General features: G+C 38.2%; 54 protein-coding genes, 3 pseudogenes and 1 riboswitch (2 of these 58 cut by a window edge). Of the genes and pseudogenes, 23 read left to right on the top strand and 34 right to left on the bottom strand.

Translation table 11 applies throughout. The features are described 5' to 3' along the window. A protein-coding gene (locus tag J3U42_RS02945) for a hypothetical protein (RefSeq protein WP_267335445.1) crosses the window boundary here: on the bottom strand, nucleotides 1-692 show its 5' portion. It extends 55 nt beyond the left edge of the window; 692 of the gene's 747 nt are visible here — the first part of the coding sequence; it begins with the start codon at nucleotides 690-692; its stop codon lies off the left edge, out of view. A 647-nt stretch (nucleotides 693-1,339) separates the two neighbouring features. Next, nucleotides 1,340-1,645 carry a hypothetical protein gene (locus J3U42_RS02950; RefSeq protein WP_220219058.1) on the bottom strand — a complete coding sequence of 102 codons (306 nt, stop codon included), beginning with the start codon at nucleotides 1,643-1,645 and terminating at the stop codon, nucleotides 1,340-1,342. Nucleotides 1,646-2,360: 715 nt separating this feature from the next. Between J3U42_RS02950 and J3U42_RS02955 the strand changes: the two genes are divergently transcribed. The 4 genes from J3U42_RS02955 to rlmKL all read left to right on the top strand — a co-directional run bounded on the left by J3U42_RS02955 (nucleotide 2,361) and on the right by rlmKL (nucleotide 8,371). Beyond that, nucleotides 2,361-4,256 carry a PTS mannitol transporter subunit IICBA gene (locus tag J3U42_RS02955; protein WP_267335447.1) on the top strand — a complete coding sequence of 632 codons (1,896 nt, stop codon included), beginning with the start codon at nucleotides 2,361-2,363 and terminating at the stop codon, nucleotides 4,254-4,256. A gap of 95 nt (nucleotides 4,257-4,351) precedes the next feature. Continuing rightward, the gene (locus tag J3U42_RS02960) at nucleotides 4,352-5,512 is read left to right on the top strand and encodes a mannitol-1-phosphate 5-dehydrogenase (RefSeq protein ID WP_220219056.1); all 1,161 of its coding nucleotides are present in this window, start codon (nucleotides 4,352-4,354) and stop codon (nucleotides 5,510-5,512) included. 6 nt (nucleotides 5,513-5,518) lie between these two features. Beyond that, the gene (locus J3U42_RS02965) at nucleotides 5,519-6,070 is read left to right on the top strand and encodes an MltR family transcriptional regulator (protein ID WP_267328588.1); all 552 of its coding nucleotides are present in this window, start codon (nucleotides 5,519-5,521) and stop codon (nucleotides 6,068-6,070) included. A 180-nt stretch (nucleotides 6,071-6,250) separates the two neighbouring features. Then, entirely contained in the window at nucleotides 6,251-8,371 is a 2,121-nt protein-coding gene (gene rlmKL, locus J3U42_RS02970) for a bifunctional 23S rRNA (guanine(2069)-N(7))-methyltransferase RlmK/23S rRNA (guanine(2445)-N(2))-methyltransferase RlmL (RefSeq protein WP_267335450.1), read from the top strand. Nucleotides 8,372-8,466: 95 nt separating this feature from the next. On the opposite strand, the gene J3U42_RS02975 is transcribed toward rlmKL, so the two are convergent. Beyond that, nucleotides 8,467-8,895: a universal stress protein gene (locus J3U42_RS02975; protein WP_220219053.1), complete on the bottom strand. Its 429-nt coding sequence runs from the start codon at nucleotides 8,893-8,895 to the stop codon at nucleotides 8,467-8,469. A 200-nt stretch (nucleotides 8,896-9,095) separates the two neighbouring features. Between J3U42_RS02975 and J3U42_RS02980 the strand changes: the two genes are divergently transcribed. Further along, nucleotides 9,096-9,503 carry a GNAT family N-acetyltransferase gene (locus J3U42_RS02980; RefSeq protein ID WP_220219052.1) on the top strand — a complete coding sequence of 136 codons (408 nt, stop codon included), beginning with the start codon at nucleotides 9,096-9,098 and terminating at the stop codon, nucleotides 9,501-9,503. Nucleotide 9,504: 1 nt separating this feature from the next. Then, a complete protein-coding gene (locus tag J3U42_RS02985) occupies nucleotides 9,505-10,089 on the top strand; it encodes a Maf family protein (RefSeq protein WP_267328591.1) in 585 nt (194 codons plus the stop codon). Between the two features lie 37 nt (nucleotides 10,090-10,126). Here the strand turns inward: J3U42_RS02985 and J3U42_RS02990 are convergent, their stop codons facing one another. The 10 genes from J3U42_RS02990 to J3U42_RS03035 all read right to left on the bottom strand — a co-directional run bounded on the left by J3U42_RS02990 (nucleotide 10,127) and on the right by J3U42_RS03035 (nucleotide 19,492). Then, nucleotides 10,127-10,792, bottom strand: coding sequence for an ABC transporter ATP-binding protein (locus tag J3U42_RS02990; protein ID WP_267335452.1), 666 nt, complete (start codon nucleotides 10,790-10,792; stop codon nucleotides 10,127-10,129). Beyond that, nucleotides 10,793-12,004, bottom strand: a complete 1,212-nt coding sequence (locus J3U42_RS02995) for an ABC transporter permease (RefSeq protein ID WP_267335454.1) — start codon at nucleotides 12,002-12,004, stop codon at nucleotides 10,793-10,795. It lies immediately after the preceding gene. A 73-nt stretch (nucleotides 12,005-12,077) separates the two neighbouring features. Continuing rightward, entirely contained in the window at nucleotides 12,078-12,557 is a 480-nt protein-coding gene (locus J3U42_RS03000; RefSeq protein WP_267328593.1) for a DUF4418 family protein, read from the bottom strand. Between the two features lie 14 nt (nucleotides 12,558-12,571). Then, complete coding sequence (locus J3U42_RS03005) at nucleotides 12,572-13,231, bottom strand: ABC transporter ATP-binding protein (protein ID WP_267328594.1); 660 nt, start codon at nucleotides 13,229-13,231, stop codon at nucleotides 12,572-12,574. Between the two features lie 10 nt (nucleotides 13,232-13,241). Then, complete coding sequence (locus J3U42_RS03010; protein WP_267335456.1) at nucleotides 13,242-14,384, bottom strand: ABC transporter permease; 1,143 nt, start codon at nucleotides 14,382-14,384, stop codon at nucleotides 13,242-13,244. Nucleotides 14,385-14,401: 17 nt separating this feature from the next. Then, nucleotides 14,402-15,688 carry an ABC transporter permease gene (locus tag J3U42_RS03015; RefSeq protein WP_267335458.1) on the bottom strand — a complete coding sequence of 429 codons (1,287 nt, stop codon included), beginning with the start codon at nucleotides 15,686-15,688 and terminating at the stop codon, nucleotides 14,402-14,404. A 25-nt stretch (nucleotides 15,689-15,713) separates the two neighbouring features. Continuing rightward, the gene (locus J3U42_RS03020) at nucleotides 15,714-16,961 is read right to left on the bottom strand and encodes a Fe-S-containing protein (RefSeq protein WP_267335460.1); all 1,248 of its coding nucleotides are present in this window, start codon (nucleotides 16,959-16,961) and stop codon (nucleotides 15,714-15,716) included. Nucleotides 16,962-17,061: 100 nt separating this feature from the next. Continuing rightward, entirely contained in the window at nucleotides 17,062-17,625 is a 564-nt protein-coding gene (locus J3U42_RS03025; RefSeq protein ID WP_220219043.1) for an iron transporter, read from the bottom strand. Between the two features lie 89 nt (nucleotides 17,626-17,714). After that, on the bottom strand, nucleotides 17,715-18,917 hold the full coding sequence (locus tag J3U42_RS03030; protein WP_267328597.1) for an FTR1 family iron permease: 1,203 nt from the start codon (nucleotides 18,915-18,917) through the stop codon (nucleotides 17,715-17,717). An 11-nt stretch (nucleotides 18,918-18,928) separates the two neighbouring features. Next, entirely contained in the window at nucleotides 18,929-19,492 is a 564-nt protein-coding gene (locus J3U42_RS03035) for a nitroreductase family protein (protein WP_267335462.1), read from the bottom strand. Nucleotides 19,493-19,840: 348 nt separating this feature from the next. Between J3U42_RS03035 and J3U42_RS03040 the strand changes: the two genes are divergently transcribed. From J3U42_RS03040 to thiD, 13 genes and pseudogenes are all read left to right on the top strand, one after another. After that, a complete protein-coding gene (locus tag J3U42_RS03040; protein WP_267335464.1) occupies nucleotides 19,841-21,292 on the top strand; it encodes an LTA synthase family protein in 1,452 nt (483 codons plus the stop codon). Then, nucleotides 21,292-21,914 (top strand): annotated as a pseudogene (locus J3U42_RS12385) (LysE family transporter). The gene J3U42_RS03040 and the pseudogene J3U42_RS12385 overlap by 1 nt, the downstream one beginning before the upstream one ends. A 200-nt stretch (nucleotides 21,915-22,114) precedes the next feature. After that, nucleotides 22,115-23,077 carry an arabinose-5-phosphate isomerase GutQ gene (gene gutQ, locus J3U42_RS03050; RefSeq protein ID WP_220219038.1) on the top strand — a complete coding sequence of 321 codons (963 nt, stop codon included), beginning with the start codon at nucleotides 22,115-22,117 and terminating at the stop codon, nucleotides 23,075-23,077. A gap of 186 nt (nucleotides 23,078-23,263) precedes the next feature. Further along, entirely contained in the window at nucleotides 23,264-23,785 is a 522-nt protein-coding gene (gene aroK / locus J3U42_RS03055) for a shikimate kinase AroK (protein WP_065634798.1), read from the top strand. Between the two features lie 67 nt (nucleotides 23,786-23,852). Continuing rightward, entirely contained in the window at nucleotides 23,853-24,629 is a 777-nt protein-coding gene (locus J3U42_RS03060) for an SPOR domain-containing protein (protein ID WP_267335468.1), read from the top strand. A gap of 49 nt (nucleotides 24,630-24,678) precedes the next feature. Further along, nucleotides 24,679-25,500: a Dam family site-specific DNA-(adenine-N6)-methyltransferase gene (locus J3U42_RS03065; protein WP_267328602.1), complete on the top strand. Its 822-nt coding sequence runs from the start codon at nucleotides 24,679-24,681 to the stop codon at nucleotides 25,498-25,500. A gap of 38 nt (nucleotides 25,501-25,538) precedes the next feature. Beyond that, nucleotides 25,539-26,216 (top strand): ribulose-phosphate 3-epimerase, encoded by a 678-nt coding sequence (gene rpe / locus J3U42_RS03070; RefSeq protein WP_267335470.1) that lies wholly within the window; start codon nucleotides 25,539-25,541, stop codon nucleotides 26,214-26,216. Then, on the top strand, nucleotides 26,209-26,904 hold the full coding sequence (locus tag J3U42_RS03075; RefSeq protein ID WP_267335472.1) for a phosphoglycolate phosphatase: 696 nt from the start codon (nucleotides 26,209-26,211) through the stop codon (nucleotides 26,902-26,904). Before rpe ends, J3U42_RS03075 begins: the two co-directional genes overlap by 8 nt. A 51-nt stretch (nucleotides 26,905-26,955) precedes the next feature. Then, nucleotides 26,956-27,951 carry a tryptophan--tRNA ligase gene (gene trpS, locus J3U42_RS03080; RefSeq protein ID WP_220219033.1) on the top strand — a complete coding sequence of 332 codons (996 nt, stop codon included), beginning with the start codon at nucleotides 26,956-26,958 and terminating at the stop codon, nucleotides 27,949-27,951. Between the two features lie 117 nt (nucleotides 27,952-28,068). Then, the gene (gene trkA / locus J3U42_RS03085; protein WP_267335474.1) at nucleotides 28,069-29,430 is read left to right on the top strand and encodes a Trk system potassium transporter TrkA; all 1,362 of its coding nucleotides are present in this window, start codon (nucleotides 28,069-28,071) and stop codon (nucleotides 29,428-29,430) included. Between the two features lie 37 nt (nucleotides 29,431-29,467). Further along, nucleotides 29,468-29,570: riboswitch (TPP riboswitch) on the top strand. A gap of 48 nt (nucleotides 29,571-29,618) precedes the next feature. Then, the gene (gene thiM, locus J3U42_RS03090; RefSeq protein ID WP_267335476.1) at nucleotides 29,619-30,407 is read left to right on the top strand and encodes a hydroxyethylthiazole kinase; all 789 of its coding nucleotides are present in this window, start codon (nucleotides 29,619-29,621) and stop codon (nucleotides 30,405-30,407) included. A 9-nt stretch (nucleotides 30,408-30,416) separates the two neighbouring features. After that, nucleotides 30,417-31,073, top strand: a complete 657-nt coding sequence (thiE, locus tag J3U42_RS03095) for a thiamine phosphate synthase (RefSeq protein WP_220219030.1) — start codon at nucleotides 30,417-30,419, stop codon at nucleotides 31,071-31,073. Next, on the top strand, nucleotides 31,070-31,864 hold the full coding sequence (gene thiD / locus J3U42_RS03100) for a bifunctional hydroxymethylpyrimidine kinase/phosphomethylpyrimidine kinase (RefSeq protein WP_220219029.1): 795 nt from the start codon (nucleotides 31,070-31,072) through the stop codon (nucleotides 31,862-31,864). The genes thiE and thiD overlap by 4 nt, the downstream gene beginning before the upstream one ends. A gap of 91 nt (nucleotides 31,865-31,955) precedes the next feature. Here the strand turns inward: thiD and J3U42_RS03105 are convergent, their stop codons facing one another. From J3U42_RS03105 to J3U42_RS03120, 4 genes are all read right to left on the bottom strand, one after another. After that, nucleotides 31,956-32,159, bottom strand: a complete 204-nt coding sequence (locus tag J3U42_RS03105) for a heavy-metal-associated domain-containing protein (protein WP_267335479.1) — start codon at nucleotides 32,157-32,159, stop codon at nucleotides 31,956-31,958. A 212-nt stretch (nucleotides 32,160-32,371) separates the two neighbouring features. Further along, nucleotides 32,372-33,733: a tRNA uridine-5-carboxymethylaminomethyl(34) synthesis GTPase MnmE gene (gene mnmE / locus J3U42_RS03110; protein WP_267335481.1), complete on the bottom strand. Its 1,362-nt coding sequence runs from the start codon at nucleotides 33,731-33,733 to the stop codon at nucleotides 32,372-32,374. 110 nt (nucleotides 33,734-33,843) lie between these two features. Continuing rightward, nucleotides 33,844-34,449 (bottom strand): YdcF family protein, encoded by a 606-nt coding sequence (locus J3U42_RS03115; protein WP_267335483.1) that lies wholly within the window; start codon nucleotides 34,447-34,449, stop codon nucleotides 33,844-33,846. An 8-nt stretch (nucleotides 34,450-34,457) separates the two neighbouring features. Further along, the gene (locus J3U42_RS03120; protein WP_267328609.1) at nucleotides 34,458-35,021 is read right to left on the bottom strand and encodes a DNA-3-methyladenine glycosylase I; all 564 of its coding nucleotides are present in this window, start codon (nucleotides 35,019-35,021) and stop codon (nucleotides 34,458-34,460) included. Between the two features lie 222 nt (nucleotides 35,022-35,243). Between J3U42_RS03120 and J3U42_RS03125 the strand changes: the two genes are divergently transcribed. Then, complete coding sequence (locus J3U42_RS03125; protein ID WP_267335485.1) at nucleotides 35,244-36,596, top strand: MFS transporter; 1,353 nt, start codon at nucleotides 35,244-35,246, stop codon at nucleotides 36,594-36,596. Nucleotides 36,597-36,662: 66 nt separating this feature from the next. On the opposite strand, the gene gorA is transcribed toward J3U42_RS03125, so the two are convergent. From gorA to ribE, 11 genes and pseudogenes are all read right to left on the bottom strand, one after another. Further along, a complete protein-coding gene (gene gorA / locus J3U42_RS03130) occupies nucleotides 36,663-38,015 on the bottom strand; it encodes a glutathione-disulfide reductase (protein WP_267335487.1) in 1,353 nt (450 codons plus the stop codon). A 308-nt stretch (nucleotides 38,016-38,323) separates the two neighbouring features. Then, nucleotides 38,324-39,748, bottom strand: a complete 1,425-nt coding sequence (gene hldE, locus J3U42_RS03135; protein ID WP_267335488.1) for a bifunctional D-glycero-beta-D-manno-heptose-7-phosphate kinase/D-glycero-beta-D-manno-heptose 1-phosphate adenylyltransferase HldE — start codon at nucleotides 39,746-39,748, stop codon at nucleotides 38,324-38,326. Nucleotides 39,749-39,795: 47 nt separating this feature from the next. Continuing rightward, nucleotides 39,796-40,566: a twin-arginine translocase subunit TatC gene (gene tatC, locus J3U42_RS03140; RefSeq protein ID WP_267335490.1), complete on the bottom strand. Its 771-nt coding sequence runs from the start codon at nucleotides 40,564-40,566 to the stop codon at nucleotides 39,796-39,798. 14 nt (nucleotides 40,567-40,580) lie between these two features. Next, a pseudogene (gene tatB / locus J3U42_RS03145) lies at nucleotides 40,581-40,901 on the bottom strand (Sec-independent protein translocase protein TatB); the annotation flags it as partial. Between the two features lie 3 nt (nucleotides 40,902-40,904). Further along, on the bottom strand, nucleotides 40,905-41,129 hold the full coding sequence (gene tatA, locus J3U42_RS03150; protein ID WP_370634036.1) for a twin-arginine translocase TatA/TatE family subunit: 225 nt from the start codon (nucleotides 41,127-41,129) through the stop codon (nucleotides 40,905-40,907). 103 nt (nucleotides 41,130-41,232) lie between these two features. After that, nucleotides 41,233-42,744: pseudogene (ubiB, locus tag J3U42_RS03155) on the bottom strand (ubiquinone biosynthesis regulatory protein kinase UbiB); the annotation flags it as partial. A gap of 14 nt (nucleotides 42,745-42,758) precedes the next feature. Next, nucleotides 42,759-43,535: a bifunctional demethylmenaquinone methyltransferase/2-methoxy-6-polyprenyl-1,4-benzoquinol methylase UbiE gene (gene ubiE / locus J3U42_RS03160; RefSeq protein ID WP_220219018.1), complete on the bottom strand. Its 777-nt coding sequence runs from the start codon at nucleotides 43,533-43,535 to the stop codon at nucleotides 42,759-42,761. 62 nt (nucleotides 43,536-43,597) lie between these two features. Further along, the gene (gene nadR, locus J3U42_RS03165; RefSeq protein WP_267335495.1) at nucleotides 43,598-44,533 is read right to left on the bottom strand and encodes a multifunctional transcriptional regulator/nicotinamide-nucleotide adenylyltransferase/ribosylnicotinamide kinase NadR; all 936 of its coding nucleotides are present in this window, start codon (nucleotides 44,531-44,533) and stop codon (nucleotides 43,598-43,600) included. Between the two features lie 127 nt (nucleotides 44,534-44,660). Continuing rightward, on the bottom strand, nucleotides 44,661-45,713 hold the full coding sequence (locus J3U42_RS03170) for a TrmH family RNA methyltransferase (protein WP_220219016.1): 1,053 nt from the start codon (nucleotides 45,711-45,713) through the stop codon (nucleotides 44,661-44,663). A 21-nt stretch (nucleotides 45,714-45,734) separates the two neighbouring features. Then, the gene (gene nusB, locus J3U42_RS03175; RefSeq protein ID WP_366518656.1) at nucleotides 45,735-46,145 is read right to left on the bottom strand and encodes a transcription antitermination factor NusB; all 411 of its coding nucleotides are present in this window, start codon (nucleotides 46,143-46,145) and stop codon (nucleotides 45,735-45,737) included. 13 nt (nucleotides 46,146-46,158) lie between these two features. Further along, entirely contained in the window at nucleotides 46,159-46,629 is a 471-nt protein-coding gene (gene ribE, locus J3U42_RS03180; protein WP_294832750.1) for a 6,7-dimethyl-8-ribityllumazine synthase, read from the bottom strand. A 398-nt stretch (nucleotides 46,630-47,027) separates the two neighbouring features. On the opposite strand from ribE, the gene lpcA reads away from it, so the two are divergent. Continuing rightward, nucleotides 47,028-47,603, top strand: a complete 576-nt coding sequence (gene lpcA / locus J3U42_RS03185) for a D-sedoheptulose 7-phosphate isomerase (RefSeq protein WP_220219014.1) — start codon at nucleotides 47,028-47,030, stop codon at nucleotides 47,601-47,603. 1 nt (nucleotide 47,604) lies between these two features. Next, nucleotides 47,605-48,384, top strand: a complete 780-nt coding sequence (locus tag J3U42_RS03190) for a class II glutamine amidotransferase (protein WP_267328619.1) — start codon at nucleotides 47,605-47,607, stop codon at nucleotides 48,382-48,384. Here the strand turns inward: J3U42_RS03190 and mdtH are convergent. The 6 genes from mdtH to pncB all read right to left on the bottom strand — a co-directional run bounded on the left by mdtH (nucleotide 48,362) and on the right by pncB (nucleotide 55,798). Beyond that, nucleotides 48,362-49,573, bottom strand: a complete 1,212-nt coding sequence (mdtH, locus tag J3U42_RS03195; protein WP_267328620.1) for a multidrug efflux MFS transporter MdtH — start codon at nucleotides 49,571-49,573, stop codon at nucleotides 48,362-48,364. The two genes, J3U42_RS03190 and mdtH, sit on opposite strands and share 23 nt — an antisense overlap. Continuing rightward, on the bottom strand, nucleotides 49,574-50,032 hold the full coding sequence (locus tag J3U42_RS03200) for a methylglyoxal synthase (RefSeq protein WP_220219011.1): 459 nt from the start codon (nucleotides 50,030-50,032) through the stop codon (nucleotides 49,574-49,576). It abuts the gene before it with no gap. Nucleotides 50,033-50,168: 136 nt separating this feature from the next. Beyond that, nucleotides 50,169-51,308: a porin gene (locus J3U42_RS03205; protein ID WP_220219010.1), complete on the bottom strand. Its 1,140-nt coding sequence runs from the start codon at nucleotides 51,306-51,308 to the stop codon at nucleotides 50,169-50,171. A gap of 319 nt (nucleotides 51,309-51,627) precedes the next feature. Beyond that, on the bottom strand, nucleotides 51,628-52,734 hold the full coding sequence (locus J3U42_RS03210) for a porin (RefSeq protein WP_267328621.1): 1,107 nt from the start codon (nucleotides 52,732-52,734) through the stop codon (nucleotides 51,628-51,630). Between the two features lie 304 nt (nucleotides 52,735-53,038). Then, a complete protein-coding gene (asnS, locus tag J3U42_RS03215; protein ID WP_220219008.1) occupies nucleotides 53,039-54,442 on the bottom strand; it encodes an asparagine--tRNA ligase in 1,404 nt (467 codons plus the stop codon). A gap of 162 nt (nucleotides 54,443-54,604) precedes the next feature. Beyond that, entirely contained in the window at nucleotides 54,605-55,798 is a 1,194-nt protein-coding gene (pncB, locus tag J3U42_RS03220; RefSeq protein ID WP_220219007.1) for a nicotinate phosphoribosyltransferase, read from the bottom strand. Nucleotides 55,799-55,953: 155 nt separating this feature from the next. Here pncB and pepN point away from each other — a divergent pair, with 155 nt between their 5' ends. Continuing rightward, nucleotides 55,954-57,671, top strand: the 5' portion of a protein-coding gene (pepN, locus tag J3U42_RS03225) for an aminopeptidase N (protein ID WP_267335498.1). The gene runs 919 nt beyond the window's last position; 1,718 of the gene's 2,637 nt are visible here — the first part of the coding sequence; its start codon is at nucleotides 55,954-55,956; its stop codon lies off the right edge, out of view.

A 57,671-nucleotide genomic window follows, 5' to 3' on the forward strand; every position in this document is an offset into this window, starting at 1 on the left:
CATTGGCCTTTTGTCCAATCTCCATATTCATTATAATCAGAGAAAGAGCAAGTTATTGTCTTGTCTATTTTTGAATTGTTTTCATCTGAATAATTGGTTTGTATTGTTTCTTTTAGTTTATTGTCATCATCATAAATAAAATCTATTTTTCTATTGTTGGGTTGATTAGAGTCATTTGCTTTAAAATCAATAGATTTTACTAAATTATTATTTGTATAGAAAAATTCAATTTTTATCTTTGTGGTCATTCCTTCACCCATCAACATTACTAATCTTTTGAGTTCATCATAATTATAGCGATAATGGAAATTGAAACTATTTAATGAAGACAATTCAATAATGTTTTCATCTTTATTGCGAGTTATCTTAATTTGAGTAAAAGGTTTATTATTCAGATCCCATTTAATAAGACCTTTAACATAATCATAAAACAGTACTGTTTTATATTTCTCGCTCTCATTAAAAATTATTAAACCATTACTATTAGATTTAATAATTAATTTTCCATCTATGAATCTCATGGCATCCATGTAATTAACAGTTGTATAAATTTCTTGTTGTTTTATTAACTTTGAATAAGGTGCTAATTCTGGTATATATAATCCGATGTAGTTGTTGTAAACTTTTGTGTTTACTTCGGCATACGAATAATTACTAAGAATACATAGAACGAATAATATTAATTTTTTCATACCTACTTGTTTCCTATATCCATTATTTTTACGCTATAAATGATAGAGAATCTTTATTGATTATACACACAATTGATTAAATAAAATATTGTCATTTTGAAATGCATTCAAAGTTGGCATAAATGTCAACTTATCTATAACTTGAAACAATAAAGATATGCTTGATTTTCTGTTTTGTACTCTTCTTTAGTAACGTACTGACTTAAACCAATTGGCTCAATAATATCTTGTATATCAGTTGTACCATCTAAAACTTTTTTTTGCAAAACCTATCACATAATCGTTTAAAGTAATCTTTATATTTTGGATTAATACTAATCATTAAATGATAGTGATAATATTGTTTTTCATTTGATTTTAAAAATGCTAAAAAGTTTATACTACCTTCACTAAGTTTATCGCTATGAAACCTAAAAAGGCGAAAACAAATATTATTTAATCAATCAGTTATTGCTATTTGTATATAATATAACCAATGATCTTTAGTTGATGCTAAGGTGACAAATAAACAATTATTGACACCCTATAATGATTTGAAATCTTCAATCCATTTCAACGACATAAAATAACCCAATGAACACTGTGGATTCATTGGGTTATTTTAATATCTATTTTTTATCGTTTGTCGAATCGATTATGCTTTGTTTTTATCTTTTTTTCATGATGAAGAAATAAACAAATGCAATTAACATTGCAACAACATGAAAACCGACATAGAACGCATAAGTACCCACGCCTTCTTGACCTTGAGCGCCAGATGCGATTAATAATGATGGGGATAGAAATGCAGTACTGATTATATTAACCCCAAAAGTAATGCCGGAAATGGTAGGTTGTCCACGAAAACTAATTAATGCTAAAACACTACAACCCATAGCAATAAATAGCCCAACAATAGGAACAAAAATAGAAATGATAGCGAAAATTAACGCTACAATAGATAGTGCTTTCATTTTTACCTCAATGTAAAAGAATGATCCTTCATCGAATCCTTTATCAAATAATAACTTACTTTAGTAAGTGCTTTCCCAAAGCGTCGGTTATGATATCAAAATACAGATAAAAGTAAATTAAATTTGATATAAAAATCAGAGCATTAGTTATATTGTTTAGTTAATTTTTGTAAACAAACGAATTATTTTTGTCAAGAAGTTTCAGAAAATGTATACGTTTAAGCAAAAAAATAATGTCATCTGATAGCATCATCCAAAATTATCTAATTAGCAGAAAATAAAATGTGTCATACATATTTAACTATTCTTGCTCAAGCATGTGAATGAAGTATTTAGAACGTTTTATTGCAAAAAATAGCGAAACAATTAAAACAGCAATGTATTTATCTTTTACTCATTTTTGATTGGCAGCAAAAGGAAGTAAAACTATATAAATCACGGATAACGCTTAAAATTAATTTAAGTTTGTGGCAATACATGACCTTATCTAAATCGCAAGCCCCCAGTTCAAACAACCAATAAATTTAGTAAAACTTACCTTAAAAGCAGTCTATCGCCACATTAGCGTGATCTCGATCACAAAAAATAAAAATACCCTACTCTTAGGTGTGTGATATTGGTCACATTTATCAATTATTTTTGATGAATCAGATAAGTGAATACTTCTACAATAACAGCATTATGATTATATCAATCAACAAGGAAAGATTAATTTATGAGTACCTCAAATATCAAATTAAAAGTCCAAAATTTCGGACGCTTTCTCAGTAATATGGTGATGCCAAACATCGGCGCATTTATTGCTTGGGGTTTTATTACAGCCATATTTTTATTCAACGCCAAAGATCCTAGCGCAGGCGGATGGCTGCCTAACGAAGCGATTTCTACTTCATTCATTGGGCCGATGATTACCTACCTCCTTCCATTACTCATTGGTTATACCGGTGGTAAACTTGTCTATGGTGAGCGTGGAGGAGTGGTAGGCGCTATCACAACATTTGGTGTTATTGTTGGTGCATCAATTCCGATGTTTTTAGGTGCCATGATATCAGGACCATTAGGTGGCTGGACAATTAAAATCTTTGACAAAGCCGTAGAAGGCAAAGTCAAAAGTGGTTTTGAGATGCTGGTCAATAACTTTTCAGCGGGCATACTGGGCATGATTCTTGCGTTGATTGCTTTTTTCGCAATTGGTCCGTCGGTGACTTGGTTAACCGGTATATTGATTGTCGCAGTGCAATTTATGGTCGATCATGGTTTATTACCGCTTACCTCAATCCTTGTCGAGCCGGCAAAAGTACTATTTCTTAACAATGCCATTAATCACGGTGTATTTACCTCATTAGGCGTAACACAAGTTGCAGAAACCGGTAAATCAATCTTCTTCTTAATCGAAGCAAACCCGGGTCCGGGCTTAGGTTTATTGCTCGCTTACATGTTCTTTGGTAAAGGTGCGGCAAAAGGTTCAGCTAGTGGCGCAGCAATCATTCACTTCTTTGGCGGTATTCATGAAATTTACTTCCCATATGTGTTGATGAATCCTCGCTTAATTATTGCAGTTATTTTAGGTGGCATGACCGGTATCTTCACTTTAACCGTATTTGATGCCGGATTAACTGCGCCTGCTTCGCCGGGTTCAATATTTGCAGTGATGAGTATGGCAAAAGGGTCATATTTAGGTGTAACACTATCAGTTATTACCGCAACAGCAGTATCATTTGTAGTTTCAGCAATTTTATTAAAAACCACAAAAAATAACGATATAAGTTTTGAAGATGCTAAATCTGATGTCTCCATGATGAAAAACGAGGCAAAAGGCTCAGAAAATAAAACGTTTACCCTTACCGAGGTGAAAAAAATTATTGTCGCTTGTGATGCCGGCATGGGGTCAAGTGCAATGGGTGCTGGCGTATTACGTAAAAAAGTACAAGATGCCAATTTAGATATTAACGTCATTAATTTAGCCATTAACAATTTACCTAATGATGCTGATATCGTTATTACACACAAAGATCTCACTGAACGGGCAAAACAGTATGCGCCAGATGCACACCATATTTCTTTAACTAACTTTTTAGATAGTGACTTATACAGCCGATTGGTTGTTGAATTAACCGATGCGCAAACTAACCATTTATCCGATGCCCAACCAAATCGCCAATCCGCGGTTGAAAACACACCACTATTTAAACTCACTGAAAAGAATATCTTTTTAGGCCTAACGGCAAACAGTAAAGAAGAGGCGATTCGCTATGCCGGGCAAAAATTAGTCGATAATGGCTATGTTAAACCGGCTTATATTGAAGCAATGCTTGAACGTGAACGGTTAACCTCTACCTTTTTAGGTGAATCGATTGCCGTACCGCATGGCACGATTGAAGCAAAAGATGATGTTATTACAACCGGTATTGTATTTTGCCAGTATCCAGCAGGCGTACAATTTGGTGAGGAAGAACAAGATCAGGCAAGAATTGTTATTGGTATTGCAGCGCGTAATAACGAACATTTAGATGTTATCGCCAAACTCACTAATGCACTGGATGATCCAAAAATCATCGCACAACTTGCAACGACTTGTAACATCGAAGAAGTTTTAACAATACTGAGTTAACAAGCGTAAATATTACCCACATTTTGAAATCAGGATGTGGGTAATGAATAATAAAACAGTTAAATAATTAAAATTAAATAAGAAGGTCAATTATTATGCAAGCATTACATTTTGGCGCCGGGAACATTGGACGTGGTTTTATTGGCAAATTATTATCAGATGCGGGAATACATGTTACTTTTGCTGATGTCAATCAACAAGTTATCGACGAATTGGCAAAGCGCCATCAATATCCTGTCAATGTAGTTGGTGAAAACTCAACCACGGAAATTGTCCGCAATGTTGATGCAATTAACAGCACTTCCGATGAAGTGATAAATTACATTGCTAAAGTCGATCTAGTCACAACCGCCGTAGGTCCACAAATACTAGCTCGCATAGCGCCGACAGTAGCTAAAGGCATTATCGCAAGACATCAACAAGGTAATAACGCACCATTAAATATCATCGCATGTGAAAATATGGTTCGAGGTACCAGCCAATTTAAACAAGAAATTTTTAAAACAATACCCGACGATCTTCATCATTGGGTCAATAGCCATATTGGCTTTGTCGATTCTGCCGTCGATCGCATCGTGCCGCCTGCAACGTCAAAAACGGGTGATATATTAGAAGTCACCGTTGAAACTTTTTGCGAATGGATTGTCGATAAAAATCAATTTATTGGCCCTATCCCAGCAATCAAAGGTATGGAGCCTGTCGATAATTTAATGGCGTTTGTCGAACGCAAACTATTTACCCTCAATACCGGTCATGCCATTACAGCCTATTTAGGGTACTACCATAATATCGCCACAATTCGTGAAGCCATTTTAGTAGATCGAATTCGAGATGTAGTACGTGGCGCAATGGAAGAAAGCGGTCAAGTTTTAATCAAACGATATCAATTTGATCCAACCAAACATCAAGCTTATATCGAAAAGATTCTTACTCGATTTGAAAACCCGTACTTGCATGACGATACCGCCCGAGTGGGTCGCCAGCCAATGCGAAAATTAGCTACCGGTGACCGTTTGATTAAACCTTTATTAGGCACATTTGAGCATCAACTAACCAATAGCAATTTATTAATTGGTATTGCCGCTGCGCTCAATTATCGAAATCATGAAGACGAACAAGCCGTTGATTTAGCCAATCAAATTGCACAGCATGGCATTACGCAAGCTTTTTGTTCGATTTCTGGCATTGAAAACGATAATCCTATTGTTCCGCAAATTGAACAACTTTATACTGCTATGCAAAATCATCAATATTAAGCAAAGATGCCCGACACGATATTAGCAGAAGACACGATACTTGAAAAACTCAATCAGCAAGCTGATATTTACAGCTTGCTGACGGTTGCAATCAAGCTCATTAACCAAAGTGTTAATCAATTAATTTTAACTGTTTTTCGCAAAGATACGCACGCCATTAAATTTGTTATCCCCACTTTAGTCGGCAAAAACGGCCCACTTAATGATACTTCGGTTTGCTTAAAACTGCTTTATGCGCTGGGCATTATTACCCGTGAAGATTATGAAGATATCGAACTGCTGATAGCGATTTTAGATGAATTAGAACAAGACGATAAAAAATACACCTTTCTGGATGATGAAATATTAGGGCCGATTAGTTTACTCCATGATATGGTACTCCCCCCAAATTGGGCTGATCAGCATGAGCAAGTAAAAGAACTGGGTATTGTCGATACGTTAAAATCAACTATGTATCAACACCGCTATCAACAAATGATCCGTTCGGCTCTAATTATTGCCATTACCGATCTCACGCTTAGAATTGTAAATAAACAAAAAATCGATTATTTTGCCTAAAGCTTAATGAATCGATAATAAGTGCAGTGCAATTAACAGCAAAATAACGATAAAAACAGAACAGTTAAGCAACTGAGCCTATTTGATTGTCGTAAAAAAATGGTTAAATATCGGCTTTATTTCCCACTGCATTAATAAGTCGGTATAATGCCAGCAATTTTATTTTTAAGTGGATTATGCATGAAAGCACTATTTGCCAGCACATCGCGCGGGCTTGAAGAGTTATTAAAAAAAGAGTTAGAACACATCGGCGCTGCCAATTGTAAAATTGCTCAAGGCGGCGTCTATTTTGATGCTGATGAACAGACCTTATATCAATCGCTATTATGGTCACGCTTAGCATCACGCATCTTACTGCCGATTGCAGAGTTTGATATCTATAGTGATTTAGATCTTTACTCTTGCGTATTTAATATAAAATGGACCGATATTTTTGCTGTCGATAATTCATTTGTGATCAATTTCGTTGGCGTTAATGACTTTATTCGTAATAGCCAATATGGCGCATTAAAAATCAAAGATGCCATTGTTGATAACTTCTCTCGTCATACCGATTTAAGACCGAGTGTTGCAAAGCAAGATCCTGATATTCGTATTCATGCTTATTTGCATAAAAACCGAGTAACGCTATCATTAGATTTAAGTGGTAATAGCTTACACCAACGTGGTTATCGCCAGCAAACCGGTCAAGCTCCGCTGAAAGAAAACCTAGCGGCGGCGATTATTCAGCGTTCTGGCTGGCAAACCGACGAGCCATTACTCGATCCGATGTGTGGTTCGGGCACCTTATTGATCGAGGCTGCCATGATTGCATCGAAAATCCCACCGGGTTTACATCGTAAACAATGGGGATTTTTTGCCTGGAAAGGATTTAATCCGACACTTTGGAACGACATACTTTTTACGGCCAAACATAATATTTGTAAATCAACAACGCCATTTATCGGCTACGATAACAACCCGGCAGTACTTGAGCGAGCAAAACAAAATGCATTACAAGCTGGCGTTGCTGACTTAATCACCTTTGCCTTGCAAGATGTGACACAATTAACCAACCCGTTACCGAATACAACAAACGGGATGATTATTAGTAATCCGCCTTATGGCGAACGTTTAGAGAGCGAACCGGCACTGATTGCTTTACATTCGGCCTTAGGACAACAAATAAAACAAAACTTTGCCGGCTGGAGGCTGTCACTTTTTAGCGGCGCACCCCAATTGTTAGATTGCCTACAAATGCGTGCAGATAAACAGTTCAAAGCCAAAAATGGTCCGTTAGACTGTGTGCAAAAAAATTATGCTATTGCTAAACGTGATAACGCCGAATCGACGCCAGTACAAACCATTGCGGCAAGTGATTTTGCCAATCGCTTACGCAAAAACAGGCAAAAACTTGAAAAATGGGCTTCGCTTGAACAACTTGAATGTTATCGACTTTACGATGCTGATCTGCCCGAATACAATGTTGCAATCGACCGTTATAAAGATAAAGTTGTCATTCAAGAGTACGCAGCACCGAAAAATATCGATCCTCAAAAAACACGGCAGCGCCTATTTGATATCATTAACGCCACGATGTCAGTGCTTGAATTGACAGCGGATCAACTTATCTTAAAAACACGGGAAAAACAAAAAGGCAAACAACAGTATCAAAAATTGGGGCAAAAACAGGACTACTTCTTAGTTCATGAATATCCTATTGGTGGGCGTAAAACCCAATTTTGGGTTAATGTGACCGATTACTTAGATACCGGGCTGTTTTTAGATCATCGTTTAGCGCGTAAAATGATTGGCGAAATGAGCGCAGGCAAAGACTTTTTAAACCTGTTTGCTTATACCGGCACGGCAACTGTTTATGCCGGCCTTGGCGGGGCAAAAACCACCACGACTGTCGACATGTCGAGAACTTATCTACAATGGGCGGATCGCAATTTAAAGCAAAATGGTTTAACCGGCAAAAAACACCGATTAATTCAAGCTGACTGCCTACTTTATTTAGCCCAAAGTGAGGATCAATTTGACTTAATATTTATCGATCCACCGACATTTTCAAACTCAAAACGCATGGACAATACCTTTGATGTTCAGCGGGATCACTTAAAATTAATGGCAGATCTAAAACGTTTATTAAGACCTAATGGCACAATTATTTTTTCAAATAATAAGCGTGGTTTTAAAATGGATGCCGAAGGTATGCAAAAGCTAGGGCTGACTTATCAAGATATTACCAACAAAACGCTCTCATTAGATTTTAAGCGTAACAAACAGATACACTGCTGTTTTATTGTTAAACATCAATAGTCTGCAACGTTATTAAAAAACATCACTGTAACAAAGAGGGGGGATGATTTAATCACTCCCCTGCTCTATAGCTTAAAACGCATTGTTGACAATCGCTATCTTACCACCAGCACCGAGGTTTGAGCGCCACGCACCACCCCCGAGGCATTGGAGCCAAGTAAGTGGGTTGTGATATTTGGGCGTCTTGAGCCTAAGATGATGAGATCAGGCTTAATTTCATTGGCCAACGATAAAATTTCATCTCTAGGATTGCCAAAGGCGATCGAAAAAGATAAATTTTCCTGTGGTAAATTAATCGATTCCATTAATTTATGTAAGTATTGCTCAGTCTGAACGGTAGCTTTGTCTTTAAACTCATCAAAACCAAAGGAGTAAGCATTGACGATAGCCGAAGCAACCGGCAAAGCATGAAAAAAGATCACTTGAGCATTAGCTAGTTTTGCTAAGCGCTCAACATGCGGAATAACTTTTTTAGTTAAATCCTCTTCGGTGATATCAATTGGCACCAAAATTTTATTGTACATAATACTCCCCCCAACTCGATAAATGTAAACTTGAATCATTAACCTGCGTTAACGCTTTTACTCAACTATTATGCTACTAGTTTAGGATTGATACACCCATTATTTTATATTGTCATATGCTCAATTAACCTATAATGATATCCTAAAATTAATTGAGAAAATTGAAATAAGTTTTTATTCATTATATGACGGAGATCAAAATGCACAGTATTATTTATCGTTCAGATGTTAAGCCAACACTTGAACAAACCCAAATACTTTATCAAAACTGTTCATTAGGTGAACGTCGACCAATTGACGATGCAAAGCGTTTTCAAGCTATGTTAGATAATGCAAATCTCATTATCACCGCATGGCATGAAAAGCAATTAGTCGGTATCGCCCGTTGTTTAACCGATTTTGTCTATATCACTTATTTAGCCGATCTCGCCGTTGATAAAAATTATCAAAAACAGGGAATTGGCAAACAATTAATTCATCAAATTAAGCAAAATACCGACAAGCAGTGTTCAATTACCTTACTGGCCGCGCCTTCGGCAGTTGATTATTATGGTCACATAGGGTTTAATGCTCACCCTTCAGCTTGGATATTAAATAAGAAGCCTTAACATGAAAATCATATTAGCCTCAACTTCACTATCACGTAAGAAAGTACTGGAAAAGTTAGCGATACCCTTTGAGTGTGTTCCGCCTGTTTGTGATGAAACCCCGCTACCGGGTGAATCGGCAGAGCAATTGGTTGTACGACTAGCAAAGCTTAAAGCTCAATCATTAGTTGCAAAGTATCCCAATAGTTTAATTATTGGTTCTGATCAAGTGGGTGTGCTTAATGATCAAATTGTGGGTAAGCCTCACACGGTTGAAAACGCTCGTATACAATTGAAAAAAAGCAGTGGCAACACTTTTTATTTTTTTACCGGCATGACAGTAATTGATACCCAATCGATGCAATCAACCACTATTTGCGAACCATTTAAAGTCACTTTTCGACAATTAACTGATGCCGAAATTGATGCTTACATTGCTAAAGAGATGCCTTTGCAATGTGCAGGTAGTTTTAAATGTGATGAACTGGGTATTACCCTGTTTGACAAGCTCGAAGGCAATGATATTAATTCGCTTATTGGTTTACCACTGTTAACATTGAATAAAATCATGATAAAAATGGGGCATAACCCGCTTTTAATCGCCTAAGTCAGTGTTTACTTAACCATTAAACTGACTTATTTGATTAGTCAATTAAGCGACCTGATGACATTTTCACAATTTTTTGGCTATAGCTTGCCACATCATTATCATGGGTAACAATTAATAAAGCCGTACCTTGCTGATGAATATCTGACAAAAGTTGCATAATTTCAGTGGCGCTCTCTTCATCCAAATCGCTTGTCGGTTCATCAGCGATAATGATTTTGGGCTGACAAATCAGTGCACGTAATATGGCAATGCGCCGCATCTCTCCACCTGACATATTTGCCGGATAAGCATTTTGTAAATCAGCGACTTTCGCTTTTTCCAGCAATTGTTTCGCTAAATTTAATGTGCTTTGATTTGGGCGCTTAGTCAGATAAAAGGGTAATCGAATATTTTCCAGCGCAGTTAAGTTAGGGAGCAAGCTACTCCCTTGCGGAACATAACCAATATGCTGATTACGAAAAGCAGATACTTGCTGATCATTAAGCTCAAACAAATTAGTGCCATTAATGATAATTTTGCCTTGAGTTGGGGTCAGTAAGCCAGCAATCATATTAAGGAGTGTGGTTTTGCCACTGCCTGATTTACCCATAATACAGATAAAATCATTTTCAGCCATTGAAAAACTAACATTATTCACTGCCGAAAAAGTTTGCTCGCCTCGTTGATAATCTTTGCGTAAATTTTTGATATCTAATAGCATTTATTCACCCTCTCGCAGCGTGCGATACGTATCAAATTTAGTCATGGATAAGGCTGAATAGATACTTGAAAATGGTCCAATTATTAATGTTAAAACAAACACCACGCTAGCATAAATTAAGACATCTAATAATCCGATATTAACACAAGGAAGCCCTATTGATTGGCAGATCAATAAACTAAAGGCATATAGCAATACGCCAGCAATCACTATTCCGGCAATTCCACCTAATGCACAAATAATTAGTGATTCACGTAATAACATTTTCACTAAATCACGACGTGAAGCGCCTAAAATCCGTAAAATACTAATTTCCCGTTTACGTTCGTTTAGTGATGAAGAGAAGATAACGAAGATCACAATAATTGCCAGTACCCAAAATAGAGCAGATAAACTATAAACAATTGTTGAGAAGCTATTTAGATATTTAGCGATATTACTTAACATCCCTTTAGTCATCACAAAATCGAGGTTATAGTCAATAGCAAATTTGGGCATGATTTGATTGACCACATCTTTCGGTGAATAATTTGGATCGACTTTGATAAAAATAGATGAAGCATAGTTATTAAAGTGTTCAACATCACCCTCGATTAATTTGGCGTCTCTCATTAATGCTTGCGCTGCTGACATAGTCATAAAGACTGAAGTATCAAATCCCATTCCGGTACTATCCATTTTCGCCGCAATTTTGAATGGATGATTAAAAAACCTGATTTCATCGCCCACTTCGGATGTGATTTTAGCCCCTACCACCACTTGATTATCGCTCAGTGGCTGAGATAATTGGGTTTGAAGCCAAGGCTTAATCACAAAATCACTATGCTGATCAAAGCCAATTAATTGCACTTTGGAGCTACAACAGCCGGCATTTAACGAGGCAATAAAAAGTTGAGGCGAAATGGCATCAATTCCTTTGATATTCTTAATTTTATCAATCAAATCAACTTTAAGATAAAAACTACTCGGCTCACCACGCAACAGCGCTACTTCAAGATTTTTTTCATAACCATGTGGCACAATCAAAATATCAGCCCCTAAGCGATTGCCCATACCGGCAATGCCCAAGCTTAGGTTTTTCATCAGCACACTACCACCAAATAGCGTTGCAGAAAAAAGCATAATGATGATAATCAAACAACAACTACGAAACGGTCGCCGTTGAATATTTCGCCATGCTAAACTAGCTATGGTAATAGGTTTTTCTTGCATGTTTTAATTCCAGTCATTCATTGATTTGTTTTACTTATCTGTCTTAAGAAAAATAAACTCAAAGTTTCTTAAGTTACATCCAATTTCTTTTGGTCATTTTATTTAAACTAACAATATTGATAATAGCTACAATAAATAACACTAATGACAGTAACACTAACGCTGGTTTTGCGCCGATATTGCATCGCATCATTTCATTACCGCAAACACCGATTAAAACAGTTGGAATTGCGCCTGCTAATATCGCAATGCATGCTAAGGCCATGCTTAATCCCATACGGATAAATACGGTGCGAGAAAATAGCATCAAAAAACCGATAGCCATAACCAAAGCGCCCACACCTAGTTCGGCTTTGGCAGTCCAAAAACATTTCATTATCTTGCCACCACTGCTATGCATATGCCCTGCATTAGCCGCTTCACTAGCCATAGTATCAGCCGGCACTGATGCCACTTCGGGGAGTGGGCAAACGGGTAAAATATAAAGGGGGAATAAGATAATCATTGATCCGAGAAACATAAAACAGAATGATGAAAGCATACGATTTTTCATTTTACTAACCTTTCTTAATTATTAATTACTTGTGCAACTTTGCCATGCTCAAGTACAACAGTTGTTTGTGCATGTTTTGATACTTCGGGCGAATGGGTTACGACAATAATGGTGCTGCCCTCTTCGTGTAATTGATGTAATAAGTTCATGACCATGGCTTCATTACTTTCATCTAAATTACCGGTTGGTTCATCAGCTAAAATTAACTTTGGATAGTTTATCAAGGCTCGAGCAATGCAGACACGTTGCTGTTCACCACCAGATAACTGACGTGGTAAATGTTTAGCTCGAGCGGCAAGCCCAACTCTCTCAAGGGCTTGTAAGGCTTCTTTTTCATCGACCATGCTGTGGTAATATTGGGCAACCATCACATTTTCTAACGCAGTTAAATAGGACACTAAGTGGAATTGTTGAAAGATTAATCCAATTTTATCGCGACGAATTTCAGTCAACTGCGGTAAAGAGAGCTGAGTTATATCTTGCCCATCTAAAATCACTGATCCTAACGACGGTTTATCCATACAGCCGATAATATTCATTAACGTCGTTTTGCCACTTCCTGAGGGTCCCATAATCGATAACCATTTACCTTCCTCAACGGTTAAATTCACCTCTGATAAGGCATGAAGTGACCCATAAATCTTTGATACATTATTGACTTGAAGTATATTCATTCTTTACATCCTATTCGCCACGTAAAACTAATGCCGGCTCCACTTCGAGCGCCCGTTTTACCGGAATTAAACACGCAATGACTGTCACAATAGCTGATACCACAACTGTCGTTGGGATAAGGTAAAATTCAACATTAATAGTGCGCCCAAAAACATTGGTACTAATGACCTGTGCAAAGATCAGTCCACAAATCACACCAATAATCCCCCCCAAAACACCTAAAATTAGCCCTTCAGCTAGAAACTCTTTGGCAATGCTTCGATTATTCGCTCCGATTGCTTTTTTTAGCCCGATCTCTTTGCGTCGTTCCATTACAACTGTCATCATGGTGGTTGCGACACATATCATCGTTAACATTAATACCACAAACGTCACCAGATAAAGTAAGGAAGAAAGCTTACCTAATACTGAGGACTCCGATTGTGTTACCCATTTAATTAGATGCGGCTCAATACTATCGGACTGCTTTTTTATTATCTCAATATCGTGTTTTAGTTCATCTTGAGTGGCGGTAATACTTACTTCAACCACCTCAGCTTGATCGCTTTCTTCAAGAAACTGCTCTAAATCATGCAAAGCAATAAAAATAAAACTGTCTTCTGAGCGACCTGTTTTAACAATACCGGTAATAGTTAAATCTTCATCAAAGCGGGCATTTTGTTTCGATTTACCTGTGACAGGCATCGTGCTACCAATGGTTAATTTTGCAAAATTAGCGATATCGGTTCCGATCAAAATTTCATTTGGATGCTCAGGAAGTTTCCCTTCAATTTGCCAATAAGGGCTGGTTTTAATAACCTGCTTAAAGTCAGTCCCAACAATGGTATAGGGGTGTTGATTACTGCGTATTGCGTCATAGCGAAATGGGGTAACGCCAAGTAGCTTATCTTGCGGTAACAGTTTAACGGCTTTAGTCACATCCGCCATTGACATAGTCGATTGGTTATTGGCGGGCATTAAGAGCATATTGGCGCCGTAAGAGCGGAACTCTTGCCCCATTTGCCGTGGTATATCATAACAAAGCGTTACCATACCCAGTAACACCGTTGCGCCAATAGCCACACCAAGTAAAGCAATTGCCATTCGAGAACGCCGACGAATAAGGGAACTGACAAGCGTTTTTATAATAAATCGTTGATTTTTATTTATCATGATCTTTGCCTTTTCCTTTACCTGCCATGTAACACATCTGTTGGGCGTAAAAACATCATAATCCGTAATGCCGGTAAGCTACCGAGAATGGTTATCAAACTGACCATAATAAGCACTAACGGTATGATAATCATTTTAGGCTGAACAAACGAACCAAAGACCGTGTGCCCAATGATTTGTGCAAAACCTAATCCAATAAAATAACCTGCTATGCCGCCTAATAGCGCAATAATTAAAATCTCAGTTAAGATTAACATTGCCACCGACGTATTTGTCGCCCCTAAAGCCTTTAATAGACCGATTTCGGTACTGCGTTCAATCACATTAGCCGTAACCAGATTCGAAATCGCCAACGCTGAGCAGATCAACGATAAAATGGTTAACAGTAACATGAGTAACTGCGTTTTTTGCAAAATTGAGCCTTCCGATTCGGCAACTTGCATAATTGCTTTTACTTTGACATCCGGCATTAACTCTTCTAATTGATAGGCTATTGAACTAATGTAAGCGGTGCAATACCATGTGTCCCACTGTGTACGTGACAAGCTGGAAGGGTCTTGTGCGGCTTTTCGGGCTAGATCGTTTTCCGGGGTAGTTAAGGCACTGACTTCAACCCGCTCAACTAATCCGGCTTTATTCGCTAAATTTTGCGCCACAGGTAAAGAGACATAAAGTTGTGAATCTTCAATACCGCCACTGTGGAAAATGTTATTAACGGTTAAAGTAGCCCGGTTTTGGGTATAAGGTGAAGTTAATTCAATTTTATCACCGATTTGCAAATTCCACTGTTTAGCAATCGCTTCACCAACCATAACACCCTGTAAATTATCATCTTTCATCGTGTTACCGTCTATAGTCCACCAGGATTTCATCGCTAACATACCGGTATCAACTTCATCACCGGTTGGAATGGTTAAGTGTTTGTTAAACCATGTTCCAACAACGGTAACCGGTTTATCGTGGAAGGTTGCTTGAGCGGTTAAGTAAGGGGCAAAATCGACAATGTTATAGGCCCAAAAAATCATCTTTATTTTGACTAAATCATCTTGCTTAATGTATTGTACTGCTTGCTCGGTTTCACTATTATCAAGCTGATACATTTCACTAACTAAGGCTGTACCTTTAGGCACGATATTGAGATTTGCACCGTAGGCTTTTAATTCTTGGTTAACTTTATCCCCTACATCAAACATCACATTTAACATAGCCGTTGCTAGTGAGACGCCCAATGCAACGGTTAAGGCAATCAAAAACAGCTTCTTTTTTTGACGAACTAAAACGCTAAGTAACATTCTGCGAAACATATTTTCTTCCTTTGCAAATCGCCTTTTATTTAAAGCGGCTTTTTTCTGCTTCTAAATTAGCCGGGCGAATCACCATATTACCGTCGATAATTTCATATTTAAGCGGTACCGGATTACAACCGCCTGAAAATCCGATTGTTGCAATATTCATCACGACATCACACAAAATACAGACAACTTGATTGCCTCGTTGATAATAACCGCTTGCCCCACAAATATCGCAAGCATCAAACCCTACGCCGTAAGCATTTTCACTTTTTTTGATGACAATAAAACGAACAAGTGTGCCGTCGGTTGCCTTATAGCCATAACGATGTAAATTACCGTCATTGACTTTCTCAAGCGGGATGACAATTAAACCATTGGCATCGGGCGTAACTGGCTCTGCTGGGGTAAGTTCAACCCCTTTTTCAAAAATGTATCGGGCACGGGTTACGGTGTAGGCAGTTATGGCTACTGTGGCAATCATCCATAGGGAAGTTCGCCTATCTTGACGTAACTTAGCTTTGAGTTTCCGCACTTGCGCAGGATTGCTCCCGACTAATGAGGTTGTATTGGCTTTAAAATATAAAACGGCGGTAAGGCAAAGCGCTATGGCCATAAATGCAAAGATAAATAAATTAACATGCGCTAACACAAAAATGACTAGTTCCATCATCCATTTTTGTGGCGCAATAAAACGCCGGACAATTAAAATTTGGATAAAATTGATGCCATTTGCAAGGGTTAAAATAGTGATTGCAAGTGCCGTTATCAATACCACAAATTTATCAGCGAGTCTGAGGCACATCCTGTAAGCAAATAAGCCAATTAAAAGTGTGACAACTAAGGCAAAACCGTAGCCCACCCACTTAGACAGGTAATCATGATTAAAAATTGACTCCATGCCAACATCAAATTCAAAAGGATAAAGCAGTAAATTCGGGACAAATTGAGCAGATAATAAGCCAATAGCTAAACCGGATAAAACAATCAACAGCGCTTGACTAAATCGATTATGGCAAGATTTTACCAGTAGACAAATTAATAGCGGAAAAGCGATAACCAACCAAGGAATGATCACACCGAGATCATAAAATTCCCGAATGGCAATGCCGGTAGTACGTTTTAAAATGGCATAAATGAGTGCGGCAACAAAACCTAATAAAAAACCAACGGTAATGTATCTTTTACAATGAGAGTAATTGGATTTAACCATAACTGCGCTTAGCAGCGCTATCATAATGACAGGAACAAACGTATTATCGGTAACATTGATAAGGTATTGAAGCATAACCATTGCCTAATTATTACAATATCATTGGCGAGCTTGCTACTCGCCAACAATATGACTTATTGCATAAATTAAAAAAATTTATTTAAAAAAACGATAATTACCATGCACGTGGAATAAAATCGAAGTCCCAAGATACTTCATACGGTGTAGTCCAGAAACGACCTTCAACACCGGTTTCTTTATCAACATGTAATAAATAACCTTGTTTTTCCGGGCTTTCAATAATAAATGTCACTTTATATTTACCTGCACCGTCTAATTTAACGTTATTACCATAATGTGGACCGTCAGAAGCATTCATTGGCATAAAGTTACCTTCGATAACATTGTCGCTCCCTTCTTTTTGGATTTTATATTTCACTGTTAGATAAGGGACAAAAGTACCGATACCATAACCAAGAACATTATCTTCATTAGCTGAGATATCTGCCTCTAAATGCATATCTGATTTTGATGCAGGTAATCCGCCCATGCCAGCAGGTTCCATATCAACAGGTTGGAAATAAACAGCACTCACATTTAATGGACCGACTGTCACTTCTTCACCAATTGGAAACTCTTCAAAGCCTTTTTCCTCACCGGGTGCGGGTGCTTCGGCATTGGCGAATGATGAAAATGCAAGGATTGAAGAAATACCTGCGGCTAAAACTAATTTTTTCATTGAATACTCCTTAACTTCGTTTATGATTATGTGTTGTTACTCTTTTAATGCGACACAATTTCCCATTGTGTCACAATCAATCTTGTTACTTAATTAGAAACTGCCTTATTTGTCGATTTAAATTTGTAATATAAGACAGATACTATTACGAGCATTACCATTACTACTTGCGGAATTAATGTTTCAACCGTAGGATAAATACCTAAAATTTCAACAGAACTGATAAAATCAACCGGTGTTACCTGAATAATATCGGCTTCTTGCAACTCTTTTACACCACCACCAGCAAAAGCAATTGCCATAATGTACATCAATACACTGGTACAGATGAAGAATGGTTTAAGTGGTAATCGAATTGCACCAAAACGAATAACAATAAAGATGAAGGCAAGGATTATCCCGCCAACGCCAAGTCCGTACCAAACCATATCCATATGCTCTTTAGCATCGGCTAACATGGCTTGATAAAAAATAATAGTTTCAGCCCCTTCCCTAAACACGGCTAAGAAGGCGGCAAAGCCCAAAGCAATACTACTACCGGTTGTAACAGCCGTTTGTACTTTACCTTCAACATAACTTTTCCATGCTTCAGATTCGGATTTGGAGATCATCCAATTGCTGACAAAAAAGAGTACTACCGTGGCTAATAACATGGCGCCACCTTCCATAATCTCTTGATTAGCGCCACTCAAACCAACAATAGTATGTAAGGCAATTGCGGTTAAAATACTGACAAAAATAGCAAACAATGAACTTAGGTAAACCACTTTTAACATCGGTTTATTATTGGTTTTAACCAGATAAGCTGAGATTGCGGCAACAACCAATATCGCCTCTAAACCTTCACGGAATATGATGATAAATGAAGCGAAGAAAACACTCCAACCACTCTCTTTTTTTCCGTCTAATTCATTAGCATCTTCATGCAGCATTTTTAAAATCACATCGATTTCGGCTCGCACCACTTTATTCGGTGCATTAGATGTCATTAAACGTTTAATTTTAGCAAATTGATATTCGGTATCGGTGCCTCGTTTACCGGAAATATAGGACATTACCGCCCGTTCTACACCATGTTTTTCATAAAAGCCAAAATAGGCATTATTGACACGATCTTTTGCCTTGTTAATATCTTTCATAAAGTAGATGTCATAAGCATCATTTAGAATGATATCCATTTCATCGACAATGGCATTCCAAGACTCATATTTTTTGTCAGTGGCATAAGATGTTGGTACAAAAGTAACGATACTGGCAACAAGCAACAATGCTAATGTTAAAAATCGTTTCACTTCCTTACTCCTTATTTACCTAGTAACACTATTCCAATTGGCTTGCTGTTTTCCGGTAGTTGCAATTGTTGTGATATTACATCTGGTTTGATTGAATGAATATATCTAACACTGAGTTTTAAAGCTGTCGCGGCAAGATAGACATTTTGACTCATCGCACCGACAGCTATCTGACTAAAATCATTGGCCTGTTCAGGCGAAAAGTCGGTTAATGCTTCGCTATCAGAGACAAAAATTAAAGAGTAAGCGGCACGTTTGGTGAAATTTTGCATAGCAATATCGCCACGCAAGTCTTGATTATTTATTTCACGCAGATAGTGTCCTTCCCATTCGTATAAAAAGGTACCTTTCTCACCAGTGACATAAATTCGAACGTACGGAGCTTTGCCTTTTACCATTGGCACTGTCCACCCCGTTTTACCGCGATTTAAGCCACTGGCAGCCCAAAGTATGTTCGAAAGCTCCTCATCTGATATGGCACCTGCCGGAAACCCTCCACCAGGCGTTGAAGAGCGTTTTTTTAGGCTTTCGAATAAACTCATACCGTCTTGAGTTTGAGGAGAAGGCAAAGACATGTCTGCATAACAGAGAGACAAAGGAGAAATGCACAAGAACAATATGACAACTATCTTCCGTAATAGGCACGGCATAGCAGACCTCTGGAACCTTGATAAAATTTTAGCCATATCTTATTGCTATTATTGTTAATTATCAACATTAAATAGCAATAATTATCATTAAACACAACCTTATAAAATATAAGGATTTACTAATTTATTCGATAAAATTAAAAATTTAGTTGGTAAATTAATCAAAAACCAGCTAACTTCTATCACTACCTATAAATAGCGATTTTTATTTTTTTTATCATTAAGTATATACTGATGCTAATTGCTTTATTGAAAATTTGAGTACAACATTTTATGCCTTTATCTACATGGGTGGTATTACCCCTTTTTATTTTAGCGATTACTTCTGCTTCTTTAATTGGCAGCAAAGATTTGCGACGAGACACAATTGTGTTAATGACTGTTTTTATTGTTATGGAACTGACCTCTATCTATTTTAGTGGCGGGTTTATAGACTATCAGTTCTATGTCAACTTGAATATAAATGATATTATTGAAGGATTATTCATCTTTAAATTTCAAGCTGTCTTAGTCATTGCTGTTTTTTTTGCCTTAATCATTGGATTAATCAAATTGACGAACTTTTGTAGGCGTAAATTTCGTCTACCTTACCGTTTATTGCTAGCCACTTTAGCTATTGCATCGCTCAGTTATCATAACGGACCTTTCAGTCGTTTATACGAAATATATCAAGTCACCACTGCCGATGAAAAACCCTTCGACCAAGCGTTACAATCGATGAACATGGTTGATTATCCACATAAACAACAAGTTCACACACAGCAAGGTAAAAATATTATCGTTCTGTCGTTAGAATCCTTCGAGCAAGGCTTTTTTGATTTTGCCGATATCACCCCTAACTTAAGACAATTACGCCAAGAGTTTACCTTTTTCCCTAATATGCCAATGGCAGCAGGAAGTAGCTGGACAACCGCCTCGATGTATACTTATATGACGGGTATGCCGTTTTTAATTGGCGGATATAGTACCTCGCCTTTAATGAAAGCGGACAAAACTAAGCTGGTTAGTTTGGGGGATGTACTTCAGCAAGCAGGCTACCAAACACGCTATGTTATGTCTGGCCCCGATTTTGCTGGTATTGGACACATCGCAGAACTATTAGGCATGCAAGTTATCTCTGAAAAAAATTATGTTGGACAATATCCGGTTGCGCCATTTGGATTATATGATAAAGATATCTTAGATATCGCCCAAAAACAGGTTACTCAATTGCACAATTCCGGCAAGCCCTTTGCGCTATTTATCTCAACCATTTCAACGCATGCGCCAAATGGTTTTAATGATGAGCGCATGACCTCAGTCATATCACCAAAGGATGATAACATGTCGTTTGTGGCCGCATCCCTTGATCATAATGTAGGGAAATTTATTGCCTATTTAAAAGAAAATAATTTATTAGATGATACGGTATTTTATATCTTTCCCGATCACCTCATGATGGGGTCAGGCACACCAACAATTAATCGCCTTTCTGAAAAAGAACGCAAACTTTACTTATTAACTAATGCCAAAACGGAGAATCTACAAAAATCAACTGATCAAACAATCTATCAAATTGATCTACCTCGTTTAATCTTAAACGGCGCACAAGTTAATACCAACGCTAAATTTTTAACGGACTATTTAACCGCCCCAAATTTTGATAAAAAACAGTTCATTGAACAAAATAAGTCCAATATAGCAACGTTAAATCATGCCGCTCAAGAGTATAAACAGGACAAATAATGACGCTTGATACAATCGTTTTAGTTACAACCGTCAGCTTTTTGGGTATGGTTTCGCCCGGTCCTGATTTTTTTCTGGTGCTGAAAAACAGTTTAAGTTATAACCGAAAAACAGCGCTGCTAACGTGTTTTGGGGTGATAACGGCAATTTTAATTCATATGAGTTATTGTGTCGCAGGCATTGCTATGCTCATTACTGCCACACCCTTAATTTATGATTTACTGCGTTATGCCGGGGCAATTTATCTTTTTTGGCTGGGAATTAAAGCGCTGCTTGCCCGAAACGGTGGGACTACCTATATCAGTCAAGGCGTGGTTAGAGACCAAATCTCCGCTAAATCAGCCTTTATGCAAGGTCTCTTTTGTAATTTACTGAATCCCAAAGCAACGCTGTTTTTTTAGCGATTTTTACCCAACTACTCAATGCGCAATCTTCATTTTTAGATAAATGCTTAGTGGCGCTAATTATCTGGCTTTTAGCTGTGTTATGGTGGCCGTTTGTCGTTTTTATTTTTCAGACCCAAACCGTCCAACGGCGCTACTTTAAAATTCAATTTTTAATTGATAAATTACTGGGCGTGATACTTATTATATTAGGGGTGAAAGTCGCATTAGGGTTTTAAATATTTTGCGTAATTTAAAATCTGTTTTATACTGAAACGTATACATTTTCTGAAACTTCTTGACAAAAAACGTTTCTTTTTGAATATTCAATAGTTAATTGTTAAACTGTTGACAGTCAGACTTTTTATATTCGTTTAACTTATCGTTTCAATCATAAAAAGTTGTCATTCACATTTACCCAAACGCTAGGCTAATTGAAATGGATAAATTATTACAGTATGGTCGAGAACTGCTTGAGCTCGAACTGCAAGAAGCACAAAAGTTACCTAATCGACTCGGTAAAGATTTTATCAAAGCTTGCCAACTGATCTTATCGACCAAAGGCAAAGTGGTGGTTTCCGGCATTGGAAAATCAGGTCACATTGGCAAAAAAATTGCAGCATCGCTTGCCAGTACCGGCAGTCCGGCTTTTTTTATGCACCCGTCTGAAGCCTTACACGGCGATCTGGGTATGGTGACTGAAAATGATATTGCGATTTTAATATCCTACTCCGGGCGAGCTAAAGAGTTTAACTTTATTTTACCGATACTATCGGCCATGAATATTCCGGTAATAGCTATCACTGGTGGGCTGGACTCCCCGCTAGCTAAGGCGGCACAAGCAGTACTGGATATCTCAATTGAAAAAGAGGCTTGTCCTATGGGACTGGCGCCGACTTCAAGCTCAACTAACACGCTGCTAATGGGCGATGCGCTTGCGATTGCTGTCATGCGTGCCAGAGGCTTTAAAGAAGAGGACTTTGCGCGTTCACATCCGGCTGGAAGCTTAGGGGCAAAATTACTTAATCAAGTTAAAGATGTCATGCGAACAGGTGATTTAATTCCTAAAGTGCCGGAAAGTGCAACCGTCCTTGATGCTATGCTAGAATTAAGCCGTACCGGTGTTGGTTTGGTTGCTATATGCCATAACGATAACCAAATAATCGGCGTATTTACAGACGGTGATCTGCGCCGTTTATTGTTAAAAAATGGCACTTTACAAGATAGTATTGCCCAAGTGATGACCAGCCCGGGTTATCGAATCCCCGAAAACTGGAAAGCAGTAGAAGCATTAAAAACATTTAATGATCATAACATTACCGCTGCACCGGTAGTCAATAGCGAAGGGGAATTAGTCGGTGCTTTAAACATTCATGATTTGCACCAAGCAGGTATAAGCTAAAACTATTGATAAATACCTATTGCAAAAAGGGGCTATCTATTGAGATAATTACCGACCTAAATTTTTGTCGTTAGACGGAGATCCAAGAAAAGTTACACAATGACAAACCAAAATGATATTACCAATCATAACGAGTTGATATTGTGTTGTAAATTTTAACCAAAATTAATAGATGATGAAACTACAATGGCAGAAAAGCGAAATATCTTTCTAATTGGCCCAATGGGGGCAGGAAAAAGCACAATAGGCCGACAAATTGCACAACAGTTGGGCATGGAATTTTTTGACTCCGATCAAGAGATTGAAAAACGTACAGGTGCTGATATTGCATGGATTTTTGACTTAGAAGGTGAAGACGGATTCCGAGCCAGAGAAGAGAAAGTCATTAACGAATTGACTGAAAAACAAGGTGTTGTACTGGCAACAGGTGGCGGATCGGTTTTATCTAAAGAGACACGGAATCGATTATCAGCACGTGGTATTGTTGTTTATCTTGAAACAACCATTGAAAAACAGATGGCACGGACTCAAAAAGATAAACGCCGTCCATTATTACAAGGTGGTAACACCCCAAGAGAACTTTATGAAGAGCTTGCCGGTGAACGTGAACCACTTTATGAAGAGATAGCGGATATCACAATAAAAACTGATGAGCAAAGTGCTAAAGGTGTTGCTGGTTATATCATTGAGAAAATAGAGCAAATCTAAGTCATTGACATTCTTCAGTGGCTTGAATTGTTGAGCAATAAACCAGATGTTGGGTTAAGGAGAGAATATGCGTGTAGATAAAAATGATCGATATGTATCAGAAAATTCTTACAAGAAGTCTACGCCTTTAATGCAATTGCCAAATTTTCTTCAAAACTACTCAAAAAGAAAATTGACTATTATGCTTATGGCAGTTGTAATAATTCTGTTATTACTTAGCTTAGTCGTATTTCGTCCTTCAACAAATAACGAACCAACTTCATTAACACCGCCGGTAGTCAATGGCGTTCCGCCGGAAGAGCCAAATAGCGTAACCGAGCAACAACCTAATCCTGCTATTCAACCGCCACAACCGGTTGATAGTCAGACAACTAATGGTAGCTCAAATAGTGCACAGAGCAATGCTACGCAATCTGGCGGCAATGAAAATAGCAATAACCCAACACAAGCACCGAATTCGGCTAATGGAGCAAGCACTAGCCAACCGACTACACCGCCAGCTTCTCCGCAAACTACGCAGAAGCCTGAGCCTGTTAGTCATAAACCAGAAATTAATACTTCAACAAACTCAGCGATAATTAAAGACGAACACTATGCTGTCCAACTTAGTGCGTCTAAATCAGCTGAGGGATTAAGAAAACTCGTTAAGCAACATAATTTGACCAATTACCAGATTTACGAAACCAAACGTAACAATGAAACTTGGTATATTTTAGTTCAAGGTAATTACGCCACCGCTGATGAAGCGAAAAAGGCGATTAAATCATTACCCGATGCTTTACAAAACGACAAACCATGGATCAAATCTGGTGCAACGATCAATAAAGAAAAAACTGCAAAATAATAAAGGATATCGTTCATTTATCCTGGCAATAACAAAATAGGAGTTTCCGTTGAAGAAGCAGCGAGCCTTTTTAAAATGGGCTGGAGGAAAATATGAGCTCGTAGACACGATTAAGCGATATCTACCACAAGGGGATCAACTCATTGAGCCTTTTGTTGGCGCTGGCTCCGTTTTTTTAAACACCAATTATAAAAGTTATATTTTAGCTGATATCAATCATGACTTAATTGCACTTTATAACTTATTAAAGACAAGTCCTGATAAGTTTATCAGCGATCTTAAATTACTATTTAGTAAACAAAATAACCAAGCTGATGCATTTTATCAGTTACGAGATGTGTTTAATGGGAGCAAAGATCAGTATATTAGATCGCTTCTGTTTGTCTATTTAAACCGCCACTGTTACAACGGTCTTTGTCGCTATAATAACAGTGGATTATTTAATGTGCCATTTGGACGTTATAAAACAATTTATTTCCCTGAAAAAGAGCTCTATTTTTTTGCTAAAAAAGCGCAAAATGCTGAGTTTATTTGTGCGCCTTATCATGATGTCATGAAACAAGCTAAACATAATTCAGTGATTTATTGCGATCCTCCCTATCTTTCGCCCAATGACTCAGCAGGTTTTACTGCTTACTACTCCAATAATTTTGGATTTGATGAGCATAAGAAATTATCGCAATTAGCCGAAAACATGGCTTATGAGAATAATGTTCCGGTTCTGGTATCTAATCATGATACTGATTATACAAGAACTTTATACAATAAAGCGCGATATCTTTATCGTGCTGAAATGCGTCGCTCAATTAGTTGCGCAGGTGAAGGGCGCAAAAAAATTGATGAAATTTTAGCCTTATATCAAAAGTCATAAAGTGATATTGATAAAGGCTTTATCAGTAGAGGTATGTTATGCAAGAGTTTATTATAGCGCCATCAATACTATCAGCCGATTTTGCCCGTCTTGGCGAAGATACCCAAAAAGTACTTGATGCCGGGGCGGATGTAGTCCATTTTGATGTAATGGATAACCACTTTGTGCCAAATTTAACTATGGGTTCAATGTTCTGCAAGGCACTTCGTGACTATGGAATCAAAGCGCCAATTGATGTGCATTTAATGGCATCGCCGGTTGAAGAGCTGATTGTCTCTTTTGCGAAAGCCGGCGCGACTAACATATCTATTCATCCCGAAGCGACCATTCATCTTGATCGCTCATTACAACTTATTAGAGATCATGGTTGTACCGCCGGTTTGGTTTTCAACCCGGCAACACCATTGGATTATTTAGATTATGTCATGGACAAAGTCGATATTATCTTATTAATGGGTGTCAATCCCGGCTTTGGTGGACAATCATTTATCCCCTCAACGCTAAAAAAACTACAACAAGTGAAAAAGCGGATTGTCGAATCGGGGCAAAATATCAGACTTGAAATCGACGGCGGGGTAAAAGTTGAAAACATCGCCGAAATAGCAAAAGCAGGTGCCGATATGTTTGTTGCCGGCTCAGCTATATTTGGTCAACCCGACTATAAAACCGTTATTGATGCCATGCGAAAAGCGTTATCAGGAGTAAAACATGCCTAAACTTGATGATATTCAGGCAATTGCCTTTGATCTCGACGGCACTTTAGTTGACAGTGTGCCCGGACTGGCCTTAGCTGCTAAGCAAATGTTGGCCGACTTAAATCTGCCGACAGTTACCAATGAACAAGTCAAAAATTGGGTGGGTAATGGTATTGATGTTATGCTAGAACGTGTGTTTAAAGCCATTGAGGTAACACCTTCTACAGAATTATTTCATCAAGCAAAAGATCGCTTTAATCAACACTATGACAAAGTCATGGATGCCCAAACAAAACTGTTTCCGCATGTCAAAGAAACGTTAAAAATCCTACACGATAATCACTACCCTTTAGCTTTAGTGACCAATAAACCAGCGCATTTCTTACCTGCACTGCTCAGTTCATTAGGCATTAAAGACTATTTTTCGTTAGTGCTAGGCGGTGGGGATGTGATTAAATTAAAACCGCATCCGGCGCCACTTTATCAAGTTATGGCAACGTTTGGACTATTTAGCTCGCAATTATTATTTGTCGGCGATTCTAAAAATGATATTGATGCGGCAAAAAATGCCAATTGCCCAACAGTTGCATTAAGCTATGGTTATAATTATGGTATATCTATTGCAACCAGTCATCCCGATTTTTTACTGGATGATTTTAAAGATATATTAACCTTATTACCTCAGCCCAAAGCTGACGCAAAAAAATAATTAGCACAAATAATTAGCACAAATAAAGAGAAAACAGATTAGGAATAAATTATGAGTAAACCGATTGTATTTAGTGGCGCTCAGCCATCAGGAGAACTAACACTTGGCAACTACTTAGGTGCTTTAAAAAATTGGGTGGCGTTGCAAAATGAATATGATTGCGTTTACTGTATCGTCAATCAACATGCGATAACGGTACGTCAAGATCCACAAAAACTACGCAAAGCGACGCTCGATACCTTAGCACTTTATTTAGCTTGTGGCATCGATCCGCAAAAAAGTACCATTTTTGTTCAATCACATGTGCCAGCCCATGCCGAACTTGGTTGGGCATTAAACTGCTACACCTACTTTGGCGAGCTGAGCCGTATGACACAGTTTAAAGATAAATCATCACGCCATAGTGAGAATATTAATGCCGGCTTATTTGATTATCCGGTACTTATGGCTGCCGATATTTTACTTTATCAAGCTAATTTAGTGCCAGTTGGTGATGATCAAAAACAACATCTTGAGTTATCACGTGATATTGCGATGCGCTTTAATGCGCTTTATGGTGAGATATTTACGGTACCAGAGCCCTTTATTCCGAAAGTCGGTGCAAGAGTGATGTCACTTCAAGAACCGACTAAGAAAATGTCTAAATCAGATGAAAACCGTAACAACGTCATTGGTTTACTTGAAAATCCAAAAGATATTGAGAAAAAAATTAAGCGAGCCATGACCGATTCTGATGAGCCACCGGTTGTACGTTATGATTTAAAAAATAAAGCGGGAGTGTCTAATCTGTTAGATATCTTAACCGGCATCACGGGCAAACCGATAATTGAGCTTGAAAAAGAGTTTGAAGGCAAAATGTACGGCCACTTGAAAACTGAAGTAGCAACACAAGTTATTGATATGTTAACGGCTTTACAAGCTAAATATCACCAATACCGTGACGATGAAACGTACCTGTTTTCAATTATGCGTGAAGGTGCTGATAAAGCACGCTCAAAAGCTGAGCCGACGTTGAGAAAAGTGTACGATGCTATCGGTTTTGTATAACAACGATTCGACAGACGACACAAGTCGCGATAAACATTGAACAATATTAATTGGCTTTGGTAAGCAAAAAAGTTGACACTGTAAGCTTTAAAGCCATTTAACTATTATGGGTTAACAATGAAGATTATAATTCTTGGTGCAGGACAAACCGGCAGTGCGCTGGCAGAGTATCTGGTAACCGATAAACAAAACGATGTCACTGTGGTTGATGAAGATCACGAAAAATTGCAATCTTTGCAAGAGCGTTTTGATTTACAAGTCATTGTAGGAAAATCTTCTTATCCACAAGTGTTGGAAAGCGCTGGTGCTGAATCAGCTGATATGCTCGTTGCGGTTACCAATTCTGACGAAGTTAATATGATGGCTTGTCAGATTGGTCATGTCATGTTTAACATTCCGCAAAAAGTCGCCCGTATTCGTGCGCCGGAATACAATGATGAACGATACCCTTTTTTCAATAAAGATTGTATTAATATCGATCACATTATTGCACCAGAAAATTTAATCACAAATCATATCAGTCAATTAATTCAATATCCCGGCGCTCTACAGTTTGCCTCGTTTTATGATAATCGGGTCTGTCTAGTTGCTGTTACTGCATATTATGGTGGCGCTTTAGTCGGTAGTGAACTGTCCGAACTCAAAGAGCATCTCCCGCATGTTGAAGCTCGAGTGGTGGCGATTTATCGCCAAAATCGCTTTATTCGTCCATTAGGCTCTACACTTATTGAAGCCGGTGATATGGTCTACTTTATTACGCCTCCGGTGAATATTAAAGCGGTAACCAGCGAGCTACAACGGTTAGAGAAACCTTACAAGCGAATTATAATTAGCGGTGGTGGCGGGGTTGCGGTTGCCTTAGCTAAGCGGTTAGAGAACGACTATCAAGTCAAGTTGATTGAGCGGGATGCGGAACGGGCAGAATTTATTGCTGAACAGTTAATTAATACCACCGTTTTACATGGTGAATCGTCCGACCAAGAGCTTTTATCGCAAGAACAAGTCGAATTAACCGATCTGTTTATTGCTGTAACCAGCGATGATGAATCAAATATTATGTCTTCAATGCTGGCCAAAAGAATGGGCGCCAAAAAAGTTATTGTGTTAATCCAAAAACAGGCTTATTTGGAATTGATTAATGATAGTGTGATTGATATTGCTATCTCCCCACAACACGCAACGATTTCAGAGCTACTGAGCCATGTAAGACAAACCGGCGTTGTAAAAGTGATTTCACTTCGACAAGGCGAATCGGAAATTGTCGAAGTGGTGGCTAATGGCACCAATGAGAGCTCGAAACTGGTCGGCAAAAATATCAACGGACTAAAATTACCGTCCGGCGCAACCATTGGGGCTGTTGTTCGTGGTGAAGATGTCATTATCGTCAACACGGATTTAACTATTGAAGATGGCGATCATTTAATAATCTTCCTACCGGAAAGAAAAGTGATAACAGATATCGAAAGATTATTACAATAGCTTGTTTAAAACCGATAGTAAGTTCATAATAACTAAAAAATTTGACTCGGGGTGTTTTTTGCCTTTTGCAAAAAACTGAGAGTTTACCCGTTGAACCTGATCTGGATCATACCAGCGTAGGGAAGTCTGAGCCACATTGCGCTTAATCTGGCAAATTCTTCCCAATAAATAGATGATAAGGAATGAATATGTCACAAGCCAAAATGTTTGATTTAGCCCAAGCCACCCCCTTTATTAATAACGTTAAACAACAACATCCCCTCGTCCATTGTATAACAAATGATGTAGTTCAAAATTTTACTGCCAATGTATTACTGGCTATTGGCGCATCACCTGCAATGATTGTTGCCAAGCAAGAAGTTGTCGATTTTGTTAGCGTTGCCAGCAGTTTATTGGTTAATATTGGAACAATTGAGGATAATATTGCGCAAAGCATGCTGCTTGCTGCAAAGCAAGCACAACAAAGTCAAACACCATGGGTGCTCGATCCGGTCGCTGTTGGTCCAGCATTGCCTTATCGCACCGCAATAGCTCATCAATTATTGGCATTTCAGCCCACTGCCATTCGCGGTAATGCATCAGAAATTTTGGCATTAAGCGGTGAGCAATCTTGCTCAAACGGGCCTGATAGCCAAGATTCAACCGAACAGGCGCTTGAAGCGGCAAAGCAGTTAGCACAAAAGTATCAAACCATTGTTGCAATGACCGGTGATATTGATTATGTGACTAACGGTCAAATCACATACCGCATTGAAGGCGGTGATATTGCATTGACGAAAGTAACCGGAACCGGTTGCTCACTGTCGGCAATGGTGGCGGCCTTTATCGCTAGCTCAGACGATACGTTATTAGCTTGTGCTTCGGCCTGTTTGATGATGAAAAAAGCGGGTGAACAAGCTAACAAACACCATGGCTTAGGCAGTTATGCCGTATCAATTATCGATAAGCTTTCACTGTTTAATTCACACCATGGATAAGGAAATCTGATGAAAAAACAATTGAATTTGGACTTATATTTAGTTCTCGATCCCTTATTGTGTGGTGGTATTAATGGTATGGTAAACACGACCCAAATTGCTGTTGCTAATGGCGTGACTGCTGTGCAGTTAAGATCTGAGCAAGCGCTAACAGGTAAAGCGTGGTATCATGCCGCCTTAGCACTGAAAACCGCACTAGCCGACACCCCTGTCCCACTATTTATTAATGACCATATTGATATTGCACTCGCTATTGACGCAGATGGAGTCCATATTGGGCAAAGTGATCTGCCTGTCGATGTTACTCGCCGTTTAATCGGTAAGGATAAATGGTTAGGGTTCTCAGTTTCCAATCAAGAGCAACTTAATGCGGTTGACTGGCAACAAGTCGATTATTTGGGAATTGGCCCAATCTTTCCAACATCAACCAAAAAAGATGCGGCAACAGCTATGGGAATTGAGCAGCTGACTCAACAAGTAAAACTGAAAAAATGCCCTGCTGTAGCCATTGGTGGCATTGATATCAATAATATTAGCCAAGTTATTCAAACAGGTATTGACGGCGTTGCCGTGGTTTCCGCCATTTGTGGACAAAAAAATGTCGCACAGGCAACCGCATCGCTGATTAATAAAATACAACAAGCTCGACAGGAAAAAATATTATGACAACAATCGCCTTAACCATCGCCGGCTCCGACCCAAGTGGTGGTGCCGGTATTCAAGCTGATTTAAAAACATTTTCAGCATTAGGCGCTTATGGGATGTCGGTAATTACTGCTCTCACTGCGCAAAGCACTCAAGGCGTTGATGACGTGCTGGCTATATCGCCACAATTTGTTGAAGCGCAGTTTAATACGTTATATCAGGATATCAACATCGACAGTGTTAAAATCGGTATGTTGATGAACAAAGAGATAGTGTCGACGGTCTATCATTTATTAAAAAATAACCCTATAAATAACATTGTGCTAGACACCGTTATGGTTGCCAAAGGTGGGCACCGCTTATTAAAATCCGACGCTGTGACTGCAATTCGTGAAAAATTATTGCCACTGGCAACTGTTATCACCCCAAACTTGCCGGAAGCAGCTGCCTTGTTAGATTGTGACGAAGCTAGCAACGAAAATGATATGCTAAAACAGGGGCAAGCGCTGCTTAAATTAGGCTGTCAAGCTGTGCTAATGAAAGGCGGACACTTGCCGGGGCATGAAAGCCCGGATTACTTGATCACACATGATGAAATTATCACTATGTCTTCACCAAGAATTCAAACCAAAAATACCCATGGCACAGGTTGCACCTTATCTGCGGCAATTGCTGCGTTATTACCTCAGCGCAGTTTAGCGCAGGCAGTCAAACAAGCGAAAGATTATTTATATGGCGCCATTAGCCATGCTGATGATTTAAGTATCGGAAAAGGTATTGGACCAACGCACCACTTTTACCAATGGTGGTGATCGATTGATAACTGAGGTTTCGGACAAATTAACACTGTTTTTTATTTAACTGAAATTTTGCCCGAAACCGTCATAATTGAAATCATTAAAACTAGTAGGCAATACCAACAAATTCATAACCGGCTTCATTAATCGCAGCAATAGCGGCTTCTTGCGAAATGTTTCCGCCGTCGATATCAACTTCATGTTTAGCTAAATCAACCGTCACTTTAGCCTTTGGATCGATATCGTTAATCGCCTTAGTGATAGCATTAACACAGTGCTGACAACTCATATTATCGACTATTAATTTCATAATTAACCCTCTGTTTTATTGGAAATAACATGGTTTTGTAAATAATTAACCCGCTGAGCGCATAGATTAGCTATTTAACAAAACGCTATGCTAAAAATGAAAAAGTTTTTATATATTACGCTAAAACAGCCTAAAACCAAACTACCAACTTACTATGATAAAACGATAAATAAGCTGTTATTTAGCTTAGCTTAACAGTTGAATTACATCTTCTATTTACCAATGCAAAATGAGCTAAATATGCGCCCAAGCAAATCATCAGAAGTAAACTCTCCGGTAATTTCACTTAAAGCTTCTTGCGCAAGTCTTAACTCCTCAGCGAGTAATTCACCGGCATGAAAAGTCATTAATTGATAATGCCCATTGCTTAAGTGCTGAGCGGCTTTTTCCAGTGCTTGTAAATGGCGGCGGCGCGCTAAAAAGCCACCTTCAGTGCTCGCATTAAAGCCCATAGCTTGTTTAAGATGATCACGCAGTAGCGCAATACCGTCACCGGTACGGGCTGAAAGTTGAATTAGCGAGTAGCCATCTATTTCACTGTAACCTAACGCCTCGCCGGTTAAGTCAGCTTTATTACGAATCACAGTTACAGGCATATTTTTTGGCAGACGCTCGATAAATTCTGGCCACAATTTTTCCGGATTAGTTTCATTGGTCGTTGTGCTATCTACCATAAATAAGACTCGATCGGCTTGCTCTATTTCATGCCATGCTCGTTCAATACCGATTCTTTCCACTTCGTCACTGGCTTCACGCAATCCGGCAGTATCTATGATGTGTAGAGGCATACCGTCAATATGAATATGTTCACGTAACACATCACGAGTCGTACCGGCAATATCGGTCACAATTGCAGCTTCACGCCCGGCAAGTGCATTAAGTAAACTTGATTTACCGGCATTAGGGCGCCCGGCTATCACCACTTTCATGCCTTCTCGTAACAGTGAGCCTTGTTTAGCCTCTTGACGAACTTCGTTTAAGCGAGCAATCACTTCATTAAGTTGCGCTTCTATTTTGCCGTCCGACAAAAAGTCGATCTCTTCTTCAGGAAAGTCAATAGCAGCTTCCGTAAAGATTCTTAGGTGAATCAATGATTCAACTAGCGCATTAACTTTTTTAGAAAATACCCCCTGTAGGGATGATATAGCTGATTTTGCAGCCTGTTCAGAACTGGCGTCAATTAAGTCGGCAATGGCTTCAGCTTGGGCTAAATCTAATTTATCATTTAAAAAAGCACGCTCTGAAAACTCACCCGGCCTTGCAATTCGCACATTAGGAATCTCAAGCACTCGTTTAAGTAGCAGATCTAAAATTACCGGCCCACCATGCCCTTGTAATTCAAGCACATCTTCACCGGTGAAAGAGTGAGGATTAGGGAAATATAATGCGATCCCCTCATCTAACGTTGTATTATCAGACGCTAAAAAGGGAAGATACTCAGCATAACGAGGTTTTGGTAATTTTCCTAATACCGCATGCGCAACTGTTTGAGCTTGAGGCCCGGAAATACGCAAAATTCCAACACCACCTCGACCCGGTGGCGTTGCTTGTGCAACAATTGTATCGGATTTCATATTTATCTATAACAATTTAAAATTTGATGATTAATAATAGCATGGAAGCACGGTAAAAACATTAGCTACTAATGGCTTTACCGCGATTGATTAAAGGTTTTGATTTAAAATTATTGCTCGTTTTTCATATCATCGCTTGGGTGATCAAATAGCCAGGAGTTTGCCAGTGCAAGTGGCTCACGAATCAATGCATAATATTTATCGATATTATCCCAAGCTAATGGCGCTGATAGACCTGATACCTGACTAATACCTGAACGTTTGGCTAACATAATTGAACGCAACAGATGAAAATCATTGGTTACCACAACCGTATTACCTAAAGGTAATACATGATTTGCATAGATAAATTGTTGTGCTGTTCGGATTGATTTATCTTCTTGATAAATTCGACTAGGTTCGATACCTTTATCGATTAAATATTGTGCCATAACGCTAGCTTCGGTTGCCGACTCATCCCTTCCTTGCCCGCCACAAACAACCACTTTGGTTTGGGGATTATCTTTTAAGTAATCATACGCAACATCCAATCTTACAGCTAATGTAGGATGCGCAACAGCCGGCTTGCCTATAACTTGAGAGCCGAGCACCACTAAAGTATCCGCATTTGATACCGGTTTTTTATTGGCATACAAATAAATAACAATATTGGCAATAACAAAATAGGTAAAGATTAAAATAAAACAAATCTTGATCAATTTAATGAGCATAGTCATTTTTTCCTTTATTTTTTATCACAATATTGAAAATGATCGTTAACTAATCCCATTGATTGCATAAAAGCATAACAGATAGTCGAACCAACAAAAGTAAAACCTCGCTTTTTTAAAGCTTTTGACATGCTGTCAGAAATATCGGTAGTAATAGGCACTTCACTCATATCGTTAAAATGATTAATAATCGGTTTTCCCTCGACAAATGACCAGATAAATGTTGAAAAATCTTCACCGTTATTTTGCATATTTAAATAGGCATGCGCATTTTTTACTATTCCGTTGAGTTTTAAACGATTGCGTATTAAGCCTTTGTTTTGCAATAAAGCTTCGATATTTTCTGCCGTTAATTGAATAATTTTTTCAGGCTTAAAATCAAAAAAACAGCGACGGTACTCTTCTCGTTTCTTTAGCACTGTAATCCATGATAATCCAGCTTGTTGCCCTTCTAAACAAAGTTTTTCGAATAATTTAAGGCTATCATATTGAGCAATTCCCCATTCGTTATCATGATAATCGATATACAAAGGATCATTAGATACCCAGCTACAGCGCCTTGATTGTGGGGTTGACATAGATAGTTTTCCTTACATAAATTTCTATAAACAAGCTGAATTTTTCCAAATTTTTCCAAGAATTATAAATCAAATAACCGGTTTTGTCTCATTCATGAAATTTTTTTATGATGAAAAAAAGGACAAATTTTTATGGCAGAATGTTGTCTCGATTTAGGATTTCGTCAAAAAAGATGAATTATTTGGTTATCTTTATTTAACAATAACAATAAGGTTGTGTTCATGAGTCAATCTGAAATCAACGCCGAATGGCAACCCGTTGCTCGGCCATTAAATTGCAAGGATTTGAAAACATTAGTGCTCTCATCGTTAGGTGGAACGTTAGAGTTTTACGATTTTGTTATTTACGCGCTTTATATTGACACTATTGTCAAACCGCTTTTCCTCCCCCATACATTATCACCTTTAACCTTGGATCTTTTTGCTTGGGGAATTTTTGCCGCTGGTTATTTAGTTCGTCCGGTTGGCGGAATTATCATGGCGCACTTTGGCGATAAAGTCGGACGTAAAAAAATGTTCACGCTAAGTGTAGCCATGATGGCTTTACCGACTTTTATTATAGGTATATTACCCACTTATGAAACTATTGGAATTATGGCGCCACTACTCCTGTTGATAATGCGTATGCTACAAGGTGCAGCCATTGGCGGGGAAATGCCCGGTGCTTGGGTATTTATTGCAGAGCATGTGCCAAAACAACGTTACGGATTTGGCGTTGGCACCTTAACATCCGGCATAACTGGCGGTATCTTGCTTGGTTTTATTGTGACAATTATTATTGATCTCTGTTTTACCAACCAAAATATCTTAGATTATGCTTGGCGTATTCCCTTTATCGTCGGGGGGATTTTTGGTGTTATTTCAGTTTATTTGCGCCGATTTTTATCTGAAACGCCAATTTTTAAAGAATTGGCTGCCCGTAAAGCTATTGAAAAAAATATTCCAGTTGTGACCGTTTTGAAAAAACATAAAACCGCTTGCATGATTGTGGCGCTTTTAACTTGGTCATTATCAACAGCCATTATGGTCGGCATTTTAATTACCCCGGGGCGTATTGTCGGGGGGATGTACCACTTTGCCAACCTTGATTGGCGAATCGGTGGTTGTATTGCAGCATTAACCTTAACCATTGGCTGTATTATTTCGGGTTGGTTAGAAGATAAGCTCGGAACTACTAAAACCGTTATCCTTTCTTGGGGTGGCCTTGCGATTGTTAGTATCTATTTTTATAGCAGTCTATCGCCTGACATTTCGCTCTGCAAATTATATTCAATTTGGGCAATATTTGGATTATTTATTGGTTCTATCGCAATGACACCAATTATTGGCACCAGAACTTTCCCACCCGCTATCCGCTATTCGGGACTGTCATTTTCTTATAATTTAGCCTATGCCTTGTTTAGTGCAATTACGCCAACGTTAACCATTTATCTATTAAGTCCGGATCATTTACTGGGTCAATATAGTTATCTTGGTGCGGGAATTTATATCTCATTTGTGGCATTAATCGCCGTCGCTGTAGGCTTTTATCCATTAGCCAAACAAGGCTGGCGAAGTGAGTCTAATAATCGATAAGTAAGAAGTACAAAAAAGCAGGCATTAGCCTGCTTTTTATTTTATAGTTTGCAGTCATTAATTTTATTAACGCATAGTGACAAACTCTTCAGCAGCAGTTGGATGAATTGCCACAGTATTATCAAAGTCTTTTTTAGTTGCGCCCATTTTAAGTGCGACAGCAAAGCCTTGTAATATCTCATCCATGCCATAACCGATACCATGAATACCGACAATTTTTTCATCTTTACCCACACAAACCAGCTTCATTCGGCAAGGTTGACGATGTGCAGTGACAGCGGTATACATAGCGGTAAAAGTGGATTTATAAACTTTTACATTCTCTTGACCGTATTGAATAATAGCTTGCGGTTCAGTCAATCCAACAGTACCTATAGCCGGATGAGTAAATACCACGGTTGGAATATTAGTGTAATCGAGATATTCATGTTTTTTATTATTAAAAAGTCGTTCCGACAAGCGACGCCCGGCAGCGACGGCAACAGGAGTTAATGCGGTGGCACCGGTATCATCACCAACCGAGTAAATGCCTGCAACATTAGTATTTTGGTACTTATCGACGATAACAAAGCCATTATCATCAACATCAACACCGGCAGCTTCTAGATTCATATCACCAGTGGCTGACTGACGACCAATTGCCCAAATCAAGCAATCAACAGTATAACTTTCACCGTTTTCCAATGTTAGGGTTAATGAATCATCACTATTTTTAGTCACTTGTTTTGGAATAGCAAAGGTATGTAAATGTTGACCTTCAGCGGCAATCACTTCCATTAAAGTTTCAATAATCAGTGGATCAAAACTGCGTAAAGGTGTTGCCTGACGAACAAATTGATGCGTCTGCGCACCTAGCGAATGTAAAACGCTGGCAATTTCACAAGCAATATAACCCGCCCCAACCACGGCCACACGTTTAGGTAAGGCTTTTAAGGCAAAAAATCCATCTGACGTGATACCATATTCAGCGCCGGGGATGTCCGGAATGGTTGGCTTTCCACCGACCGCAATAAGAATATGATCGGCGCTGTATTGTTCACCGTTAACCTCAATTGTGTGTGAGTCAACAAATTTTGCATAGCCATAAATCACATCTACGTTATTATTGGTTAGCACACGGTCATACGATTGGTGTACACGATCGATATAAGCGTTACGGCTTGCTAATAATTTATCCCAACTAAATTGATTAATAGTGGTATCAAAACCATAGTCGGGACCATAATGATTGATTGCTTCGGCAATTTGCGCGCCATACCACATAATTTTTTTCGGAACACAGCCTACATTAACACACGTTCCGCCCAATGATTTTGCTTCAATAATTGCACATTTTTTGCCATATAACGCTGCACGGTTAACCGATGCAATACCGCCACTACCGCCACCGATAGCAATATAATCATAATGTTTGGTCATTATCTATCCTTTAAGCTTACTGATTCAATATGGTTAATAGCTTTGCACAAAGTGGGCAATAAAAAAAGCATTTATTCTAAAATTTAACAATAGTTATTATCTATTGATTATCAAAATAAATAAATAATTATTTAATTAAACAACCGAAGCGCCACTGACTGTTGTTAATCTAAAAAACTGGATAGATGTTTAGCTAAACGATTTGTACATCATGTTGTTAATACAACAGATAGCTAAAGTGGTGAGAATTGACATTGTAAACAAAAAAATGGCCACCTGTTGGTCGCCAATTTTTCCCTAAGAATGGTTTATTGATTTTTTATGGCATTGATAATATTTGTGGTGGAGCAACCATCTTCAAAGTTTAAAACTTCTACCGTTCCACCTGCTTCAATGACCTCTTTACCGCCAGCGATATCTTCCGGCTTATAGTCGCCACCTTTGACCAAAACATCAGGTAAAATATTGCTGATGAGTCGCTGTGGCGTTTGTTCAACAAATGGCACAACCCAATCTACTGATTCAAGTGCGCCTAATACAATCATACGTTGCCTTAACGGATTAATTGGTCGGGATTCACCCTTGAGCTGTTTTACTGATTCATCACTATTTACAGCAACTACTAAGCGATCGCCAAGTTTTCTGGCATTAGCAAGATAAGAGACATGGCCTGCATGCAAGATATCAAAACAACCATTGGTCATCACAATTTTTTCGCCACGTAACCTTGCTTTTCGGACTTCTTCTTTTAACTCATCTTCAGTCATCACCCCAAAACCATTATTTTTACGGGCTCGAATGGCATTTTCTAACTCAATTTGAGAAACGGTTGAAGTTCCTAGTTTACCCACAACCACACCTGCGGCGGCATTGGCTAAAAAGCAGCTTTCTTCTAAAGATTGGCCTGCGGCTAACGCTGTAGCTAATGTAGCAATCACGGTATCGCCTGCTCCGGTCACATCAAAGACTTCTTTGGCATGAGTCGGTAAGTGATAAACCGGCTTATCTAACTGGAGTAGCGTCATGCCTTTTTCGCTACGGGTGACCAGTAATGCTTTGAGATCAAATCGCTTAATTAGCTCATAGCCTTTTTCGATGATCTGCTCTTCATTATGGCAAGTTCCCACCACCGCTTCAAACTCCGACATATTTGGCGTAAGTAGTGTGGCGCCTCGATAACGTTCAAAATCTGTACCTTTAGGATCAACTAAAATAGGCACATTAGCTTGATTAGCCAGTTGAATCATAGCTTGAACAGAAGATAATGCTCCTTTGGCATAATCTGACAGCACCAATACATTATGGCTGGCGAGTGCAGTTTTAATACGTTCGAGCATTGGCGAAGGATCAACATTATCAAAGCCCTCTTCAAAATCAATTCGGATAAGCTGTTGATTGCGAGAAAGCACTCTTAATTTAGTAATCGTTGGATGCGTTGAAACCGAGACAAAGTCACATTGCACATGGTATTGGGTTAATTGTTCATCAAGGATTTTAGCTGGCTCATCAATACCTGTTAAGCCAATGAGCCGCACATGACCGCCAAGCGCTGTGATATTCATCGCCACATTCGCAGCGCCACCCGGGCGCTCTTCGAGCGCATCAATTTTCACAACCGGAACCGGCGCTTCAGGTGAAATACGATTAGTGCCGCCATACCAGTAGCGATCTAGCATAATGTCACCAACAACAAGAATATTGGCAAAATTAAAGTCTGGTAATGATGTTTTCATTATGATGAGTTATCCTTTACTAGTCATTTAAGCTATAACTTAACTATTTATTGATTTTCATTTAAATCTTGTTGGCTTTCATTGTCAAGTTGGCTATTTTTACGTGGTTGGTAAAATCGTGCAAAAAAAGTACCGATTTCAAATAATAAGCAAATTGGTATTGCTAATAAGATTTGTGAAAATACATCCGGTGGTGTAACAAACATCGCAACAGCAAAAACCCCAACAATGATATAGGGGCGTTTTTTTCGTAGGCTTTGGGGATTTGTCACCCCTGTCCAACAAAGTAAAATAATGGCTACCGGTACTTCAAATGCAAATCCGAATACAACAAAAAGCGTCATGACAAAATCAAGATATTTGGTAATATCGGTATTAATTGCCACATCCATTGGTGCGGTATGAATAAAAAAGTAAAATGCCAATGGAAAGACCATAAAATAAGCAAAAGCAATACCGATATAAAATAGAATCGTACTTGAAATAATCAGTGGCATGACTAAGCGTTTTTCATGCTGATAAAGTGCCGGGGCAATAAATCCCCAAACTTGATAAAGCACATACGGAATCGAGACAAATATTGCCACAACCGCAGTTAACTTTATTGGGGTAAAAAAAGGCGCTGCAATGTCAGTTGCAATCATACTACTGCCGGTAGGCAATTGTCTTATCAAAGGATTAGCAACAATATGGTAAATATCATTCGAAAAATAGAGTAAGCAAGCCAGCACGATTAAAATACAGATTATGCAACGTAGTAGCCGTGTCCTGAGTTCAACAAGATGTCCAATTAAAGGTTGAGTTGCGTCGTCTGTCATGATTTATCTTTGTCTGAGTGTTCAATATCTATATGGGTAGCCGAATCAATCTCTTTTTGTAATGATTCGGTCACCCGTTTTAATTCATCAATTGATTCTTGAATTTCAGGGGTAAGGGTTTTTAAACCACTTTGCTCAGCTTTTTTTAAGCTGTCTTGTAACTCTTGTAGTTTCAGCTCTTTGCTTAACTCTAATTGCACGGTTGCAGACATGCGGCGCATAACTTTAATCCAACCAGCGACGGTTTTAATTGCCACAGGTAAGCGCTCAGGCCCAAGCACAACCAGTCCAATAATGAGTACTAATAATAATTGACCAAAGCTTATGTCAAACATAAGTTACTCTTTTTTATTATTGTCATCATCAGTTGAAGTCAGATCTTCAACTTTTGCTGAACTGTCACTTGCCTCTTTTTTGCTATCTTGTTCGTCATCATCATTCATGGCTTTTTTAAAACCTTTAATCGATGCGCCAAGATCTGATCCTAAAGAGCGTAGTTTTTTCGTTCCAAACAATAATACAATAACGGCAATAATTATAAGGAGTTTGGGCATACTTAGCATAATAATGACTATCTCCAAAGGGGTTAAATAAATAAATTATACACTTAAATAATAAGATTCTAAAGTGACCATATTAGCGAAGTATCAATAATGCAACACATAAAGTACTCACAACAGCAATGATACAATATAAATAACGTTGGCTTTTCTTATTGCGTTGTAATTGTTGATTGATGCTGACTAATTGTTGATTAATCTGCTTTGTGATTCGTGATTGATCATTCAATTTTGCCGGTAAATTGGGTAAAATTGCCCGCCATTCCGGCAGTGAAGCCCAAGCTTGTTGTAAGATCTTTTTGGCACTGTATTTATCTTCATACCATTTTTCTAAAAAAGGTTTGGCTGTTTGCCACAAATCCAATTCAGGATATAACTGACGACCTAATCCTTCGATATAAAATAACGTTTTTTCCAGCAACGTTAATTGCGGCTGAATGTCCATTTCAAACTGACGGGCAACTTGAAATAAATCCAATAATATTTGTGAGAACGAAATCTCCACCAGTGGTTTTGCAAAAGCCGGTTCGCACACATTGCGCATCGCCATTTCAAGTGCAGCGGGATCGGTTGTCTCCGGTACCCAGCCCGATGCGATATAAGTTTCAGCAATCTTACGATAATCACGATTAAAAAAGGCCAGAAAATTTTCAGCTAAATAGCGCTGATCTTCTTCAGTTAGAATGCCAACAATGGCACAATCAATACCAATATAGCGAGGGTTTTGCGGATCGGTGATATCAACAAATATATTACCTGGGTGCATATCTGCATGGAAAAAATTATCCCGAAATACTTGTGTAAAAAAGGCTTGAACACCACGCTCGGCGAGTAATTTCATATTAACGTTATTGCGTTTTAGCTCATCAATATTGGCTATCGCAACGCCTCTAACTCGCTGTTCAACTAAAATCGTTTTACGAGATAACTCTTGATAGATGTAAGGAATATAAAGAATATCGCTATTAATAAAGTTTTCACGCAGGCGAATAGTATTATAAGCTTCTTGCTGTAAATCGAGCTCTTTAAGTAACGTTACTTCATAATTATTAACAATTTCAACCGCTCGCAACCTTTCACCAAATTTGATGCGTTTAGTTAGCTGTCTTGCCACCCAATACATCAATCGAATATCGGATTGAATCACGGGCAAAATATTCGGTCGCAACACCTTAATCACTATTTCAGCTTGACTACTTTTTAATGTCGCAGTATGTACCTGCGCAATGGACGCTGAAGCTAATGGAATTTCATCAAAATCGGAAAAATAGGTATCAATCGGCTTACCAAGAGCAGACTCAATGAGTTGTTTCGCTATCTTCCCGTCAAAAGGCGGGACTTGATCTTGCAACTTAGCCAGCGCATCAGCAATATGCTCAGGTAATATGTCACGCCTTGTCGAGATCATCTGCCCGAACTTTATCCAAACCGGACCAAGTTCGTGAAGGGCTTGACGTAAGCGTTCGCCAATTGGTTGATGTTTCGCTTTCGGTCTGACCCAAAATAAGCAGATCAATAAAAATCGCAGCCATTTGGATGACTGATGAGCGGGCAACAACTGATCTAATCGATAAGCCCGAAAAATTGCCAGAATTTTATAAAGTCGAAAAAATGTCATGATGTTTTATCGTATTAAAATTTGAAGCCAATATGTAAAGCGACAATGCCACCGGTCATATTGTGATATTTCACATCAACAAATCCGGCATCTTCCATCATCTTTTTCAACGTTTTTTGATCCGGATGCATTCTAATTGATTCAGCTAAATAGCGATAACTTTCTGAATCATTGGCCACCAATTTGCCCATTAATGGCAGCATGGTAAAAGAATACAAATCATACGCTTTATTTAAGATTTGATATTGAGGTTTGGAAAACTCAAGAATTAATAATCGTCCGCCCGGCTTTAGAACTCGCCACATCGAACGCAAGGCTTTCTCTTTATCGGTAACATTTCGTAAACCAAAAGAAATAGTAATACAATCAAAATAGTTATCGGCAAACGGCAATTGTTCAGCATTTGCTTGCACATATTCAATGTTTTTAAATAAGCCTTTATCACGTAACTTATCACGACCAACTTTTAACATCGATTCATTGATATCGGCAAGCACAACTAAGCCATCATCACCAACTAACTGGGCAAATTTAGCGGTCAAGTCACCGGTTCCACCAGCGAGATCGAGAACTTTTTGACCTTTACGGACACTGCTATACTCAATGGTGTTTTTTTTCCAGATACGATGAATCCCAAATGACATCAAATCATTCATTACATCATATTTATCTGCAACCGAATGAAAAACTTCTGCTACACGTTTGACTTTATCTTGTTTTAAAACTTGGGTATAACCGAAATCGATTTTCTCTTGATTATTATTATCTTGTTTATCAGAAGATTGAGACATAAAAATACACCTATCGTAAAGATTTAGGGTATTTTAGCATAAGCATTAATAAATGTGATGAACTAAATCAATAATGACTCAACCATTTTCGTCACCGTTTCAAAATGCTCTAAAGGTGAGCTATTTGCGGGTAAATCTGACTCATGTATGACTAAATCAAAAGGACAATTGATTTTTAAATCTCTTAACGCATCACTTTGTTTATTAAAAATCTGATAGTAGTTTTTCGCTAAACTATCAAAATCAATCGAGGTAAAGACCAGTTTATTGGCAGTTTCGACCGCTTTCGCCACACGTTCAACATGAAGCATAGCTATTCGCATATAATCATTTTCACTTAAATAACGCTGATGTTGCGGTGTGGTTATTTCGCGTTGAATGTAATTAATATAGCCATTAGAAACATATTGAGTATTGTATATATTGGCAAGCTGAAGGGGTAAATCGTTAAATTTACCTTGTCCGATAATAGCGACTTTTTTAACGAAAAAAGGTTTAGCGGCTTTTGCAATGAAATTCCAATTTTTATAAGGATTTTCACGAATTTTTGTCGCACTAATATTAACAAAATCACGATCGGCATCGACAATCACAACCGGACAGCCAAAATAGTGTTCATGATTTTTAGCATCTTGCGGCTCACTGGTAAACACGACGGTAGGTTCAATTTTGTGCTCAGCTAAAATATGTTTAACACGATCGCTCCAATCTCGCCAGCCATTGGGATAAGATTCAATACCGGCTTCATCTAAAATATGTACATGAATATTGTGACGATCTTTGAAGGTTTCTTGTAACCAAGAAAAGCGATCGTAGACTTGCGGTTGTTTTGGTAATTGGCTTTTTTGAAAAAGGAGTTTATCACGTTCAGCCTCGCAGCCAAGGATAATATGCAATTCATCAACTTGACTCATCGCTTTTTCAATCAGATAGATATGACCACAATGTAAAGGATAAAACTTACCAAAAATTAAACCAACTTTATGTTTCAACACCATAATGATTACCAGAACAGAATAACTAGCTACCAATGTACAGAAAAAATAACCATTTTCTATTCAAATGATGCTATTTAGAAATATTAAATGACAAAAAAGCTAATCCAACTCATCTGCAACATAAACACTACTGATTTTGCAGATGCGATAATACAATCCCTGTAGCAACTGAAATATTGAGTGCAGGCATATTATCATTTCCTTTAAGATGAACAACTACATCAGCACAATTAACTAATTTTAAATTAATTTGCTGGAAAATGACCAAAGCAACTTTTTGATTAAAATGTGCTTTATGTAGCTCAGTTGATGCCATTGATTTAACCTGACACGGTAATAGCGCAACAACTTGATAGCCATGTTGTTTTAATAGATCTAACGAAGCAATAAAATCATCACTTTTGATTGATTCAACCGCTTCAATACCCCCTTCGGCAACCCGCATAGCTGCACCACTATCGAGTAAATTGGTTTGACGTAACATTACACCATTTACATCAAAAAAAGCCGCACTACGAATCAAACCACCTAAGTTATGAGGATTATTCACATCATCAATAGCCAAAAGGCAATCTTGAGTTTTATCACTTTGTTTAGCTAAATAGTCAATTAAACTAAGTGGAACACGTTTTTTTACAATTAAGCACACACCACCGTGATGAGGGGTCTGGGTAATTTTAGTGATTTGCTCAGATGATACAACATCATAGCCCAAACGCTGCTTGACTAACCAATTAATTAAATCTTTAAATTGATAAGTCATCTCTTGAGTAATAAACAGTTTGACTATCGCTAAACGACGATGTTTAAACACCGCTTTACAACTGTTTTCACTATAGACTAAAGACTCTTCTTTACGTTGACGATACTCATCAAACCCAAAAGTCGGAGTCTGCTCATTATTACGAACTTTCTTTTGCCATGGTGAATCATTTAAATCATATTGAGATTGATCGGATCGAGCTTTGTTATCTGGTTTTCTGCCACTAACATTAGGTCGAAACGTTTCAATGCGATCATTAAAATCACGTTTGCTTCTTGAATTAGACTGAAAAGAATCTTCCCTATGCTTATTTCGGCTATTTTTCGATTTCTCTTTAGTCGCAAAAGAGTGTTTTGGATTCTCTTGTTTTTTAGCATAGTAAACAGTGGGTTTATTTTTTTCAGTATTATCGTTCATATTTGTCTCAATATTGTTCAGTTAGCGAGTACGTATAGTGGGTGCAATTTTATCTAAAACACCATTAATAAATTTATGGCTCTCTTGAGCGCCAAACGTTTTGGTTAGATCAATAGCTTCATTAATCACAACTTTATATGGCACATCATGACGTTTCATTAATTCATAAAGTGCAATTCTTAAAATGGCTAACTCGACTTGCCCTAACTCATCAACACTACGTTCGGTCAAATAAGGTGACATTTTTTCATCGAGTTCAGCAGTGTTTTTAGCCACACCACTAAGTAACTCTCTAAAATATTTGGCATCAACGCCTTTCATATCTTGCTCAGCCATAAAACTTGCTTCAACATCAGCAAGATCATTGCGTGAAATTTGCCAAGAGTAAATTGCTTGAACGGCACACTCTCTTGCACGGCGACGAGGATTCACTAACGCCACTAAATTACTCCTTAATTGCTTTAATAATATTTAGCATTTCCAGTGCAGTTAAAGCAGCTTCAGCGCCTTTATTACCGGCTTTAGTGCCTGCACGTTCAATAGCTTGTTCTATACTTTCAGTTGTTAAAATACCAAACCCTACCGGAATTGAAAAATCTAAACTGGCGCTTAATAAGCCAGAACTTGACTCACCGGCAACAAAATCAAAATGCGCAGTACTACCACGAATCACTGTGCCTAAAGCAACAATAGCATCATATTTTTTTGATTGTGCTGCGGCTTTAGCAGCAAGTGGAATTTCATAAGCGCCCGGAACCCAAATTACAGTAATATTTTTATCATCAACTTGCCCGATACGGGTCAATGCATCAACAGCGCCATTAACTAAACTGTCATTAATAAAATGATTAAAACGAGCGACGATTATAGCTACTTTAGCTTTGGGTGCCGCAACTTTACCTTTTACTGTTTGCATATCAATTCCTTATAGATTAATTTTAAATGCTATTTAACTCACAATTATCTAATTACCACTTATTTAACTATTACGGTAAGCGAAAATAATCTTGCTATTTTATCACAATTTAAAGGCTTGTCCTATTAGGATATAACGCTACAACAACGTTTTAATAAATAATTTTTTGAAAATTGATCGATAACATTTAACCAATCAAATCATTTTATTTTTGGAAAAAGAGTAAGGCAAAAATAACAGCTGTTTAACTCTAGGATTTTTCTCAGAAAAATTATGCTTAAACGTAGGTTATTTCTGAAAGTTCTTGACAAGGATAGACATTTTATTTTTTATCGCTTGCAAGCTATTTTGAACGATTTACAATACTAAATAGAATTTCTATTTATGAGGTTATATTAATGTACATTGATAATATTCGTGATGAGTTAAACCAAGCTATTGACGTGTTAGCCAATTTTGTTTCGGATAATAAAAATCTTGAACAAATTCAGCAAGCCGCTATTTTAATTGCTGATAGTTTTAAACAAGGCGGAAAAGTTTTATCGTGCGGAAATGGTGGTTCTCATTGTGATGCAATGCACTTTGCTGAAGAATTAACCGGCCGTTATCGTGATAACCGCCCTGCCTACCCAGCCATTGCCATATCTGATGTTAGCCATATATCGTGCGTAGGTAACGATTTTGGTTTCGATTATATCTTTTCTCGTTACGTTGAAGGTGTTGGGCAAAAGGGCGATGTGCTGTTAGGTATTTCAACTTCCGGTAATTCAACAAATGTACTAAAAGCCATCGAAGCGGCAAAACAAAAAGGCATGAAGATTATCACCTTAACCGGTAAAGATGGTGGAAAAATGAATGGACTGGCTGATGTCGATATTCGTGTACCACACTTTGGCTATGCCGATCGAGTACAAGAAATCCATATCAAAGTTATCCATATTCTTATAATGCTAATTGAAAAAGAGATGGCTTAAAATGTGCGAACTATTGGGTATGAGTGCCAATGTACCAACCGATATCTGTTTTAGCTTTACCAGTTTAATCAAACGTGGTGGCGATAAAGGGCCCCACAAAGATGGTTGGGGCATCACTTTTTATGAAGGAAAAGGCTGCCGGACATTTAAAGATCCGGAGCCATGTAGCTATTCGCCTATCGCTAAAATGGTACAAAACTACCCAATCAAATCCACCGCAGTTATCGCCCATATCCGTCAAGCGAATCGGGGTGGAGTGGCGTTAGAAAACACCCACCCTTTTACTCGACAATTATGGGGGAAAAACTGGACATTTGCTCACAATGGTCAATTAACCGATTATGAAAGTTTAGACAGAGGTATATTTGAACCGGTAGGCATGACCGATAGCGAGTATGCTTTTTGCTATTTGATCAATCAATTACTTAAAAAATATCCGGAAAAACCGACTGATGATATCAAACTTTTTAATGACATTAGACAGTGCGCTGATGAGTTAAATAAGCTAGGGATATTTAACATGTTACTGTCTGACGGACAATATGTTTTTGCGTATTGTTCAACCAATTTACATTGGATCACTCGCCGAGCACCATTTGGTAAAGCAAAATTGATTGATGAAGATGTGGAAATTGATTTTCAAAAACATACCACACCTGATGATGTGGTTACTATCATTTCGACTTTGCCATTAACTTCGAACGAAACATGGCATAAATTAAATACCGGCGATGCGATGCTATTTAAAAATGGTGAGATTATCCAATCTTCCTGGTCTTAATACGTACCATAGGTTGCTCATCTTTAAATAGATATTGTAAATAACCCAAAGTCAGCAAGCCGACAAAGGTTAGGACTATCCATGGAAGATGCGGGAAACCTATCGCCTGCGCAACATCATATAACCAGCCGGCACCGGTATAGCCAATAAATCCGCCTAAAGCTAAGCCTAGTCGGCTAAATCCCATATAGCTTCCTTTCGCTTTCGGATTGGTTAACACTGTTGATAGTGTTTCTCTCGCAGGTTCAGCAATAATTGCCCCTAAATAAAATAGTGCAATAAGAGACAATAAGATAGATAAATGATGCGTAAAGCCAATGATAATAAAGGCAAAAGTCATCAGAAACAGACCAAATTTAAGTCTTTGATCTAATCGAAAATAGCGCTCACTTAATCGCGCCAATGGATAAAGTAACACTAATGATATGCAAGCTTGAATGGCATACATCCATTTGACATAACTAGGACTGCCCGACACATTGGTTATAGTTAAAGGCAACATCAACATGATCTGCACCCAAAGCACATAATAACCGGTCAAGGTCAACACATAACGGGTAAATTTGCGATCTTTGACAACCATTTTCATCCCATTGATAATGGGCGCTTTACCAATCGCGATATGGTAGGCCGGCAAATAGATAACATTAAAAATGCCACATAAGAAAAAGATAAATGCGCCGCACCAACAGACCAGATGAAAATCATAATCGATCAGCAGACCGCCGATTAATGCGCCAATCACCGCACCAGCATTATCTTGTATCATTAGCAAAGAGATAAACTTGCCACGCTCATGCGGTCGAGTAAATTTAATGGTTAATCCCATACGTGGCGGATCAAACAATAAACCGCCAAGTGCCGAGAGCAAGCACGATAGCAGTAATAACCATGGTTCGTTGGCAACTGCCATAGAGATAAAACCAATGGAACGCAAAAACATACCGGTGACGATCATTGGCTTAGCGCCAAATCTATCGGCTATGGCACCGCCAATAATACCAAAGCCTTGTTGTACAAATTGCCGAAATCCTAAAGCAAAACCGACAAATAATGCACTCCAGCCAACTTGACTGACAAAATGAGTCGAAACCAGCGGAAAAACGACATAAAATCCTAATACGATAAATAAATTATCAAATAATAATATTTTTCGACCGGTTTTACGGATTTGCGAAGGAATTGGCATCTATTTGACTCTTTGCGCTAAATAACCTTGATAGTCCGGGATCTCTATTTCGACCTCTTGAGCAAAAATAGATGATTGTATTAAAGCGTTAGCTGTTGCTTGATTAGTCGCCACCGGTATATTCCAGACGGTTGACAGGCGAAGCAACGCCTTAACATCGGGGTCATGCGGAACTGCATTAAGCGGATCCCAAAAAAAGATAAGAATATCGATTTTACCTTCTGCAATTAAAGCGCCTATTTGTTGATCCCCGCCCATTGGTCCACTTAACATAGGGGTAATTTCAAGTCCCGTCTCTTTTTTAATTAAAGTACCGGTAGTGCCGGTGCCACATAAATGGTGATGAGTCAGTTCATGATAATTTTTCTTGCACCATTCAAGCAGTGAATCTTTTAAGTGGTCGTGAGCGACTAAAGCGATACTCTTTTTGGCAGGTAATATACGGGTGGTTAAGCGCATTGATTTTATCCTAATCTATTATTATCTTTGCAATTTTTAACAGAGTATCGACGAAAGTGCAAGAAATATTTGATTAAAATAAAGCCAATAAAAAAGGCACCGAAGTGCCTTTTATTTGATAGCAAATTGCAATCAATTAGAATTGGTAAATTAAACCAAGTGCTACAGTATCTTTTGTTGTAGCTTTGATTTGTGATTTGCTAAATGTGCTGTCATTATATAAAGCACGACGAGCACCGATATCATCTTTATCTAACAAGTTGATTTTATAATCGATAAGAGCTTGTAAGTTTTTGTTGAAGTCATAAGTTAAACCAACATCAACATATTTTGCTAAGTCATTACCTTTAAGACCAGCATCGCTTGAATAACGAGATGCATCGCTTACTTTATGTTGAATATAAGCAACAGAAGGTGTTAAACGACCCACTTCGAAGTCGATACCATATTGTGCAACAAATTCATAACCTTTGGTTTTTAAATCATCAGCATTAGTTGACGCTGATCCATTATCCCAACCATATTTTTGTTTGCCTTGAATATATAATGCAGCTAAGTAAAGGTTATCATTGGCATATTTAACACCAGCAGACCAAGCTTTAGCATCTTTATGACCACCAGTTTGTGCATAACCGGCACCAACTGATAAACCAGTTTCTAACACATCCCAATCAACCACGGCACCCCATGCTTCTGCACTATTGTGGCCATTACGATCGTGTTTATTGAAACGACCAGTTGAACTATTATCACCATTATCCGCATACTGAACAGCAAAACGAAGACCGTCTACTAGACCGAAGAAGTCAGAGTTACGGTAAGTTGCAACCGCTTTAGTACGTGCAGTTAATGCATAAAGATTGTTATCAGAAGCATCACCACCAAACTCAGGTAAAACGTCAGTATAAGAAGTTAAGGTTTTTAACACACCGTCATTACGACCATAATCGAATGAACCAAGGTCACCAAAGTTTAAACCGGCATAAGCATAACGAGTTTCGTTATCTGCATCAGCACCTGTTTTTGCTTCGTATTCCCAACGGCCATAACCACTTAAACTGTCAGTAATTTGAGTTTGACCAGACATACCTAGACGTGCAGTAGTTTTGTCGCCTTCGCCTGTTTGGTTGTTACGATCAGTAATATAGTTTAAGGCATAAACTCGACCATAAAAGTCAACTTTATTACCGTCTTTATTCCACACTTCGATAGAAGCGCCAGCAGTACCTGCAATTAAAAGCGCAGGAATAGCGATTGCTAATAGATTACGTTTCATTTTGTTACCCTCTTAGGTATTTTATTATTGAAGATGCAAATTACTTTGCTCTCGATTTAATAAATAACTGCTAGCTAATAGCAATTATATTATTACTGTGATATCTATTCTTAATATGTAGTATATAGATTTTATTGTACACACTATCTATTTAACAATGATAATTAGATTAATTCTGCGAATTTACGTTTATTTTAATCTTAAATATCAAATTTTTTAAGCATAAAATGTGTTTTTGTTTGAAAAGATTAATAGAAGGCGAAAAAAAAGGCACCGAAGTGCCCTTTTTATTAAGTTTTAAGAATTAAGTCTTAAGCAATTAGAATTGGTAAATTAAACCAACACCTAACACATCTTTAGTACCTGGTTTGTTAGCATATTTGCCACGTTGTACTTTAGTGTTTTCAGCTGCACCAACATCTTTACGATCAAGTAAGTTGAATTTGTATTCAACAATTGCGCTGAAGTTTTTGTTAAGATCATAAGTTGCACCTAAAGATACATATTTAACTAAAGGTGAGCTTGAAGAATGATCGTGGTAACGAGAATGATCGCTGCTTACTTTATGTTGAACATAAGCTAAAGATGGAGTTAAACGACCCACTTCTAAGTCGAAACCATATTGAGCAACTAATTCAAAACCTTTAACTTTAAGATCTTCAGTTCCATCATTATAAGCTACACGATTTTTTAACTTGCTTTGGAAGTAGTTAGCACCTAAATATAAATCGTAGTTTTCATATTTAAGACCAGCAGTCCAAGTGCTGTGACGGTAGTAGCTTGAAGATGATCGAGCATAAGCTGCACCAGCAGTTAGACCAGTGTCAAAAATACGCCATTGAGCGTTAGCACCGTAAGCTTCTCTTGATCCACTATGGATAGCGTCTTTTGTATTTGAGTTATCACCATTGTCTGCATATTGAAGAGCAAAGCTGAAGTCGTCAGATAAACCGAAGAAGTTGTTGTTACGGTATGTAGCAACGGCTTTAGTACGTGCAGATAATACATGCCAGTCGTTGTTAGCTGCGTCACCACCAAATTGTGGTAATACGTCAGTGTAAGCAGTGATTGCTTTAACTACACCGTCATTACGACCATAGTCGAATGAACCTAAATCACCGAAGTTTAAACCAGCAAATGCATAACGAACTTCGTTATGTGAATCTTTACCTGCTTTAGCTTCGTATTCCCAACGGCCATAACCAGTAAGGCTGTCAGTGATTTGAGTTTGGCCAGACATACCTAAACGAGCTGAAGTATCATCACCTTCACCAACTTGTCCGCGATCAGTAATGTTGTTAGCTGCTTTTACTCGACCATAAAAATCAACTTTATTACCGTCTTTGTTCCAAACTTCGATAGATGCATTTGCGCTAGCTGCTACTAAAAGCGCGGGAATAGCGATTGCTAATAGATTACGTTTCATTTCTTACCCTCATGGTTATTTTCTAAAAAGACACGTCCCATAAGTTTAGTGTCAATTTCATTACAATAATTCATCCAAAAATAATAATTTCGATTATTATTTTTATGTACTTTATTCAAGTACTGTAAATTATGTATAAATTTTTTTTAAAATCAAGTGAACTTTTCGTTAAATGCAGTGTCTAAGTCTAAAATATCGACTGTTTGATTACTTTTTCAACTATTTTTACAAATTTTACAAAAATCAAATTACACTACAATAAGTTAGATTAAATAAACCGGCAATTTGCCGGTTTATTTTTACGTTAAAAATGCGCATTACGTGGCGTTCTCGGGAATGGGATCACATCCCTGACATTTTGTACCCCGGTGACATAAACAATCAGTCGCTCAAAACCAAGACCAAAACCAGAATGAGGTACAGTGCCATAACGACGCAAGTCACGATACCACCAATAATCTTCTTTTTTCAGCCCCATTTCATCCATACGTTTATCTAACATGTCTAAACGCTCTTCACGTTGTGAACCGCCAATGATTTCACCGATACCGGGCGCTAACACATCCATTGCGGCCACCGTTTTGCCGTCATCATTCATGCGCATATAAAACGCTTTGATATCTTTCGGATAGTTTTTTACCACTACCGGCGCTTTAAAATGCTGTTCAGCTAAATAACGCTCATGCTCCGACGCTAAATCGATACCCCAACTCACCGGGTTTTCAAATTTCGCCCCACAGTTTTGTAAAATGGTAATTGCATCAGTGTAATCAACTTGAGCAAAATCGGCATTAATGAAGCTTTCAAGACGATTAATTGCCTCTTTATCGATATGCTGAGCAAAAAACTGCATGTCATCAGCGCGTTTTTCAAGCACCGCTTTAAATACATACTTAAGCATATCTTCAGCAAGTTTAGCGTTATCATCAAGATCAGCAAAGGCGACTTCCGGCTCCATCATCCAAAACTCAGCTAAATGGCGGGTTGTGTTGGAATTTTCAGCTCTAAAAGTTGGACCAAAGGTATACACTTTTGACAATGCACAAGCATAAGTTTCAGCATTTAATTGTCCCGATACGGTTAAAAATGCTTCTTTGCCGAAAAAGTCTTTATCAAAATCAACTTTACCGCTATCCGTTTTTGGCAGATTTAACATATCGAGCGTTGACACACGAAACATTTCGCCAGCCCCCTCGGTATCCGATGCGGTAATAATCGGAGTTGAAAGCCAAAAAAAGCCTCGCTCATCAAAGAACTGGTGGATAGCTTGCGCTAAAGTATGACGTACACGAGTAATGGCACCAACAATATTTGTTCTGGCTCGTAAATGGGCAACTTCACGTAAATACTCAATGGAGTGACGTTTTGCCGCCATTGGGTAAGTTTCCGGATCGTCAACAAAACCATAAACTTCAACTTGCGTAGCTTGCAGTTCATATTTTTGACCTTGCCCCGGTGATTCAACCACTTTACCGGTGACTTTGACTGAACAGCCAGCAGTTAGGCGTAAAATATCTTGTTCATAATTTGCCAGATCTTTTTCAATAACAGCTTGGATAGAATCAAAGCATGACCCGTCATAAACAGCTAAAAATGAAATGCCGGCTTTAGAATCACGTCGGGTTCTTACCCAACCTTGTACAGAAATAGTGCTCCCAACAGCAATTTTGCCTTGAAGCACGTCAACAATAGGTGCAACTGAATTCATTTTAATTATCCATCTCTATATTAATTTATCTATTCATCATAATTTAAGTAATCGTGTTTTTGCTAAATGATGTTTCGCAACTTGATTAAGTAAGCACCCAAATAAGTTGATATGCAAAAAACGTAATTACTGATTTTTTTGACATTAACATAACGTTAATTGTCAATGCTTAACCCTAAAAGTACGCTTTAATTCATCGATAAAAGCTTGGTCTTGCGATATGGTTTTACCGGGACTGTCCGATAATTTAGCGACTGACTGACGATTACACTCAGTCAATTTTATAACAATATTTAAGGCTTTAGTATTAACCACTGTCGAGGGAATATCACATGCCAGATGACCGCCGATGCCAAAGGCCAATTTTACTCGCTGATTAAAATGCTGGTAAATTTTCAGCGCTTTATCAAAATTGAGGCTGTCAGAAAAGACTAATAACTTACTTTTAGGATCGATACCCAGCTGCTGGTAATGACTGATCGCCTTTTCACCCCATTGAATCGGATCACCCGAATCATGGCGCAGTCCTTGATAGCGAGAGGCAAAATGCCAATCAAAATCCCGCAAAAACGCATCCATGGTAATACAATCGGTTAAAGCCACCCCTAAATCATTAGGATACTCATCTAGCCACACCTGTAGCGCAGTTTTTTGACAATCTGGTAAAGACGGACTTAAACGCTGATGCGCTTGAAACCATTCATGCGCTTGCGTACCCACCGGCGTCAACCCCAAACGATAAGCCAATAAATAATTACTGGTACTATGAAAATTATCAAAATGGTCTTTTAAATAACCGATAACGGCTTCTTGCACGGCAAATGAATAGCGACGACGTGTACCAAAGTCCATTAAATTAAACCCGGACATATCAATATTTGCCGTTTGCTGGTTAAATATTTCCAGTTTGTCTTTCAATCGATCTATTGCCTCAGCTACACCGATATGAGGCGAACGATCATGGTGGACAATTTCGCTGATAACCGCCAGCAGTGGCACTTCCCATAAGATCACATCTAACCATTTGCCTTCAATTCGGATAACTAACCGGCCATTTTCATTGCGAATAGTTAATAAATCGCTATTAAATCGCCAATTTTTTAACCAATTCAAATAGTCAGCTTGAAAAAAAGAGATGTTGGACAAATAGTTAAACTCATCATCAGTGAGAGTTAATGATTCCATTAATTTAACTTGATGCTTTATTTGATCTGCATAGTGGCCTAATAAATCATCACTACGGCATCGAAATTCAGCAACCACAGTCGCATTCGGATAGTGATGAAAAACAGCTTGTTGCATATGCAATTTATAAGCATCAGTATCAAGTATTGATGTAATTATAGCTGGTAACATGTGAATCTATTATCAGTACATTTATAAAATTGCAAAGATTATAGCAGAATAATAGTGAAGAGATAGATCAATTATCTAATAAGATTATTTTTATTAGGCTATACTAGTAAACTAAATTGAAGATTAATTGTGTTTGATTAATAAGGTTAATAATAATGAGTACAAACAAACCCCATACCCAACCAACGGCAAAATATCGTCTGGATTATAAGGCGCCGGATTTTACCATTACTGACATCGATCTTGATTTTAATCTGTCAGCCGACATTACAACAGTAACTGCTCGTAGCCGGGTTATCCAAAAAAATGCACAAGCAAAAGATTTGGTGTTAGATGGCGAAGATTTAAAATTAGTCTCTATAAATATTGATGAACAACCTTGGACAGATTATCAAATCACCGATAGTGGCATCATTATTCATCATGTTCCTTCAGATGAATTTACCTTAACAATTGTTAATGAAATTAAACCGATTGATAATACCGCACTGGAAGGATTATATGTTTCCGGCGAAGCGCTATGTACACAGTGTGAAGCCGAAGGCTTTCGCCACATCACTTATTATCTGGACCGACCAGATGTCTTAGCCCGTTTTTCAACTCGAATCACAGCCAATAAACAACAGTATCCTTATCTGCTTTCCAATGGTAATCGCATTGCTCAAGGTGAACTTGCTGACGGACGTCATTGGGTACAATGGCAAGATCCGTTTCCAAAACCAGCTTACTTATTTGCCTTAGTTGCCGGAGATTTTGATATTTTAAAAGATGAGTTTATCACTCGATCAAATCGTAAAGTCGAGCTTGAAATTTACGTTGATAAAGGTAATTTAGACCGTTCGCACTGGGCAATGACCAGCTTAAAAAATGCCATGCGCTGGGATGAAACCCGATTTGACCTAGAATACGATTTAGATATTTTCATGATTGTGGCGGTTGATTTTTTCAACATGGGCGCAATGGAAAACAAAGGACTCAATATCTTCAATTCTAAATATGTATTGGCCAAACCACAAACCGCCACTGACGATGATTATATCGGCATTGAATCGGTCATTGGTCATGAATATTTTCATAACTGGACAGGCAATCGTGTCACTTGTCGGGATTGGTTCCAACTAAGTTTAAAAGAAGGCTTAACCGTATTTAGAGATCAAGAGTTTACTGCCGATCAAGGATCAAGAGCGGTTAAGCGTATTGCCGATGTCAAATTACTGCGTACAGTACAATTTGCCGAAGATGCCAGCCCAATGTCGCACCCTATTCGTCCGGATCAAGTGATTGAAATGAACAATTTCTACACCGTCACCGTCTATGAAAAAGGGGCTGAAGTTATTCGCATGATGCACACCCTATTAGGTGAAGAGAAATTTCAAGCCGGAATGAAACTCTATTTCAAGCGTCATGACGGCAGCGCAGCGACTTGTGACGATTTTGTCGCCGCTATGCAAGATGCTTCGGGTATTGACTTAACGCAATTTAAATTATGGTACAGCCAATCGGGCACACCGCAATTAACCATAACCGATAGTTATGATGCAAACGCCAAACAGTACACCTTAACCATTGAGCAAACAACCCCAGCGACGCAAGATCAAGCACAAAAAAGCCCGCTGCATATTCCGGTTGATATCGAGTTGTATCAACATAATGGCGAAACAATTGCCCTGACACATAATCAGCAAGCGATTAATCATGTATTAAATTTAACCGAAGCCAAACAACAGTTTGTTTTTGATAATATCGAGCAAAAACCGATTATTTCACTACTCCGAGATTTTTCCGCACCGGTTAAAATGCACTATGATTATCAAGATAATGACTTAATTTTCTTGATGCAACATGCAACCAATGCATTTAGCCGTTATGATGC

This window comes from Gilliamella sp. B2923 (genome assembly GCF_026536565.1).
Classification (GTDB): domain Bacteria; phylum Pseudomonadota; class Gammaproteobacteria; order Enterobacterales; family Orbaceae; genus Gilliamella.

Bases quoted from the DNA above. Each gene is read 5' to 3' on its own strand.
- J3U42_RS02950 (WP_220219058.1), bottom strand. From the start codon at position 1,645: ATGAAAGCACTATCTATTGTAGCGTTAATTTTCGCTATCATTTCTATT.
- J3U42_RS02955 (WP_267335447.1), top strand. From the start codon at position 2,361: ATGAGTACCTCAAATATCAAATTAAAAGTCCAAAATTTCGGACGCTTT.
- J3U42_RS02960 (WP_220219056.1), top strand. From the start codon at position 4,352: ATGCAAGCATTACATTTTGGCGCCGGGAACATTGGACGTGGTTTTATT.
- J3U42_RS02965 (WP_267328588.1), top strand. From the start codon at position 5,519: ATGCCCGACACGATATTAGCAGAAGACACGATACTTGAAAAACTCAAT.
- rlmKL (WP_267335450.1), top strand. From the start codon at position 6,251: ATGAAAGCACTATTTGCCAGCACATCGCGCGGGCTTGAAGAGTTATTA.
- J3U42_RS02975 (WP_220219053.1), bottom strand. From the start codon at position 8,895: ATGTACAATAAAATTTTGGTGCCAATTGATATCACCGAAGAGGATTTA.
- J3U42_RS02980 (WP_220219052.1), top strand. From the start codon at position 9,096: ATGCACAGTATTATTTATCGTTCAGATGTTAAGCCAACACTTGAACAA.
- J3U42_RS02985 (WP_267328591.1), top strand. From the start codon at position 9,505: ATGAAAATCATATTAGCCTCAACTTCACTATCACGTAAGAAAGTACTG.
- J3U42_RS02990 (WP_267335452.1), bottom strand. From the start codon at position 10,792: ATGCTATTAGATATCAAAAATTTACGCAAAGATTATCAACGAGGCGAG.
- J3U42_RS02995 (WP_267335454.1), bottom strand. From the start codon at position 12,004: ATGCAAGAAAAACCTATTACCATAGCTAGTTTAGCATGGCGAAATATT.
- J3U42_RS03000 (WP_267328593.1), bottom strand. From the start codon at position 12,557: ATGAAAAATCGTATGCTTTCATCATTCTGTTTTATGTTTCTCGGATCA.
- J3U42_RS03005 (WP_267328594.1), bottom strand. From the start codon at position 13,231: ATGAATATACTTCAAGTCAATAATGTATCAAAGATTTATGGGTCACTT.
- J3U42_RS03010 (WP_267335456.1), bottom strand. From the start codon at position 14,384: ATGATAAATAAAAATCAACGATTTATTATAAAAACGCTTGTCAGTTCC.
- J3U42_RS03015 (WP_267335458.1), bottom strand. From the start codon at position 15,688: ATGTTTCGCAGAATGTTACTTAGCGTTTTAGTTCGTCAAAAAAAGAAG.
- J3U42_RS03020 (WP_267335460.1), bottom strand. From the start codon at position 16,961: ATGCTTCAATACCTTATCAATGTTACCGATAATACGTTTGTTCCTGTC.
- J3U42_RS03025 (WP_220219043.1), bottom strand. From the start codon at position 17,625: ATGAAAAAATTAGTTTTAGCCGCAGGTATTTCTTCAATCCTTGCATTT.
- J3U42_RS03035 (WP_267335462.1), bottom strand. From the start codon at position 19,492: ATGTCTTTGCCTTCTCCTCAAACTCAAGACGGTATGAGTTTATTCGAA.
- J3U42_RS03040 (WP_267335464.1), top strand. From the start codon at position 19,841: ATGCCTTTATCTACATGGGTGGTATTACCCCTTTTTATTTTAGCGATT.
- gutQ (WP_220219038.1), top strand. From the start codon at position 22,115: ATGGATAAATTATTACAGTATGGTCGAGAACTGCTTGAGCTCGAACTG.
- aroK (WP_065634798.1), top strand. From the start codon at position 23,264: ATGGCAGAAAAGCGAAATATCTTTCTAATTGGCCCAATGGGGGCAGGA.
- J3U42_RS03060 (WP_267335468.1), top strand. From the start codon at position 23,853: ATGCGTGTAGATAAAAATGATCGATATGTATCAGAAAATTCTTACAAG.
- rpe (WP_267335470.1), top strand. From the start codon at position 25,539: ATGCAAGAGTTTATTATAGCGCCATCAATACTATCAGCCGATTTTGCC.
- J3U42_RS03075 (WP_267335472.1), top strand. From the start codon at position 26,209: ATGCCTAAACTTGATGATATTCAGGCAATTGCCTTTGATCTCGACGGC.
- trpS (WP_220219033.1), top strand. From the start codon at position 26,956: ATGAGTAAACCGATTGTATTTAGTGGCGCTCAGCCATCAGGAGAACTA.
- trkA (WP_267335474.1), top strand. From the start codon at position 28,069: ATGAAGATTATAATTCTTGGTGCAGGACAAACCGGCAGTGCGCTGGCA.
- thiM (WP_267335476.1), top strand. From the start codon at position 29,619: ATGTCACAAGCCAAAATGTTTGATTTAGCCCAAGCCACCCCCTTTATT.
- thiE (WP_220219030.1), top strand. From the start codon at position 30,417: ATGAAAAAACAATTGAATTTGGACTTATATTTAGTTCTCGATCCCTTA.
- thiD (WP_220219029.1), top strand. From the start codon at position 31,070: ATGACAACAATCGCCTTAACCATCGCCGGCTCCGACCCAAGTGGTGGT.
- J3U42_RS03105 (WP_267335479.1), bottom strand. From the start codon at position 32,159: ATGAAATTAATAGTCGATAATATGAGTTGTCAGCACTGTGTTAATGCT.
- mnmE (WP_267335481.1), bottom strand. From the start codon at position 33,733: ATGAAATCCGATACAATTGTTGCACAAGCAACGCCACCGGGTCGAGGT.
- J3U42_RS03115 (WP_267335483.1), bottom strand. From the start codon at position 34,449: ATGACTATGCTCATTAAATTGATCAAGATTTGTTTTATTTTAATCTTT.
- J3U42_RS03120 (WP_267328609.1), bottom strand. From the start codon at position 35,021: ATGTCAACCCCACAATCAAGGCGCTGTAGCTGGGTATCTAATGATCCT.
- J3U42_RS03125 (WP_267335485.1), top strand. From the start codon at position 35,244: ATGAGTCAATCTGAAATCAACGCCGAATGGCAACCCGTTGCTCGGCCA.
- gorA (WP_267335487.1), bottom strand. From the start codon at position 38,015: ATGACCAAACATTATGATTATATTGCTATCGGTGGCGGTAGTGGCGGT.
- hldE (WP_267335488.1), bottom strand. From the start codon at position 39,748: ATGAAAACATCATTACCAGACTTTAATTTTGCCAATATTCTTGTTGTT.
- tatC (WP_267335490.1), bottom strand. From the start codon at position 40,566: ATGACAGACGACGCAACTCAACCTTTAATTGGACATCTTGTTGAACTC.
- tatA (WP_370634036.1), bottom strand. From the start codon at position 41,129: ATGCTAAGTATGCCCAAACTCCTTATAATTATTGCCGTTATTGTATTA.
- ubiE (WP_220219018.1), bottom strand. From the start codon at position 43,535: ATGTCTCAATCTTCTGATAAACAAGATAATAATAATCAAGAGAAAATC.
- nadR (WP_267335495.1), bottom strand. From the start codon at position 44,533: ATGGTGTTGAAACATAAAGTTGGTTTAATTTTTGGTAAGTTTTATCCT.
- J3U42_RS03170 (WP_220219016.1), bottom strand. From the start codon at position 45,713: ATGAACGATAATACTGAAAAAAATAAACCCACTGTTTACTATGCTAAA.
- ribE (WP_294832750.1), bottom strand. From the start codon at position 46,629: ATGCAAACAGTAAAAGGTAAAGTTGCGGCACCCAAAGCTAAAGTAGCT.
- lpcA (WP_220219014.1), top strand. From the start codon at position 47,028: ATGTACATTGATAATATTCGTGATGAGTTAAACCAAGCTATTGACGTG.
- J3U42_RS03190 (WP_267328619.1), top strand. From the start codon at position 47,605: ATGTGCGAACTATTGGGTATGAGTGCCAATGTACCAACCGATATCTGT.
- mdtH (WP_267328620.1), bottom strand. From the start codon at position 49,573: ATGCCAATTCCTTCGCAAATCCGTAAAACCGGTCGAAAAATATTATTA.
- J3U42_RS03200 (WP_220219011.1), bottom strand. From the start codon at position 50,032: ATGCGCTTAACCACCCGTATATTACCTGCCAAAAAGAGTATCGCTTTA.
- J3U42_RS03205 (WP_220219010.1), bottom strand. From the start codon at position 51,308: ATGAAACGTAATCTATTAGCAATCGCTATTCCTGCGCTTTTAATTGCA.
- J3U42_RS03210 (WP_267328621.1), bottom strand. From the start codon at position 52,734: ATGAAACGTAATCTATTAGCAATCGCTATTCCCGCGCTTTTAGTAGCA.
- asnS (WP_220219008.1), bottom strand. From the start codon at position 54,442: ATGAATTCAGTTGCACCTATTGTTGACGTGCTTCAAGGCAAAATTGCT.
- pncB (WP_220219007.1), bottom strand. From the start codon at position 55,798: ATGTTACCAGCTATAATTACATCAATACTTGATACTGATGCTTATAAA.